Here is a 55450-nt window from a genome sequence, read left to right on the forward strand (position 1 = left end):
GAATCAAATGCTACGTTTCGAACCGAAGCACTAGAAAAGATGGCGGCCTGTCGGTTGTTCCGGCAAGGCGGCCCGGAGGAGACGTGATGGCAACAGAGCATGCGCTGGCGCAGCCGGTGGCGCGCGAGTATCGCCTGCAGCGGGCGCGCAGCCAGTTCTTTGAAGAGGGGGTTCTGCCCGAGGACGGTGTCCCGGAGCAGATCGTGGATTCCTGGGTGCGTTGTCGCGACTTGGGTCTCGATCGTGCGTCCAGTGAGGCGAGGGACCATGCGGACCGGTTGCGGCTCGCCGAGGCGCGCGACCGCAGCGCCCGCCTGGTAGAACACGCCAGCGGCGTTATGGAGCATGTATTCGAGCAGATCCGCGCCTCGGGCAGCCTGGTGATCCTGTCCGATGCGCGCGGAACGATCGTGCATAGCCTGGGCGATGCCGAGTTCGTGGATAAGGCCAGTCGCGTCGCGCTGCAGCCCGGGGCATGCTGGAGCGAGGCCGCGCGTGGCACCAATGCGATCGGTACCACCATTGCGGCCAGTGCGCCCACGGTCGTGCTCGGTGGCGAGCACTTCCTCGATCACAACGCCTTCCTGTCCTGCACGGCTGCGCCCATTCTCGATCCGCGCGGTACCTTGGCGGGCGTGCTCGATGTTTCGTGCGACCAGCGGGCACACCAGCGCCACTCGCTCGGGCTGGTGCGTCTGTCGGTGCAGCTGATCGAACGGCGCCTGTTCGAGACCGAGTTCGCCAACGAGATCCTGGTTGCCTTCCATGAGCGTCCGGAGTACGTCGGCAGCCTGCAGGAGGGGCTCATCGCGGTCACCGCCGATGGCATGGTCGTGGGTGCGAACTCGATTGCACGCGAGTGGATCCACCGGCGGCTGGAAACCGGGACCGGTGGTACCTTTGCCGAACTGTTCCGCCAGGGGCTGGGCAAGATCGCCGACCGCGTCCGCAGTTCGAGCGATGCCCTGGTCAGGCTCAATCTGCGCGATGGCTCCGATCTCTATGTCCAGCTGCGCTCGATGAGGGCGCACGTCAGGTCGGCCATGGACGCGCCGGCAGCGGCCGATGGGGGGCGCCCGGCCGTGCTTGCGGAGGCGGGGGGCAATCGGGCGCCTGCTGACAAGGGCAGGATCGTGCTCGAGACGCTGGCCACCGGCGACGCCGGGATCGCGCGTGCGGTCGACCGGGCGCGGCGCATCCTCGGCAAGGACATTCCCCTGCTCATCCAGGGCGAGTCGGGCGTGGGCAAGGAGTTGTTCGCCACTGCGTTCCACAACAGCGGACCGCGCGCCAGCGGGGCTTTTGTCGCCCTCAACTGTGCGGCGGTCCCCGAATCCCTGATCGAGTCGGAGCTCTTCGGCTATGTGGGCGGCGCCTTCACCGGCGCGCGCAAGGAAGGCTCGATCGGCAAGATCCAGCAGGCCCACGGCGGTACGCTCTTCCTCGATGAGATCGGCGACATGCCCCTGGGCATGCAGGCGCGCCTGCTGCGCGTGCTGCAGGAACGCTGTGTGACGCCGGTCGGCTCGTTGAAGTCGATCCCGGTCGATATCTCGCTTGTCTGTGCCACGCACCGGGTGCTGCGCGATGCCGTGGCGCGCGGGGAGTTCCGCGAGGATCTCTATTACCGGGTCAACAGCCTGACGGTGGCGCTGCCGCCGCTGCGCGAGCGCAGCGACATCCGCTGCATTGTGGACCGTCTGCTGCGGCTGGAGGCTGCCGAGGCCGGGCGTGGCGAGCTGAGTATCGGCGATGACGTCATGCGCTTCATCGAACGCTATGCCTGGCCGGGCAATGTCCGGCAACTGCACAACGTGATCCGGGTTGCGGTTGCGCTGCTCGACCCCGACGAGGACGAAATCCTGCCTTCCCATCTGCCCGAAGACCTGTTCCTGGCCGACCCGGTAGATGACGCAAAGCCATCGCCGCAGGGGCCTGGCCCCGGCATGCCGCCGGCAGTGGCGGCGACGGCTGGTGGCCTGGCCGCGCTCGAACCCGGCGCGCGCAGGCTCGATCAGCTCGAGGTCGAACTCATCGAGCGAGTGATGCGGGAGGTGGGCGGGAACCTGTCGGCTGCGGCACGCACCTTGGGCGTCAGTCGCAACCGCCTTTACCGCAAGCTCGGACGTGCGGGGGCGCGGCAGGCGGCAGGAGGGTAATCCCGGGTTGACCTTCGTCTGGCACGACATATGCTCGTAGCTGCATAGGCGACTCGGTTCCCGAGTTGCTTGTGGGTGGCTCGGCAGCCTCCAGGCCGATGACCACGACCAACAACGAATGAGGAGACGATCGATGTGGAAGGCACTGCACATTGATCCCGCCAAGTGCACCGGCTGTCTGCAATGCGAGATGGCCTGTTCGTACGAGCACACCGGGGTCATCAATCCGAGCAAGTCGCGCATCAAGGTGTTCAACTTCGAACACGAGGGCCGCAAGGTGCCCTACACCTGTACGCAGTGCACCGAAGCCTGGTGTCTGAACGCCTGTCCGGTCGATGCGATCCGCATCGACCTGGCAACCGGCGCCAAGATGGTCTTCGAGGACACCTGTGTGGGGTGCAAGGTATGCACCATCGCCTGCCCGTTCGGCACCATCAATTACAACCAGGACTCAGGCAAGGTACAGAAGTGCGACCTGTGCGAGGGCAACCCCGCCTGTGCCAGCGCCTGTCCGACCGGCGCCATCACCTATGTCGATGCCGACTGGACCGGTATCGACAAGATGCGCGCCTGGGCCGCGAAGGCCAACACCCCGGCTTCGGCCGCAGCCTGAGGAGGATGCGTCATGGGATGGAATCGCAAAGTCCTGCGCGTGAACCTCACCGCAGGGACCTGTACCGAAGAAGCGCTGAACATGCAGTGGGCCGACGAATACCTCGGCTCGCGCGGCCTCGCCACCAAGTATCTGGTGTCCGAGATCGATCCCAGGGTCGATCCGCTGTCGCCGGACAACAAGATGATCATGGCCACCGGGCCGCTCACCGGCACCATGGCCTCGACCGGAGGGCGCTACACCGTCGTCACCAAGGGCCCGCTCACGGGCGCCATCGCCTGTTCGAACTCGGGCGGCTTCTTCGGCGCCGAGATGAAGTTCGCCGGCTGGGACATGGTGATCTTCGAAGGGCGCTCTGCCAAGCCGGTGTGGCTCTACATCGAGAACGACAAGGCCGAACTGCGCGATGCTTCGGGCCTGTGGGGCAAGAGCTGTTGGGAGACCGAGGAGCAGATCAAGGAAGCGCTGCAGGATCCGCTGGTGCGCATCTCCTCGATCGGCAAGGCGGGCGAGAACCAGGTGCTTTACGCCTGTGTGGTCAATGACCTGCATCGCGCAGCCGGCCGTTCAGGCGTGGGTGCGGTGATGGGGTCGAAGAACCTCAAGGCGGTGGCCATCCGCGGCACCAAGGGGGTGGCGGGGATCAAGGATTTCGGCGCTTTCCTGAAAGCCACCAATGACGCCAAGAAGGTGCTTGCCGACAACGCGGTCACCGGCCAGGGCCTGCCCAAGTACGGCACGCAGGTGCTGATGAACGTCATCAACGAGATCGGTGCGCTGCCCACCCGCAACCACCGCGACGTGCAGTTCGAGGATGCCTCGAAGATCTCCGCCGAGGCCATGCACGAGAAGCGCGAATCGGACGGCAAGACCCACCTCGTCACCAATGCTGCATGCTTCGGCTGCACCATCGCCTGCGGTCGCATCTCGGAGATCGACAAGGGCCACTTCACGGTCAAGAACAGCCCGAAGTACTGGGGCGCCTCCGGCGGCCTCGAGTACGAAGCCGCGTGGGCGCTCGGTGCGGCCAATGGCGTTGGCGACCTCGAGGCGCTGCAGTATGCCAACCTGATCTGCAACGAGCAGGGCATGGACCCGATCTCCTTCGGCGCCACCGTGGGTGCGGCGATGGAGCTCTACGAGCTGGGCATCCTAAACGACGAGAAGATCGGCATCTCGGCGCCCTTCGGCTCGGCCGAAGCACTGGCGAAGATGGTGGAGATGACGGCGGTGGGCGAGGGCTTTGGCAGGGAGCTTGGCCTGGGCAGCAAGCGCCTGTGCGAGAAGTACGGCCGCCCCGAGCTGTCGATGAGCGTGAAGGGGCAGGAATTCCCGGCCTACGATTCGCGCGGCATCCAGGGCATGGGCCTGGCTTACGCCACCTCCAACCGTGGCGCCTGCCACCTGCGCGGCTATACGGTTGCCTCCGAAGTGCTCGGCATTCCGGTCAAGACCGACCCGCTCACGACCGACGGCAAGCCCGAGTTGGTGAAGGCCTTCCAGGACGCCACGGCGGTGTTCGATTCGGCCGGCATCTGCGTGTTCACCAGCTTCGCGTGGACCCTGGCCGACGTGCAGCCGCAGGTCGCTGCCGCCTGCGAGGGCGACTGGAGCATGGAGAAGCTGAACGAGGTGGGCGAGCGCATCTGGAACATGGAGCGCATGTTCAACAATGCCGCCGGTTTCACCGCCAAGGACGACAACCTGCCGCCGCGCCTCACGCAGGAACCGGCCAAGACCGGTCCGGCAAAGGGCCTGGTCAACGGCTTGGCGAAGATGCTGCCCGAGTACTATCAGGTGCGCGGGTGGACGCCCGAGGGCCAGCCGACCGCCGAGACGCGGGCACGCCTGGGCTTGTGATCGTGTAAGCGTACGCGGGCGCCCTCGAGGGCGCCCGTGCTTCGTTCGAGGGTTCCCAAATGAAACACCTGATTCTCGGTAATGGTCCCGCGGGGGTTGTTGCCGCCGAAGCCCTGCGCAAGGCCGCGCCCACCGACGACATCCTGATGGTCGGTCACGAGGACGCGCCCCCATACTCGCGCATGGCCATCCCCTATTTGCTCGAAGGCAACATCGACGAGGCGGGCACGTATCTGCGCAAGGGTGCGGACCACTTCGAGCGCCTGCGCATCGGCCAGCTGCGCGGGCGTGCGGTGGCGCTCAACACTGACAAGCGCACCGTGCTGTTCGACGACGGCCACTTCGAAAGCTACGACCGCCTGCTCATTGCCACCGGCTCGCACCCGGTGCGGCCGCCCATCCCCGGTGTGGACCTGCCCGAGGTGCAGACCTGCTGGACGCTGGCCGACGCCCGTGCGATCGCCGCGCTGGCCAAACCGGGCGCGCGCGTGCTGCAGCTCGGCGCTGGCTTCATCGGCTGCATCATCATGGAGGCGCTGGCCAAGCGCGGCGTGCAGCTCACCGTGGTGGAGATGGGCGACCGCATGGTGCCGCGCATGATGACACCCAAGGCCGGCGGCATGATAAAGCGCTGGGTCGAGGAGAAGGGCATCCGGGTCGTCACCTCTGCGGGCGTGCAGCGTATCGATCGCGGGGGCGACGCGGCGAGCGATGCGCCGCTCGTGGTGACGCTGTCGACGGGCGATCGCCTCGACTGCGACCTGGTCATCGTGGCCGCGGGGGTTGCGCCCAATGTCGGCTTCCTGGAGGAAACGCCGGTGCATGTCGCCAAGGGCGTGCTGGTCGATGAGCGCATGGAGACGAGCGTGCCCGGCATCTTCGCCGCGGGGGACGTGGCCGAGGCGCCGGATCTCTTCACCGGTGCGCACCTGGTCGCGGCCATCCAGCCCAATGCCGCCGACCAGGCGCGCATCGCGGCGATGAACATGGCGCGCGCAGCCGCCGCCAGGGATACAAAGCTCAACGGTGTGCTGGCGATCAACGTGCTCGACACGCTGGGCCTGATTTCCTCGTCCTTCGGGCAGTGGTGGGGCGAGAAGTCGGACGCCGGCGGCAGCGGTGTCGAGTTGGTCGATGAGGCGCGCTACCGCTACCTGAGCCTGCAGTTCAAGGACGACGTGCTGATCGGCGCCACCTCGATCGGTCTCACCCAGCATGTGGGCGCGCTGCGTGGCTTGATCCACGGTCAGGTGAAGCTCGGAGACTGGAAGGACCGTCTGCTTGCCAGCCCGCTGGCCTTCGTCGACGCCTACGTGGCGTGCAGCCAGCAGCCGATGGCGCTTGCGCGCTGAGGGGGGGCGAATGGAGACCCGGGTGACGATTCGCATTGCCTTCAAGCTGTTTGCGTCCTTGTCCGACTACCTGCCCGACGGCCACCGCGGCAACCGGCTGGAGCTCGAGGTGGACGAGGGCACAACGGTGGCTGACATGATCCACCGCTACCGCGTGCCCGAGCGCAGCGCCCACCTGGTGCTGGTCAACGGCCACTTCGTGCCGCCGGCCGAGCGTGCCCGCCGGCGCCTGGCCGAAGGTGACGAACTCGCGATCTGGCCGCCGATCGCCGGCGGCTGAACGGTGGCTTTCATCAACGGCCCGGTGCCCGAGTCCTTCGAGCGCCGGGTCACCGCGACGCCGCGTGAATTCGAGCGTGACCTGCGCCAGGCCTGGCCGCAGGTACAGGGCGGCGCCGACGCCTCGGCCTTCGGGCTGCAGGATGGGACGCAGCATCTCGCGATCGAGATCGAGCCCGCTGGCCTGCGCCGTCTCGGCCTGCTGGAGCTGCCGCAGCTGATCGTGCGTTATCGCTTCGGCGCCGGGACCGAGCCCGCGCGCCGCACCCTGCTCGAACGTCTTGATCGGGCGATGCAGAAAGGCGGCGGCTGATCGCGACACAGCGCGCCCGACCGCGCCAGCGTTCAGGCCTGTGCCGCGTTTCGGGTATGCTCCCTGCCGATGTCCGTTTTTGCCACCACCTTCTCCGATGCCCTGGCACTGCTGGCCACCTTCGATCATGCGGTGACCGAGATCGTGCTGCTTTCGCTTCAGGTGAGCGGCGGGGCGGTCGTGCTGGGCACCCTGATCGGACTGCCGCTCGGCGCCTGTATCGCGGTGGGGCGCTTCCCCGGCAAGAGTACGCTGTCCGTGCTGATCAATGGCCTGATGGGCTTGCCCTCGGTGGTGGTGGGCGTGGTGGTGTACCTGCTTTTGTCTCGCTCCGGGCCGTTCGGGAGCTTCGGCCTGCTATACACCCCGGTGGCGATGATCATTGCGCAGACCTTGCTCGTGATCCCGCTCATGGCCGCGATCGCCCGCCAGGTCGTCGAGGACGTGTGGCAGCGCTACGCCGAGGAGCTGGCACTGATGCGCTTTTCGTGGTGGGACAGTGTCACCACGCTGCTGTATGACTGTCGCCATTCGTTGGTCGTGGCGGTGCTGGCCGGGCTAGGACGGGCAATGAGCGAGGTTGGGGCAGTGATGATCGTGGGCGGCAACATCGATCGTGCTACCCGCGTCATGACCACTGCAATTGCGCTCGAGACCAGCAAGGGCGATCTGCCGCTGGCGATCGCGCTTGGCCTGATGTTGATCGTCATCATTCTCGTGCTCAACGCGCTGGCGTTCGCCTTGCGCCACTGGGCGATGCGCCGCTTCGGCTAGGCAGGGCCATGGCGATCTTTCCGCTGCGAATCTCTGGACTGCGCTTCCGACCCAACGGCAGGGAGGTGCTCGCCGGCATCGACCTGGAACTCGGCGACGAGGGCATTACCCTGGTGCTGGGCCCCAACGGCGCGGGCAAGAGCGTATTGCTGCGGGCGATCTGCGGTCTGGTCGAGGCCAGCGGTGGCAGCATGGCCTGGGGCGACGAGGGCGCACGCCGGCCGGAGCAGGGGGTGATGATGGTGTTCCAGCGCCCGATGATGTTGCGTGCTTCGGTACTGTACAACGTGGCGCTGGGTCTCAAGCCGCTCGGTCTGCGCGCCGATGAGCGGCGGCGGCGGGCACTGGCGATGCTCGAGCGCGTGGGCCTGGCCGATCGTGCCGCCGACAGTGCCCGTCACCTGTCAGGGGGCGAGCAGCAACGACTCGGGCTCGCACGCGCGTGGCTGACCAAGCCCCGGCTGCTGCTGCTCGACGAACCGACGGCCAGTCTCGATCCGTCGGCGAGCGCCGAGGTCGAGCGCATCATTCGTGAGATCCGTACCGATGGTACGCGCATCCTGATGGTGACCCACAACCTGGCCCAGGCGACCCGCCTCGGCGATGACATCGTCTTTGTGTCCGGTGGGCGTGTGTGCGAACATACTGCAGTCCGCGAGTTCTTCAGCCGCCCGCGCTCCGAAGAGGCGCGGCTGTTCATCCAGGGAGAGTTGCCATGGAAAATGCGGTTTCAAGGCGCTTGAGAAGCACGCTGCTGGCCACGGCTGCGGTGGTGCTGCTGGGGAGCTTCGGTGCGAACTGTGGTTTTGTGGTGCGTGAGGCGTCCAATGTCCAGCCGGTTTCGAGCCAGGCGCTGGCGCCCGTCGCCGAGCCTGCGGAAGAAGGCTTGTTGCCGGGGCGTGTTACCCGATGAAGGCGATCGGGCCGCGGGTGCCGGTCAGCGCGGTCGTGTTGTTCGCGCTCGCTGCAGTTGCGCTCGTTCCTGCGCTGTTGTGTTTCGCCGGCTTTGGCACGCAACTGCATCCTGCGCTGTCAGACCCGATGGCGGGCCTCGCTTTCCTGGTTACGGCAGTCGCATTGGCGGGTTCCGGCGCGTTTCCGCTCGTGCTTGCACGACTCGCCGCGCGTGACGAGAGGCCGCGCTGAGTCTGCTCGCGTGACGGTGGCCGTTTTCCATGCGTATTGCCTGAGTGTGCAGCGTGTCACGGCCTATCTTCGTTATCTGGGAAAAAGTGACACAATCAAATAATATGCGATTAATAACTTAATTGATTTGCGGCCGGTGTGCGAGGTGCCGAGAGTGGACGAGACGACAGGTAGTCTCCTGGTGGTCGACGACGAGGAGAACATTCTCGCTGCGTTGCGCCGCACGCTGAGGCGGGAGCCCTACACGGTGCTGGTCGCGAACAGTGGTGCGGAAGGCTTGAGGATTCTTGCCGAGCGGCATGTCGATGTGGTGGTTTCGGATCAGCGCATGCCCGGCATGAGCGGCACTGATTTCCTGCGCAGCGTCAAGAAGGCCTATCCGCATACCGTGCGCATGGTGCTGTCTGGGTACACCGAGTTGAAGTCGGTTACCGATGCCATCAATGAGGGCGCCATCTACAAGTTCCTCACCAAGCCATGGGACGACGACCACCTGCGGGCGAACATTGCCGAGGCCTTCCGTCACAAGGCGCTGGCTGATGAGAATCGCCGTCTCGCGCACGAACTGGCGTTGTCGAACGAACAGCTCGCGTGCGCCAACGAGAGTCTCAAGGCGCACCTGGCCGTTACCGAGCGCGAGTTGCTCATCGATGGCGCAGCCCTCGAGGTGGCGCGCGAGGTGGTTGAGGCACTGCCGCTGCCTGTCGTCGGGGTCGATATGGATCGTCTGGTCGTGTTCGCGAACGCCGAGGCTGAGCGTGTGCTTGGAGCAGGGGGGGCACTGCTCGGGATGGCGTATGACGAAGTCCTGAGCCCAGAGTTGCAATTGCTCTTGGGTGTCGGTGGGACGCAGGTCCGCAGTGTGCGGATCGGTGGTCAGGGCTTTGTTGCCAGGGCAAGCGAGATGGGGCGCGATTCGCGCTCGATCGGTCGCCTGCTCGTTCTGTTGCCGGAGACGAGCCATGCAGCGCGTTGAGACCGAAACTCTTGCCCTGGATGAGGTGCAGCCCGGCGCAGTCCTGGCGGTCCAGCTTTGCGACGCGAGTGGCATGATCCTTCTGCCGGCAGGCTGCACCCTTGATGAGACGATCCTCGAGCGCTTGCGTGTTCGTGGTGTGGAGCGGTTGCAACTGGTGGTGCCCGAGTCTGCGGCAGCACGTGGCGCGCGCGAGGCTGCGCTGCAGGAACGGCTGGAACATCTGTTCCGGGTGGCAGGTACGGGGGAGGCGGCCCGCGAACTGATGACGGTAGTCCTGGCTTTGCGCACAGGAGGGACGGATGAGCGCTGAGTCGATCTTCCCGCTCGAACTCGACGCCGTCATGGAGGCTGTGGCACGCCTGCCGCCGTTTCCTGAGGTGGCGTTGCAGTTGCTGCAGTCACTGGATGGGGCGGATGCGGATTCCGAACAGCTGGAGCGGCTGATTGCCACCGACCAGATTCTGACCGCGCGCCTGTTGCGGGTCGCGAATTCGTCCTTCTACGGGATGCAGGGGCGCATCCATTCGATCCGCGATGCGCTGGTGCTGATTGGCTACCGCGGGCTGCGCTCGCTGGCCATTGCTGCGAGCTTGTCGAGTGCCTTGCCCGGCGAGGGCGGGCAACCGGGTGGCTTCTGGCGGCAGGGCCTTGCCGCAGGTGTGGTCGCGCAGGTACTGGGCCGTGCTGCGCACCTGAACCCGGATGTGTGTTTTGCCGCCGGGCTCATGCATGGTCTGGGGCGGCTGTTGCTGGCGAGGGCATTCCCCGCGCAGTGTGCGGTGGTCGAGGATTGGCGTCGCGAGCACGACTGCATGCAGCATGAGGCTGAGCGCGCCGTGCTCGGGCTGGATCATCTGGAGGTCGGGCAACTGCTGGCCGAGCGCTGGCGATTCCCCGCCGCTCTCGTTTCGGCAATAGGAGGCCATCAGGATCCTGTGCGCATCGCCCAGGATCCCTATGCAGCGCTGGTACATGTTGCGGATGCCGTGGTGATCGCGCTCGATGTCGTGCCCGAGTGCGATGCGATGGTGCCGTGCATCGATGAGGGGGCGTGGCGGCGTTTCGTCGCATCGCCGGAGGTTTTGCTGCACCTCCTGCACGACATCGACGAGCAGATCGAGTCTGCCGTCGGGTTGTTGCAGGCGCCTTGAGCAAGGAGTACGGAATGGGCAAGCGGATCGTCCTTCACTCTTGCGCACGCGAGCGCGGCTGCGGGGTTGACAGCCGGCTGGCGCTCAATCTCCTCGATACGGTGGGCGCGCCGATGCTGGCCTACCGGGATGGGCCGGTGCTGTACGCCAACGAGGCCTGCCAGCAACTGCTGCAGCGCGACCAGGCGAGCTTGCTCGGGATGCCCTTCGATGCGCTCGTGCTCGACGGCGATCGGCAACGCTGGCAGGCGCTCGCCGCGGCCGTACTCGCCGGCGAGGCCGCACCGGCAAGACTCGAGCTGTGCTTGCTGTCCGGTGGTGGAGAGCAACGCACGGTCGAGATCGCGCCGAGCCGAATCGACATCGACGACGATCCGCTGCTCGTCTGTTTCATTTACGACCTCTCGGAGTACAAACGGAGAGAGGCACGTGAACGGTCCCTGTTCCGTCTCTTCGCGCAGATCATCGATGGCGACCCCGTGCCCACCTTCGTGCTCAATGCCCAGCATCAGGTAACGCACTGGAACAAGGCCTGCGCGGCCATCACGGGCACCGCAGCGGCCGAGATCGTGGGCACGACGCGGCAGTGGTATCCCTTTTATCGTACCGAGCGTCCGACCCTGGCCGACCTGGTGCTGAGCGGCGATCTCGAGCGTGGTTTCGAAGAGTTGTACCGCGGCAAGCTGCGCCGCTCCGAACTCATCGACGGCGCCTACGAGGCGGAAGCCTTCTTCCCGCATTTTGGCGACTCGGGGCGCTGGCTTTACTTCACGGCGGCGCCGCTGCGCAACGCCCGGGGCCAGGTGGTGGGGGCGATCGAGACCTTGCAGGACATGACGGCACGGCGCACGGCAGAGGAGGCGCTGCGTCAACAGCAGGCCGGCCTCGAGCGCCTGGTGGCGGAGCGTACCGCACAGCTCGAGTCGGCCAGCGCGCAGCTCGTGCAGTCCGAGAAGATGGCCTCGATCGGGCAGTTGGCGGCAGGTGTCGCGCATGAGATCAACAACCCCATCGGCTACGTCCATTCCAACATCGGCGCACTGGAAGGCTACATGGGCGACTTGTTCGAGATGCTCGACGCCTACGAGCAGGCGATGTCTTCCTGCCTGGCCGAGGACAAGCGCGAAGCCTTGCAGGCACTGGGGGCGAAGCTCGACGTCGAGTTCCTGAGGGAGGATATCCCCAAGCTGGTGGAGGAGTCCAAGGAGGGCATCACCCGCGTACGCAAGATCGTCCAGGACCTGAAGGACTTCTCGCATGTCGACGTGAAGCAGGAGTGGCAGTGGGCGAACATCGAGGCGGGCCTGGAGTCGACCCTCAATATCGTGAGCAACGAGATCAAGTACAAGGCTGACGTTGTCTGCGAGTTCGCCGGGCTGCCCGAGATCGAGTGCCTGCCGTCGCAGCTCAACCAGGTGTTCATGAACCTGCTGGTGAACGCAGCACATGCAATCGGCGAGGCGCGCGGCCGCATCCGTGTGGCCACCCGGGTGCTGGATGCAGGGCAGGTGTGCGTCGAGGTTGCCGACAACGGTTGCGGCATTGCGCCCGAGCTGCAGATGAAGATCTTCGATCCTTTCTTTACCACCAAGCCCGTTGGCAAGGGGACCGGGCTCGGCCTGTCCTTGTCCTATGGCATCGTCAAGAATCACAACGGTCGCATCGAGCTCGAGAGCACCCCGGGGGTGGGGACGCTGTTCCGCGTCGTCCTGCCCGTGCATCATGTCGAGACCCGGAGCGAAGCATGAGCGATGCCATCCAGGCCGCGTCGCCTGGCGCGGACGAGGTGCCGGCCTGGCGGGTGCTCTGTGTCGATGATGAAGCCAACATCCTGTCGGCGCTGCGCCGCCTGTTCAGGCCTTGCGGCTACGCGGTGACGGTGGCGGCCAGCGGCGAGGAAGGGCTGGCCATACTCGATCAGGCGCCGTTCGATCTCGTCATCTCGGACATGCGCATGCCCGGGATGTCCGGCGCCCAGTTCCTTGAAGAAGTGAGCACGCGCTGGCCGGACACCATGCGGCTACTGCTCACCGGCTACGCCGACATCGACTCGACCATCGATGCCGTCAACAAGGGGCGCATCTTTCATTACGTCAGCAAGCCCTGGGATGACAAGGCACTCCTGCTCATCGTCCGCCATGCGCTCGAACGCAAGCAGCTCGAGCGCGACAAGGCGAGGCTCGAGGCGCTGACTGCGCAGCAGAACGAAGAGCTCAAGGACGTCAATGCCAGCCTGGAACTGAAGGTGATGGAGCGTACGGTCGAGCTGCGCAAGGCCAATGAGCACATCAAGGCGAGCTTCATCACCTCGATCAAAGTGTTTACCAACCTCATCGAGTTGCGCGAGGGCGCGATTGCAGGCCATTCGCGCCGGGTGGCGGAGCTGGCACGCAAGCTGGCCAAGCGCGCAGGCATGGGTGCCGCTGCGGTGCAGGACGTGTTTCTCGCCGGGCTGCTGCACGATATCGGCAAGATTGGCCTGCCCGATACCTTGTTGTCGCGTGCAGTCGCGGAGATGTCGGGGCCGGAGTTGCTGCGCTACCGCAAGCACCCGCAGGCCGGCGAGCACGCCCTGATGGCGCTTTCCGAACTCGCGCAGGCGGCACGCCTGGTGCGAAGCCACCACGAGCGCTTTGATGGCAAAGGCTATCCCGATGGCCTGGCGGGCGAGCAGATTCCGCTCGGTGCGCGTATCGTGGCGGTTGCGAACGACTATGACGGGCTGCAGATCGGCACCCTTGCAGCGCGCAAGCGCACCGCCAGGGAGGCGCTGGAGCTGCTCGAAGCCGGCCGTGGCCGGAGTTACGATCCGGGTGTCCTCGATCTGTTCCTGGAGGTCGTCGCCGAGTCGGAGCGAAACGATCTGAAGGAGGCCGGGCTGAGCGTCGCGCGCCTGATGCCCGGGATGATACTGTCACGCGACCTGGTCACTCGACAGGGCTACCTGCTCCTGGCGACCGACTTTGTCCTGACCGCAGGGATCATCCGCCAGATCCAGGAGTATGCGAGCCAGGAGGGCCTGGAGGGGCTGGTGATTCACGTGCGCGACGAGGGGAGGATGGTATGAAGCGCATCATGCTCATCGACGACGAGCCCAACGTGTTGCTGGCGCTGCAGCGTGTGCTCGAGCGCGCTTTCAGCGGGCAGGATGTCAGTGTCGAGTCGCATGCCTCGCCATTGGCCGCGCTCGGCCGTTGCCAGTACATCCGCTACGAGGTGGTCATTTCGGACTATCGGATGCCGGGCATGGATGGTGTGACGCTGCTCAAGGCCATACGCGCACTGCAGCCCGACAGCATCCGCCTGATGTTGTCGGCAACCACGGATTTCGATGCGGCGATGGCTGCGGTCAATCAGGCCGAGGTCCATCGCTACCTCGTCAAGCCGTGGAGCCGTGACGAACTGGTCGACACCGTACGCGAAGCGCTGGAGCGCTATGACCGTCTGCTCGAGGATCGACTGCTTGCCGACGAGAAGCGCGCCGAGCGCGGCAGCATCACGTCCGAGGACAAGGAGCGCAGGAGGCTGGAGGCGGAGAGCCCCGGCATCACCAAGGTGAAGTGGGGCCCGGGAGGCGAGTTGCTGCTGGACGATGACTGAGCCGTCCGGGTGACGCGCTCACGCCTTCCAGTGCCCCGACTTGCCGCCCAGCTTTTCCATGAGCTGGATGCCTTCCATGCGCATGCCGCGATCGACGGCCTTGCACATGTCGTAGATCGTCAGCAGGCCCACATTCACCGCGGTCAGTGCCTCCATCTCGACCCCGGTGCGGCCTACCGTCTCTGCCGTGACCGTGCAGCGGATGGCGGCGTCGTGCTCGATGAGTTCGAAATCGACTGCGACGCGGGTGAGCGGGATCGGGTGGCAGAGCGGGATCAGTTCGCTGGTGCGCTTCGAGGCCTGGATAGCAGCGATGCGCGCAATGCCGATGACGTCTCCTTTCTTCGCGCTGCCCGCCTTCACCATCGCGAAAGTTTCGGGCTGCATGTGGATGCAGCCCGTGGCGACAGCGACACGACGGGTTTCCGCCTTGGCGCCGACGTCGACCATGTGAGCCTGGCCGTCGGCATCGAAATGGGTGAGCGGGGTCGGGCTGGCGGAGGACGTCGTGGTCATGGCAGTCGGAGAGCAGTGGGTAAGGGTGTAGAGCGGATCTAGAGCGCCCGCCGGTGCGCGCTCGAGTGCGCACGGTGACGGGGCTGCGCGGGCACGGATGACGAGTGGCAACAGATCGATGCACTCGGACGGGAACGCGCGCAAGGTCGCGCGTATCATAGCACCCGATGATGCGCCGACCCCTTGCCCTCCTGCTCAGCCTGGCGCTGGCCCTGCCCGCGCCGCTTCCCGTGCTCGCCTTCGATCTGCCCGACCTGGGCGATGTAGCGGCTTCCGAACTCTCGCCTGCCGCTGAAAGGCGGATTGGCGAGCAGATCATTCGTGAGATCCGCTGGCGTGATGCCGCCTACCTGGACGACCCCGAGGTCGAGGAGTACGTCAACCGGCTCGGCCATCGCCTGGCTGCGGTTGGCAACAACGCGTCGCTCGATTTCGACTTCTTTGTCGTGCGCGACCCCTCGCTGAACGCCTTTGCGCTTCCTGGCGGCTATATCGGTGTGCATACGGGATTGCTGCTTGCAGCCGAAACCGAGTCGGAGTTCGCCTCGGTGCTCGGGCACGAGATCGCGCACGTCACCCAGCGCCATATCGCCCAGATCGTCGGCAAGCAGAGCCAGTCGGCGATGCTGATGATGGCGTCGCTGCTGGTCGCAGTGCTGGCTGCGCGCAGCAATTCCGATGTCAGCCAGGCGGCGATTGCGGCCGGGCAGGCGGGGGCGATCCAGTCGCAGCTCGGCTACACGCGTGCCTTCGAGCGCGAGGCCGATCGCGTCGGTCTCGATACCCTGGATCGTGCCGGGCTGGACGTGCGCGGCATGCCGAGCTTCTTCGAGCGCTTGCAGCGTTCGACACGGATGTACGAGAACAACGCGCCGGCCTACCTGCGCACCCACCCGCTCACCACCGAGCGGATTGCCGACATGGAAAACCGGGTGGCTACGATGCCATTCCGCCAGGTGCTCGATTCGGACGACTTCCGCTATGCGCGCGCCAAGCTGCGCGCCAGTGTGGGCCAGCCGGCCGATGCGGTGCGCGATCTGGAGGATCGTGTTGCCCGCGATGGGCGCGACGATGCAGCGCTTTACGGTCTTGCGCGTGCCTTGCTGCGGGCAGGGCGCACGGCAGAGGCTGCGGACAGGCTTGGCAGCTTGCGCGCGCGTGCAGCGCCGTCGCCCTGGATCGAGACCCTCGCGGCCGAGATCAGCCTTGCACGGCGAGACCCGAGCAGCGCGATCCGCACGCTCGAGACCGCTCAGCAGCGTTTTCCGGCGAGTCGCAGCCTGGCCTACGCGCTGGCCGACGCACAGATCCGTGGCGGCCAGGCTGCGCAGGCCGTTGCTGGCGTGCGCCGGATGATCGATACCCGAAGTGCCGATCCGCGCCTGTGGCAGCTGCTCTCGCGTGCGCAAGCCGAGCTTGGCCAGCGCACCGAGCAGCACAGGGCGCAGGCCGAGGTCTATGTGTTGCGCGGCAGCCTGCCTGCGGCCATCGAGCAGCTCGAGATTGCGCGCCGTGCGGGCGATGGCGATTTCTACACGCTGTCGGCAGTGGATGCGCGCCTGCGCGAGCTGCAGCAGCGCCTGCTGGAGGAGCGGCGCGAGCGCTGATACCAAGGTGTGCGGCGGTGTCCGCCTTCCTGCGCCTGCCTCGATCCATTAGAATATTGGATTCAAGCAATTAGCCATGACAGAGGACGAGGGATGGATTTCGACAAGGAAGTGGATGCCCGTGGACTGAACTGCCCGTTGCCGATCCTGCGCGCCAAGAAGATGTTGGCCGAGATGCAGTCCGGGCAGGTGGTGCGCGTGCTTGCCACCGATCCGGGCGCGGTGAAGGACTTCCAGGCTTTTGCACGGCAGACGGGCAATGAGCTGGTTGGCCAGGGCGAGACGGCGGACAAGGCCTTCGAGTTCTTCCTCAAGCGCAAGTAAGTCTTCCCAGTACGGCGCTGGAAACTGAAGGGGCTGCCCGTGTTGCCGGGCAGCCCCTTCTTGCCGTTCAGGCCGGCCGTGCCCGGCCCTGTTCGGCTCAGCCGCCGAGCTTGGCGAGCTGCGGCTTGAGCTTGTCCACCGTGACCTTGAAGCCAGCGAGGCGGTCGCGTTCCTGCTGCACCACCGCGGCCGGGGCGCGATCGACGAAGCTGGCGTTGCCGAGCTTGCCTTCGGCCTTCGCGATCTCGCCCTCGAGGCGGGCGATCTCCTTGCCCAGGCGTTCGCGCTCGGCAGCGATGTCGATCTCCACCTTGAGCATCAAGCGGGTCGCGCCGGCCACTGCGACCGGGGCGAGCTCGTCGGCGCCGATCTCGTCGACGATCTGTACGTCCGAGAGCTTTGCCAGACCGGCGAGATAGGGGGCATACACGGCCAGCGCCGCCTTGTCGCCGGCGGCGACCAGCGGCAGGCGCTGGGCGGGCGAGATATTCATCTCACCGCGCAGGTTGCGGCATGCATAGACCATCGCCTTCAACTCGGCGACCTTGGCCTCGCAGGCCTCGTCGATCCGACTCATGTCGGCCTGCGGGTAGCGTACGCGCATGATGCTGTCGCCATCCTTGCGCCCGGCGAGCGGGGCGACCGTCTGCCACAGCTCCTCGGTGATGAAGGGAATCAGCGGGTGGGCCAGGCGCAGCACCGTCTCGAGCACGCGCAGCAAGGTACGCCGGGTGGCGCGCTGCTGGGCCGGGGTGCCGGTCTGGATCTGCACCTTGGCGAGTTCCAGGTACCAGTCGCAGTACTCGTCCCACACGAACTCATAGACCGCACGCGCGACGAGGTCGAAGCGGTAAGCCTCGAACTGGGTTGCGACTTCGGCCTCGGTGCGCTGCAGGCGCGACACGACCCAGCGGTCGGCGAAGGAGAAGTCGAGCACCTCGGTGGAGCAGGCGACCTTGTCGCCGATGCCGCAGTCCTGGCCCTCGCAGTTCATCAGCACGAAGCGGGTGGCGTTCCACAGCTTGTTGCAGAAGTTGCGGTAGCCCTCGCAGCGCGCGAGGTCGAACTTGATGTCGCGGCCCGGGCTGGCCAGGCTGGCGAAGGTGAAGCGCAGCGCGTCGGTGCCGAAGGCGGGGATGCCCTCGGGGAATTCCTTGCGTGTCTTCTTCTCGATGCTCTGCGCCTGCTTGGGGTTCATCAGGCCGTAGGTGCGCTTGCCGACCAGTTCGTCGAGGGCAATGCCGTCGATGAGGTCGATCGGGTCGAGCACGTTGCCCTTGGACTTGCTCATCTTCTGGCCTTCCGCGTCGCGGATGAGGCCGTGCACGTAGACGTGCCTGAACGGGATCTTGCCGGTGATGTGCTTGGTCATCATGACCATGCGCGCCACCCAGAAGAAGATGATGTCGAAGCCGGTGACGAGCACGGTCGAGGGCAGGTAGAGGTCGAGCGCGTCGTTGCTCTTGCCCGGCCACTCCGGGGTCCAGTCCAGCGTTGAGAACGGCCACAGCGCGGACGAGTACCAGGTGTCGAGCACGTCGTCTTCCTGGCGCAGGTGGCCGGCGTCGTGGCGGGCATGCAGCACGGCCAGGCGTTCGGCGATGGCCGGGTAGTCGGCGGCGGTCTGGCCCTGGCTCTGGCGCGCCTGAACCTCGGCGGTGAGCGCGTCGATCTCGGCCTGCAGGTCGGCCTTCCAGGCGTGGATGGCCTCTTCTTCGCAGCTGGCGACGTAGATCTTGCCTTCCTCGTCGTACCACGCCGGGATGCGGTGACCCCACCACAGCTGGCGCGAGATGCACCAGTCCTGGATGTTGTTGAGCCACTGGTTGTAGGTGTTGACCCAGTTCTCGGGGTAGAACTTGATCTCGCCGGAGGCGACGACCTCGAGCGCCTTCTGCGTGATCGACTTGCCATCCGCGCCCGGCTTGGACATGGCCACGAACCACTGGTCGGTGAGCATGGGTTCGATGACGACGCTGGTGCGGTCGCCGCGCGGCACCTGCATCTTGTGCGCCTTGACCTCGATCAGCAGGCCGAGCTGTTCCAGTTCTGTGACCGCCGCATCGCGCGCCGGCACGCGATCCAGGCCGGCGACCGTGGCCGGCATGGCCACGCCGTCCAGAGTGATGCCGTCGCTGGTGTAGCGTTCGGCGACTGCGGGCACGCTGCCGTCGAGCTTGAGCACGACGATCATGTCGAGCTTGTGGCGCTGGCCGACCGCGTAGTCGTTGAAGTCGTGCGCCGGGGTGACCTTGACGCAGCCGGTGCCGAACTCGCGGTCGACGTAGTCGTCGGCGATGATCGGGATGTGGCGGCCGGTGAGCGGCAGCGCGACCGTCTTGCCGATGAGGTGGGCATAGCGCTCATCCTCGGGATGCACCATCACCGCGACGTCGCCGAGCAGGGTCTCGGGGCGGGTGGTGGCGACGGTCAGGCCGCGCAACTCACCGATCGGGCCATCGGTGAAGGGGTAGAGGATGTGATAGAGCTTGCCGTCCTCTTCCTCGGACACCACTTCGAGGTCGGACACCGCAGTGCCGAGCTTGGGGTCCCAGTTCACCAGGCGCTTGCCGCGGTAGATCAGGCCCTCGTTGTAGAGGCGCACGAAGGTCTCGGTGACCGTCTTCGACAGGCCTTCGTCCATGGTGAAGCGTTCGCGCTTCCAGTCCGGGCTGGTGCCGAGGCGGCGCATCTGGCGGGTGATGGTGCCGCCGGAGTATTCCTTCCACTCCCACACCTTTTCCAGGAACTTCTCGCGGCCAAGGTCGTGGCGCGAGATGCCCTGGGCGTCGAGCTGGCGCTCGACGACGATCTGGGTGGCGATGCCGGCGTGGTCGGTGCCCGGCTGCCACAGCGTGTTGTCGCCGCGCATGCGGTGGTAGCGCGTCAGCGCGTCCATGATCGTCTGGTTGAAGCCGTGCCCCATGTGCAGCGTGCCGGTGACGTTGGGCGGCGGCAGCAGGATGCAGAAGGCGTTGGGGTTCGACTTGTCGAGTCCGGCGTCGAAATAGCCGCGGGATTCCCATTCCGGGTACCAGCGACGTTCGATGTCGGCGGGCTCGAAGCTCTTGGCCAGTTCCATGGTGTTCTACGCGCTTGAAGGCAAAGCGCGGATTATAGCGGATGCGCGGCTGCCGCCCGGCCTGTTGGCGTGACGCGGCCGGGGCGCGTGCCTGCGCCGCTATCGTTGCGTCGGCAGCGCCTCAGGTGCGTGAGGGCGGTTTGACGGCCTGGGGCGCGCCGGCGTCGTCGAGCAGGCGGCCGACGCGGGCGGAGAGCTCGGGCAGAAGCGTGGCGCGCAGGTGCGCCTGCATCTCGGCCTGCAGGCGGCTGGCCAGGCCATCGAGCTCGCGGGAGAGGATCTGAGGCATCTCGGTGGAAACCCAGAGGCCGATCTCGCGCGCGATCTCGGTGTCGAGTTCGACCAGCTTTTCCGCCAGCCGGGATGACAGCGCCGCCTGCAGCGCTGCACTGTGGTCGGCGCCGGCACTGGTAGGCGCCTGCACCGAGGAAGCGTGGGCCTTCGGAGGGGGTGTCGGCGGGCGCTCGAAGCCGGTTGCATGGGGTGCCGACGTCGCGGGCCAGTCTGGCGGCAGCGCAAAATCCTCGACGACCTCGGTGAGGATGGGCAGGTCGTCCTCGTCCAGCTCAGGGGTTGGATACCAGTCCATGCCGCCGGCGTCGTCCTTTGCCTGGTGGCGCTTGAGCAGGGCGTCGGCCTGGTTGAGCAGATCGTCGGCACGCTCGAGCTCGTCTTCAGGGGAAAGTCCCTGCCAATCCTGGTTCACAAGGGCGCCCTCATTACCGAGTCGAAAGCCTTCAACTCCAGGCCGCGCTGCCGGTAGTGGCCCCAGCGCGCGCGCGCGGGTGCCTTGTCGGCCTCCGTCTGGCCGACGATTTCGATCAGCAGGCGGAAGTGCTCGAAGCCGGGGGGGATGTCGTCGGCCAGGTTGAGCAGCATGTCGGTGTGCGGCCAGGGGGTAGCGGTACCAGCCTCCGCCAGCACGATGGGGGTTTCGCCAGCGAGTGGCGAGTCGACCGCGACATGGGGCGTGAAGGACTGAGGTTCCCGGGTCCACAGCAACTGGTCGAAGCGCTTGAGCATCGTGCCATCGGGAAAACGCACCGCTGCCTTGCGCCCGCGCTCGAGCGCCCGCCCGACCAGCTCGCCTACGAGGGCGAGGCGGTCGGGGGTGTTGTGGTAGAAGTGGATGCGCGTGCCCATGCCGGCTGTGGCCTGGCGGCTGCTCAGCGCGCTGCTGCCTGAGCGCGGCCGATCAGGAAGCTGGACAGCAGCGGTACCGGGCGGCCGGTTGCGCCCTTGGCCTCGCCCGACACCCAGGCGGTGCCGGCGATGTCCAGATGCGCCCACTTGTACGCCTTGGTGAAGCGCGCGAGGAAGCAGGCTGCGGTAATGGTGCCGGCGTAGCGGCCGCCAATGTTGCCCATGTCCGCAAAGTTGCTCTTGAGCAGCTCCTGGTACTCGTCCCACAGTGGCAGCTGCCAGGCACGATCGCCAGACTCCGTGCCGCGCTTGAGGAGTTCGGCGGCAAGGTCGTCGTCGTTGGCCAGCAGGCCGCTGGGGATCTTGCCCAGCGCGACCACGCAGGCGCCGGTGAGGGTGGCGATGTCGATCACGCACTCGGGCTTGAAGCGCTCGGCGTAGGTCAGCGCGTCGCACAGGATGAGGCGTCCTTCGGCGTCGGTGTTGAGTACCTCGATGGTCTGGCCCGACATCGAGGTGACGACGTCGCCCGGCTTGGTCGCTCCGCCGCCGGGCATGTTTTCGGTGGTGGGGATGAGGCCGACGAGATTGATCGGCAGACCCATCTGCGCAACTGCCTTGAAGGTGCCGATCACGCTGGCCGCGCCGCACATGTCGTACTTCATCTCGTCCATCTCGGCTGCGGGCTTGAGCGAGATGCCGCCGGTGTCGAAGGTGATGCCTTTGCCGACCAGTACGATCGGCTTGGCCTTCGCCTTGCCGCCCTTGTATTCCATGACGATGAACTTGGGCGGCTGGTGCGAGCCGCGGGCCACCGACAGGAAGGAGCCCATGCCGAGCTTCTCCATGTCGGCCCGTTCGAGCACCTCGACGCCGAACTTGTACTGCTTGCCGAGCGCCTGGGCCGTTTCGGCGAGGTGGGTGGGGGTGCAGATGTTGCCGGGGAGGTTGCCGAGGTCCTTGGCTAGCGCCATGCCGGTGGCGATTGCCTGCCCTTGCAGTACGGCAGTGTCCAGTTCGGCCGAAAGCTCGCTGCTGACGAGCAGGGTAAGCTTGCGCGCACCGCGCTCCTTGCGCGTCTTCTTGCCCTGGTCGGATTTGAGCGCATCGAAGCGGTAGGCGCCGTCGGCGACGATGCGGGCCGCCTGCTGCAACCGCCACGACAGGCTGCGGCCCTCGAGCTCGATGTCGGCCAGCGCCAGCACGGCATCCTTGGCTGCGCTGCTGCTGATGACCTTGGCCGCTGCGCCGAGGGCGTCGCGGTAGGCCTTGTCGCCGAAGTCCTCGGCCTTGCCGAGGCTGACCAGCAGCACGCGCTCGGCTTGGGTGCCCGCGAGGTCGGGGATGAGCAGGGTCGAGCCGGCCTTGTCGTCGAGATCGCCACGCTTGATCAGCGCCGCGATGCGGCCTTCGGTCGCACCATCCACGGCCGCCGTGAGTGCGCTCAGCTTGCCGCCAGCGAAGGCGCCCAGCACCAGGAGGCCGGTCTTGAGCTTCGCCGGGCTGCCGGTCTTTATGGTAAATTCCATCCGCTTTTTCCTTTGATGAACGCTTGCTTCGAATCGTCGCCGATTATGGCCCGTACCCGAGCAGGGCGTCAAAACCGCCTCCCCGCCACCGCCGTCGTGGCCGCCCCAGCGGCGGTTCCGTCAACGCTGGCGAGATCCAGACCACAACGCTGTCTTGCAACTCGGTTCCTGACCTTCGCCCGATGATCTTCCGGCGCGCCCTGCAACGGGAATTCGCCCAAACGGCAGCCGCGGTGTTCGTGGCGCTGTTCGCGATCCTGATCTCCACCGTCCTCATCCGCTTGCTCGGGCAGGCGGCAGGCGGCCGTGTTCCGGCCGACGCGGTCATGGCATTGATCGGCTTCGGTGCGCTCGCACAGTTGCCGACAGTGCTGACGCTGACCTTGTTCATCGCCATCCTGGTGTCGTTGTCGCGCAGCTACCGCGATTCCGAGATGGTGGTCTGGTTCGCGGCTGGCGTGCCGCTCACGGCCTGGATCCGGCCGGTGCTGATGTTCGCGCTGCCGATGGTGATCGTGATCGGGGCGGGGGCGCTGTACCTGACGCCCTGGTCGCAGCTCAAGAGCGCCGAGTATCGCCAGTTGCTGGAGAGTCGCGACGACACCCACCGGGTCGCTCCCGGCGTGTTTCGCGAGTCGTCGAGCGCTCAGCGCGTGTTCTTCGTCGAGGTGGGGGCAGGCGAGGATGGTCGCGTGCGCAATGTGTTCGTCAGCGAGCAGGCGCGCGATGGCGGGCTTGTCGTCATCGTATCGGCCGAGGGTTTCCTGCGCAGCGACGAGGAGGGGCGTCGCTATGTCGTGCTCGAGAAGGGCAGGCGCTACGACGGTCGGCCCGGCACACCCCAGTACAGGGTGATGGAGTTCGAGCGCTACGAGGTCCTGGTCGAGCAACGCCAGATGGCGGGGCAGCCGTCGCGTACGCGCGCCTTGCCAACGGCAGTGCTGCTTGCCCTCGACAGCTCGAGCGCCCTGGGTGAGTTGCTGGCGCGTTTCAGCGCGCCGCTCACCGCGCTGCTGCTTGCCTTGATGGCGATTCCGCTGTCCTTCGTCAATCCGCGGGCCGGTCGTGCCAACAACATGCTGGTGGCCCTGCTCGTGTACCTTCTCTACAGCAACGCCATCTCCGTATTCCAGTCCTGGGTCGCGCAGGGTCGAATCGGCTTTACGCTCGGGCTCGTGCTGCCGCACCTGGTTGTGGCCGGTGTGCTCGGGTTGTTGTTCTACAAGCGGCTGGCAATCTCACCGTTCTGGCGGAGGCGGTCATGAGCGGCGTGCTGCTGCGCTATCTGGCGCGCGAGATCCTGTCGGCAACGGCACTTGTCCTGCTCGCCTTTGTCGGCCTGTTCGCCTTCTTCGACTTCATCAACGAGCTCGAGGATGTGGGCAAGGGGGGCTACACGCTCTACCAGGCCTTCGTCTATGTGCTGCTGAGCCTGCCCGCGCTGGTCTACGAGTTGATGCCGATCGCGGTGCTGATCGGTAGCCTGTATGCGCTCGCAACCCTGGCGCGGCACTCCGAAATCACGGTGATGCGTGCCTCGGGCATGTCCAATCTGGTGCTGATGCGTACGCTGGGCCTGATTGGCGGGGTGTTCGTTGCGTTCACCTTCCTCGTCGGCGAGTATCTCGCGCCGCCCGCTGCGACCGCGGCGCAGGAGTGGAAGCTCAACGCAACCAATGCCACCGTGTCGCAGCAGTTGCGCTCCGGGCTGTGGGTCAAGGATGGGCGCCTGGTGATCAACGTGCGCACGCTGATGCCCGATCGCAGCATGCGCAATGCCCGGGTCTACACCTTCAACGACAACTACGAGCTGGTATCGATTGCCGAGGCCAAGCGCGGCGTGTATGACGGTTCAGGCGAATGGAAACTGCTCGAGGTGTCACGCACCCGCTTCCTGGGCGATCGTACCGAGGTCGAGGTGCTGCCCGAGATCGGCTGGCGATCGGATCTGACGCCGGAGGTGCTCGGCGTACTGATGGTGTCGCCGGAGCACATGCCCTTCGACAAGCTGTGGGCCTACATCAGCCACCTGCGTGACAACAACCAGAGTGCCGATCGTTTCGAGATCGCGCTGTGGAAGAAGGTGGTGTATCCGTTCGCGGTGCTGGTGATGATGGCACTGGCGATGCCCTTCGGCTTCATTCACGATCGCATGGGCGGCGCGAGTGCGCGCATCTTCGTCGGCGTGATGCTCGGCGTTGCCTTCCATCTGCTCAACGGCCTGTTCTCGAATCTTGGCATGATCAACGCTTGGCCGCCCCTGCTTGCGGCGCTTACGCCCAGCCTGATCTTCCTGGCTGCGGCAGGCTACATGCTGCATCGCGTCGAGCGGCGCTGAGCGAGGATTTGCGTCGCGGACTGGGCGTCGGGCTGCAGGAGATGATGGCGTGCGCGAAAACGGGATGCGCAAAAACAAAAAACGGGCCGAAGCCCGTTTTTTGTTGTCTTGCCGGATAGCCGGCAATCAGCCTTGCTGCTGGGCAGCGCGCCGTGCAGCGACCGCCTTGTAGTCCAGCTTTTCCTTGATACGAGCCGACTTGCCCGAACGCTGGCGCAGGTAGTAGAGCTTGGCACGGCGGACGTCGCCGCGGCGCTTCACTTCAACGCCGGCGACCAGCGGCGAGTAGGTCTGGAACGTACGCTCGACGCCTTCGCCCGAGGAGATCTTGCGGACGATGAAGGACGAGTTCAGGCCACGGTTGCGCTTGGCGATGACGACGCCTTCATAGGCCTGCAGACGCTCGCGGTTACCTTCCTTGACCTTCACCTGGACGATCACGGTGTCGCCGGGACCGAACTCGGGGATGGTCTTGCCTTCGGAAACGCGGGCGATCTCTTCTTGTTCGAGTTGCTGAAGCAGGTTCATTGGACTAACTCCATCTATGTTATCGGCCTCTGCCTTGTTGCATCGGCCTGGCAGCAGAGCAGGTCGAAACCTGATGCCTGCCGTTTGTGATCGGGCTTTCAGACGCCCTGCGCATGCAGGTCGCCTTCTGCCCCGGCTTGCTCCTGCCTGAACTCGTCAAGCAGTTTCAATTCGGTCTTGCTCAGTGGCCGCGCAGCCAGCAATTCGGGCCGGCGCAGCCAGGTGCGGCCCAGGGACTGCTTCAGCCGCCAGCGGCGGATCGCCGCATGGTTGCCCGACAGCAGCACGTCGGGCACGCGTTCGTTCTCGTACAGCTCTGGCCGCGTGTAATGCGGACAGTCCAGCAGGCCGTCGGCGAAGGAGTCCTCCTGTGCCGATCCGGCGGTATTCAGTGCGCCGGGCAACTGGCGCACGATTGCATCGAGCAGCACCATCGCCGGCAGTTCCCCACCCGACAGCACGAAGTCGCCGAGCGAGAGTTCTTCGTCGACCTCGCGATCGATCAGGCGCTGGTCAACGCCTTCGTAGCGACCGCACAGCAACACCAGGCCCGCCTCTGCCGCCAACTCCATCACTACCGCCTGGTCCAGCCGGCGCCCCTGAGGCGACAGGTAGATCACCCGGGCCTGCTTGCCCGTGGCTGCGTGCTGTGCCGCGCGCGCAGCGGCGATCGACTGTGCCAGCGGCTCGGCAAGCATCACCATGCCCGGCCCGCCACCGTAGGGACGGTCATCGACCGTGCGGTGCGGGTCGTGGGTGTAGTCGCGCGGGTTGTGGAACCCGAGTTCGTACAGCCCCTTGTCCTTCGCTCGCCGCGTGATGCCGCTTGCCGTGAGGGCAGAGAACATCTCGGGGAAGAGCGTGATCACGTCGTAGCGACGCTGGCCACCTTCTATGCCGGCAGACCGCCCCGCATCCTCCTGGCTGACGTCTACCAATCTTTCTCCCAGCTCACCCGGATATGCCGGGCGGCGAGGTCAACGTCGAGCACGTAGGCGGCGACGAAGGGAATCAGCCGTTCGACGGCATCTTCGCCCGCGCCTTCGCGCACCTGCAACACGTCGTGGGCACCGGTCGACAACAGTCCACTGACGACGCCAAGGGCCTCGCCTGCCTCGTTATCGACCGTGAGCCCGACAAGGTCGCCCCAGTAGTACTCGCCGTCTTCGGTTGCGGGCAGGGCTTCGCGTGGAGCGGCAATGTAGAAGCCGTTGATCGCCTCGGCCGCGTTACGGTCGGGGACTTCGGCCAGCGTGGCAACCAGTCCCTTGCCGTGCGTGCGGCAGGCGCTCAGCGTGTATTGCATCCACTGCGCTGCAGGCGCATTGTCGTCACGACTCAACCACCAGTGCGACATCTTGCGCCAGGCAGCGGGGTCGTCGCCGAAGGGATGGATCTTGATCCAGCCCTGAACGCCAAAAGGGGCGACGATGCGCCCCAGTACGATCATGCCGTATTCCGCCGTAGCAGACTGGCGCTGATCAGGCTGCGGCCTTGGCGGCCTGCTTGACCAGACGGGCGACCGTCGGCGACAACTGGGCGCCGTTCTGCTCCCAGTAGGCCAGGCGCTCGGTGTTGACCACGAGGCCCTTTTCGGCGCCCGAGGCGATCGGATTGTAGTAGCCAACGCGCTCGATGAAGCGACCGTCGCGGCGGTTGCGCGAATCGGCAACAACCATGTTGAAGAACGGGCGCTTTTTGGCGCCACCACGGGCAAGGCGAATGACGACCATCTGATTTTCCTGATCGGTAGATGCGAAAAACGTCGGATTATATGGGAACGTTCCCGCAAGAGCAAGGACTTGCACGTCTTTCCTTCTGCCGTTCATGGTCTGGCAGCATGCTCGATGGTCGTGCTCTGCGTGCGCGCGGCGATCCCACAAGCGGCTAGAATGCAGGTCGAGCCCGTTGATTGAGCAGGATGATGGACGACCCTCGAGCACTTTCCGATGCCTTGCAGGCGCTGAGCGACTGGCTGGGTGGCGAGCCGGCTGACGATCCTGCGGCGGATCTTGTTGCGCTCAAGCGCCATATGCCGATCCTGGCTGCGCCGGGCATCGCTGCCGAGCGCAAGCAGGTGCTGGTCGATGAGGTGTCCGAGCGGGTGATGGACCTGGCAGAGCGCTTGCGGCCGCAGTTGCTTGCGGCCCACCTGCCGCTCGCCGCCACGGTGTTCGAGCTTACCGAGCAGGTCTGTGTCGCCCTGCTCGATGTTGCGGGGGTCTATGCAGAGCTGGTCGATGCTGGCCGGCGCTCGCTGCTGAGGGCCAGCGCTGCGCGCCAGACGCTGGCTGCCAGTGCGCTCGGGCTCGTCACCGAGGCCTGCGCGCTGTCGGGACTCGCTGCCATGCAGACGCCCGCAGGTGGCTGGCGTCTGGCGCACCGACTGGCGAGCGCGGTCGATCTTGCGGCAGGCGAGGCCTGCGCAGCACGCACTGCCTATCTCCGCCTTCTTGCGGTCGCGGTTTCGCAGCCCGAGGGGCTTACTGCGCGCGAGCTTGCCTGGTTGTTCGATTTTCTCGATGAGCGCGTCCTCGCGGTCGCCTTGCTGGCGCCCGATGCAGCGACCGAAGGCGGTGCCGTGTGGTGGATCGATCCCGGCGCCGACGCGCCGCCGGTGGCGCTCGCCCGTCGTGCAGTACCCGCGGAACTGCAGGCCGAAGGGCGGGCGTGGGCGTTCAACCCGAGGGCGATGGCACAGAAGCTCAGCGAGTGCATCGACTGGGTAACAGCACACATGACTGCGGCTGAGTTGGCAGGCAGCAGTTGCGATATCGAGCCGCTCGCAGCGGAGGAGGGGGGATTTCCTGCCGGGCTTGCGCCGCTGGAGATGCTTGCCTTGCTGCGTCGCCTGCGCATGCACTGGATGGCAACGCCTGTGCGCGAGCAGCCGCGGCGGGCGCAGCAGTACGTCATCCAGGTCAGCGTTGGCCTCAAGACCGTGTGGGAGCTCGGATGTGGATTGCGCGAGCAGGGGCGGGTGCACGAGTGGGTGGTGCTGAACGAGAGCCCCGGTGGTTACGCGATCATGAGCGCTGCGGGTGTCGATTGCGAGGTCGAGGCGGGCAGTGCGGTGGCGCTGCGGCGCGAGCACGGGCAGCCGTGGTCGGTATGCGTCGTGCGTTGGGTGCGCAGCGAGCATCCCGGACAGCTTGAACTCGGTCTGCAACTCATCGGCCCTTCATTCCAGTCCGTGAAGGTCGGTTTCCGCGGCACGGCGGCGCTCCATCCTTCACCAGCGCTTTCTCTGCCGGTCATGGAGCCGGTGCGGCGGCATCCGGCGATGCTGGCGCTGGCTGGTACCTACGCATCGCGGCGCTTTGTGTTCGTACGCGATCTGGGGCATGTCTATGTGGCACAGGCGCGCGCGCTGGGCCTGGACATGCAGACGCCCAGCGTCGAACTGTTCCAGTACGAGATCGACCCCTATCCGATCTGAACCGACGAGCGGTCTGGAACGCCGGAGGCGCGCGCGCGTGAGGGGTATAATTCGGCCCCCCGCCCTGGAATGCAGATGCCGATGCAAGAGATCCTTGTTCTTTATTACAGCCATCGTGGCTCCGTGCGTGCGCTCGCCGAGCAGATCGCGCTCGGTATCCATCAGGTTCCTGGCGCTGGCGCCAGGGTCAGGACGGTGCCACGGGTGTCTACGGTATGCGAGGCGGTCGAGGACGACATCCCGGCCGACGGTCCGCCCTACGTCGAAGCGGCTGACCTCGAGCAGTGCGCTGGCCTGGCGTTGGGCAGTCCGACCCGTTTCGGCAACATGGCTGCACCGATGAAGTACTTCCTCGACGGCCTGGCCGGCGCCTGGGTCGGCGGCGTCCTGGCAGGCAAGCCGGCCTGTGTGTTCACTTCGAGCGGCGGGCTGCATGGTGGACAGGAGAGCACCTTGCTGACGATGATGGTGCCCCTGCTGCACCACGGCATGTTGCTCATGGGCCTGCCGTACACCGAGCCCGCGCTCGCGCATACGCGAAGTGGCGGGACGCCCTATGGGGCGACCCACGTGGCCGGCATCGATGGCGCGCCGCTGCTGAGCACTGAGGAGATCACGCTGGCCAGGGCCCAGGGGCGCCGGCTCGCTGAAGTGGCGCTTCGGCTGGGGAGGAACGCATGAACCCGCAGATCTTCGTACGTGTTTCCAGCTTCGCACTGCTCGGTCTGATCGTGCTGAGCGTGGTGTGGGAGGGCTGGCTTGCGCCGCTGCGCCCCGGCGGCTCGTGGATGATTCTCAAGGCCGTGCCCTTGCTGCCCGCGGTGTTCGGTATCCTGCGCGGCAAGCGCTACACCTCGCAGTGGGTGTCGATGTTGTCGCTGCTGTACTTCACCGAGGGTGTGTTGCGCGCCACTGATCCAGGCCTGATGGGGGTGTTCGCGATCATCGAGGCTACGCTGGCTACAGCGCTGTTCGTCAGCACGACCTTCCATGCGCGCTATACCGCGCCGTCCCGCCAGCGTAGAGACTGAGCGCGCGCGGCACGGGCACGCCGGTACGCGCACGCCCCTGTGCACGCGTAGTGGCCGGTTCAAGATTTTCGCGAGTCGCGGGCACAGCCGATCATGATGACGTCCTGCGCCCGGCGGGCGATCCTGTCTCCAGAGATCGGTCATGGCCGATCTCTGCACATACACGATGCCGACCTCGCGTCGGCCACCTGTGAGAGAGAGACCGACATGAAAATTCTGATTCTCGCCGGCTGCATCGCCGGCTGTCTGACCGCACCCGTATTCGCCGCGCAGGACACCAGCGACATCGCCGTTCCCGAAGGTTACCGCAGCTGGTTCCACCATCATTCGACGCTGAACATGCAGGGCCACGAGCCAGAGGGCAACGTCGGCATCCAGCATGTCTATGCCAACCCAGCAGCCGTCGCCGGCTTGAAGGCGGGCAAGTTCGAGGACGGTGCGACCTTCGTCGTCGACCGCTTCGCCTACGTCGAAGGTCTCAATAGCTCGATCTCGCAGGGCAAGCTCAAGGTCGTGGCAGTGATGATCAAGGATGCCGCGAAATACCCCGGAACCGGCGGCTGGGGTTTCCAGGCCTTCAAGGGCGGCGATCCGAACGTCAAGGCCGTCAAGGACGGCGGCACAGCTTGCTTCTCCTGCCACATTCCGTACCAGGACAACGATTTCGTCATCACGCGCAACGCGGACTAAGGACGGGCCGCGCCCGGCACGCCCGGAGGGTCAACCGCGAACGGGCCCTCCGAGCGGAACTGCAGGCGTCCTGTGCGCCGTCAGGGGCCGACCTGGGGGTTCAGGCGTGCAGTACCGGCGTGCAGCTTGTTGAGCGCGTTCAGGTAGGCCTTGGCCGAGGCGACGATGATGTCGGTGTCGGCGCCCTGGCCGTCCATGACGCGTCCGCTCCTTGACAGGCGTACGGTGACCTCGCCCTGGGCGTCGGTGCCGGTGGTGATGGCATTGACCGAGTAGAGCAGCAGCTCGCTGCCGCTCGAAACCACCGACTCGATGGCCTTGAAAGCCGCGTCCACCGGTCCCGAGCCTTCGGCTTCGGCGTGCTTCTCGGCGCCGCCGACGGCCAGCGTGATTGCCGCCAGCGGGGTCTCTCCGGTTTCGGAGTGGAAACGGCTCGACAGCAGGCGGTAGTGCTCGAGTTCTGGGGTGACGGCTTCGTCGCGCATCAGCGCGGTCAGGTCCTCGTCGAAGATCTCGTGCTTCTTGTCGGCGAGTTCCTTGAAGCGCGCGAAGGCGTGGTTGAGGTGCTCCTCGCTCTCGATCTCGATGCCGAGCTCGATCAGGCGGGCGCGGAAGGCGTTGCGCCCGGACAGCTTGCCGAGCACCAGCTTGTTGGCACCCCAGCCGACGTCCTCGGCACGCATGATCTCGTAGGTTTCGCGATGCTTGAGCACGCCGTCCTGGTGGATGCCCGACTCGTGAGCGAAGGCATTGGCGCCGACGATGGCCTTGTTGGGCTGCACCGGGTAGCCGGTGATCTGAGACACCAGCTTGGAGGCGGGTACGATCTGGGTGGTGTCGATCCCGGTTTCGACCGGGAAGATGTCGGCGCGCGTGCGTACCGCCATGACGATTTCCTCGAGCGAGGCGTTGCCGGCGCGTTCGCCGAGCCCGTTGATCGTGCATTCGACCTGGCGTGCGCCGACGCGCACGGCGGCGAGCGAGTTCGCCACCGCGAGGCCGAGGTCGTTGTGACAGTGCACCGACCATACGACCTTGTCCGCATTGGGTACGCGTTCGATCAGGCTGCGCAGGGTCGCGGCGAACTGGTCGGGCACGTTGTAGCCGACCGTATCCGGCACGTTGATGGTCCTGGCGCCGGCTGCGATCACGGCTTCGAAGATGCGCGCGAGGAAGTCGAGTTCCGAGCGCCCGGCGTCCTCGGCCGAGAACTCGACGTCGTCGGTGAACTGGCGCGCCCAGCCGATCGCCTTGACTGCCTGCTCCACCACCTGGTCGGGCGTCATGCGCAGCTTTTTCTCCATATGGATCGGGCTGGTGGCGATGAAGGTGTGGATGCGGCCGCGTGCTGCGGGGGCGATCGCTTCACCCGAGCGCCGGATATCGGCTTCGCTGGCGCGCGCCAGCGAACAGACGGTGGACTCCTTGATCGCCTCGGCGATCGCGCGCACCGATTCGAAGTCGCCATTCGAGGCGGCGGCGAAGCCGGCCTCGATGACGTCGACCCGCATGCGCTCGAGTTGGCGGGCGATGCGCAGCTTCTCGTCGCGCGTCATCGACGCGCCCGGGCTTTGCTCGCCGTCGCGCAAGGTGGTGTCGAAGATGATCAGCTTGTCTTTCATGATTTGCTCCCGGGGTCGGAGGAATCGCCCTGCTCGGGCGCTGCAGGCGTGGCGGTCTCGACCGCCTGCGTGGTGCTTGTCGTCGTCGCCTCCAACCGATTCTGACGGCGTCGGCGCCAGCGCACCAGTGCGAAGACGTAGCCGGACGCTGCGTAGGCGAGGAAGAGTGCGAACAGGATGCCTGGCGGATAGCTGGAGATGAGTGCGAAGGCGAGCACCAGCGCGATCAACACGATGAAGGGCACGCTCTTGCGCAGGTTGATATCCTTGCCGCTCCAGAACAGCACGTTGCTGACCATGGAAACGCCCGCGAAGATGGTGAGACCGCAGGCGTACCACTGCAGTTCGGGGCCGGCGAAGCCGTTGTCCAGGCCGACCCAGACCATACCTGCGATCAGCGCAGCGGCAGCCGGGCTGGGCAGGCCCTGGAAGAAGCGCTTGTCGACGACGTCGATGTTGGTGTTGAAGCGCGCCAGGCGCAGCGCGGCGCCAGCGCAATAGATGAAGGCGGCGATCCAGCCCAGCTTGCCCAGGTCCTGCAGGGCCCATTCGTACATGACCAGGGCCGGTGCGGCACCGAAGGACACCATGTCCGACAGCGAGTCGTACTCGGCGCCGAACTCGCTCTGGGTGTTGGTGAGGCGGGCGATGCGGCCGTCCAGTCCGTCGAGCACCATGGCGACGAAGATCGCCACCGCGGCATACTCGAAGCGGTCGTTCATGGCCTGCACGATCGCATAGAAGCCGGCGAACAGCGCTGCGGTTGTAAACAGGTTGGGCAGGATGTAGATGCCGCGGCGGCGCTTGTCTAGCATCGGCAGCGGCTCTTGATCTGGGTAGGACACGTTCGGCGTCGCTTCGTGGAGTTCCGAAGCCTGGATTCTAGCGCATGCGGACAAGGGGCCGGGCGCGTCCGCTGCTTCTGTGTGGGGCCACGGTCCGATGCAATGAAAAAGGCCGGCGCCGCTTGCGCGGCACCGGCCTCTGTCAGCCGAAGGCGAAGATCAGTTCTTCGACTTGTCGACCAGGGCCTTGGCCTTGATCCAGGGCATCATCTCGCGCAGCTGGGCGCCGACCTGCTCGATCGGGTGAGCGGCGTTCAGGCGGCGGCGGGCGGTCATGCTCGGGTAGTTGGTGCGGCCCTCGAGGATGAACATCTTGGCGTATTCGCCGGTCTGGATGCGCTTGAGCGCGTTGCGCATGGCTTCGCGCGACTGCTCGTTGATGACCTCGGGACCGGTCACGTACTCGCCGTACTCGGCGTTGTTCGAGATCGAGTAGTTCATCGTCGCGATGCCGCCTTCGTACATCAGGTCGACGATCAGCTTGAGCTCGTGCAGACACTCGAAGTAGGCCATCTCGGGCGCGTAGCCGGCTTCGGTCAGGGTCTCGAAACCCATCTTCACCAGCTCGACGGCGCCGCCGCACAGCACGGCCTGCTCGCCGAAGAGGTCGGTCTCGGTCTCTTCGCGGAAGTTGGTCTCGATCACGCCGCCCTTGGTGCCGCCGTTGGCTGCGGCGTAGGACAGGGCGATGTCACGCGCCTTGCCGGACTTGTCCTGGTAAACGGCGATCAGCGACGGCACGCCGCCCCCGCGCAGGTACTCGGAACGCACGGTGTGGCCGGGGCCCTTCGGGGCGACCATGATCACGTCCAGGTCCTCGCGCGGCACGACCTGGTTGTAGTGCACGTTGAAACCGTGGGCGAAGGCGAGCACGCCGCCCTTCTTGATGTTCGGTTCGACTTCGTCCTTGTAGACCTGCGGGATGTTCTCGTCCGGCAGCAGGATCATGACGACGTCGGCGCCCTTGACGGCCTTGGCGATCTCTTCGACCTTGAGGCCGGCAGCCTTGGCCTTGTCCCACGACGAGCCGTCCTTGCGCAGGCCGACGGTGACCTTGACGCCGGAGTCGGACAGGTTCTGGGCGTGGGCATGGCCCTGCGAGCCGTAGCCGACGATGGTGACCTTCTTGCCCTTGATGAGGGAGAGGTCGGCGTCCTTGTCGTAATAAACCTTCATGTCTTTCCTTTCTTGCTTAGCGGGTCTGGAGGTGGTGCGGGGTTCTGCGAGTGTGGATGCGAGCGCGCGCAGCCTCAGAGCTTGAGTACGCGGTCGCCGCGGCCGATGCCGCACACGCCCGAGCGCACCGTCTCGAGGATCAGCGAGGGGTCGATCGCGCCGATGAAGGCGTCGAGCTTGCCCTGGTTGCCAGTCAGTTCGACGACGTAGGACGTGTCGGTGACGTCGATGATGCGGGCGCGGAAGATGTCGGTGGTGCGCTTGATCTCCTCGCGGTCCTTGCCGGTGGCGCGCACCTTGATGAGCATCAGCTCGCGCTCGATGTGGGCCGCTTCGGAGATGTCGACCACCTTGACCACCTCGATCAGCTTGTTCAGCTGCTTGGTGATCTGCTCGATGATGTCGTCCGAGCCGGTGGTGACGATCGACATGCGGGACATCGAGGCGTCCTCGGTGGGGGCCACCGTGAGCGATTCGATGTTGTAGCCGCGCGCCGAGAAAAGGCCGGACACGCGCGACAGCGCACCGGCTTCGTTTTCGATCAGGAGGGAGATGACGTGACGCATGGTGTGTTCGGGTCCGGGTTCAGCGGGAGGGCGTTCAGAGGTCTTCGGCCGACAGGATCATCTCGGTGAGACCCTTGCCGCCTTGCACCATCGGGTACACGTTCTCGGTCTGGTCGACCTGGAAGTCGAGGAAGACGAGTTCGTCCTTGTGCGTGGTGAAGGCCTCGCGCAGCGCGCCTTCGACGTCGGCCGGGCGGTCCACGCGGATGCCGACGTGGCCGTAGGACTCGGCCAGCTTGGCGAAGTCGGGCAGCGAATCCATGTAGGACTCGGAGTAGCGCCCGCCGTGGAACAGTTCCTGCCACTGGCGCACCATGCCCAGGTAGCGGTTGTTGAGGTTGCAGATCTTGATCGGCAGGCGGAACTGCTTGCAGGTCGACAGTTCCTGGATGTTCATCTGGATCGAGGCCTCGCCGGTCACGCAGGCCACCTGGCGGTCCGGGTTGGCGAGCTTGGCGCCCATGGCGTAGGGCATGCCCACGCCCATGGTGCCGAGGCCGCCAGAGTTGAGCCAGCGCCGCGGCTTGTCGAAGGCGTAGTACTGCGCGGCCCACATCTGGTGCTGGCCGACGTCGGAGGTGACGATGGCCTCGCCGCCGGTTACTTCCCACAGCTTCTGGATGACGAACTGCGGCTTGATGATCTCGTCCGAGTTCTTGTACACCATGCACTTGCGGCTGCGCCACTCGTCGACCTGCTTCCACCATGTGGCGAGCGCATCGGGGTTGGGGCGGGCCTCGCCTGCCTCGAGCTGGCGGATCATCTCCTCGAGCACTTCCTTGACGTCGCCGACGATGGGGACGTCAACCTTGACGCGCTTGGAGATGGAGGAGGGGTCGATGTCGACGTGGATGATCTTGCGCGGCTCTTCGGCAAAGTGCGCCGGGTTGCCGATGACGCGGTCGTCGAAGCGGGCGCCGACGGCGAGCAGCACGTCGGAGTAGTGCATCGCCATGTTGGCTTCGAAGGTGCCGTGCATGCCCGGCATGCCCAGGTACTGACGATCGCTGGCGGGGTAGCCGCCCAGGCCCATCAGGGTGTTGGTGATCGGGTAGCCGAGCAGGCGGGTGAGGCGGGTGATCTGTTCGGCGGCGTTGGACAGCACCACGCCGCCGCCGGTGTAGATCATCGGGCGCTTGGCTTCGAGCAGCAGCTGCACGGCCTTCTTGATCTGGCCGGAGTGGCCCTTGACTACCGGGTTGTACGAGCGCATCGAGATCTCGCGCGGATACTCGAACTCGCACTTGTGCATCGACACGTCCTTGGGAATGTCGACCAGCACGGGACCGGGGCGCCCGGTGCGCGCCAGGTAGAAGGCCTTCTTCATCGTCGCCGCGATGTCGCGCACGTCCTTGACGAGGAAGTTGTGTTTCACGCAGGGGCGGGTGATGCCGACGGTGTCGACTTCCTGGAAGGCGTCCTGGCCGATCGCCGCCGTGGGCACCTGGCCGGAGATGATCACCATCGGGATCGAATCACAGTAGGCAGTGGCGATGCCGGTGACTGCGTTGGTGGCGCCAGGGCCGGAGGTCACCAGTGCGACGCCGACCTTTTCGGTGCTGCGCGCGAAGCCGTCGGCAGCGTGTACCGCGGCCTGCTCGTGGCGCACCAGCACGTGGCGCACCTGATCCTGCTGGAACAGCGCGTCGTAAAGGAACAGCACCGCACCGCCCGGATAGCCGAAGACATACTCGACCTTTTCTTCCTGCAGGCACCTGATTACAATTTCGGCTCCGGACAGCACCATCGAAAGCTCGCTTGTTTGTTGGGGTTTGAATAAACGCAGAACGTTACCGGCCGTCCGCGGTTTGGTCAAGGCTGCGTCCCTGGTGCGTGTGCCTGTAAATCCGGGTTTTCCGATGGGCGGGGCGCGTCCGACCCCGTCTCAGGGCGGCCGGCACGCTGTCGGCGGGCCGCCTCGGGTCCGTCCTGAGCTCCACCTTTCTGTTTCAGCCTTGCCGTGCCATCGGCCAGGCGCGCTTTGCGGATGACCTCATGACACGTAGGAAGAGCAAGGCTGCCGTTGTCCGCCCTGAACCAGTCCAGGGTGGGGTGGCAGAGGGCTCGGCACGGGCCGGAAGGCCGGTGGTCGAGCTTGCCGGGTTGCGCCGACGGCTGGCGGCAATGCTTTATGAGTCCTTGCTGCTGCTCGGCGTGCTTGCGCTGACTTTCCTGATCCCCTATCTGGTGCTTGGCGTGGTGTTCGAGTTCGCGCCGCCGGGCTGGTTTGCCTGGGTACACATCTTCGCCGTACTCGGCGCCTATTTCGTCTGGTACTGGCGCCGTAACGGCCAGACCCTGTCGATGCAGACGTGGCGGCTCAAGCTCGTGCGCGCCGACGATGGCCGTGCGGTGGGCCGTGGGCAGGCCTGGCTGCGCTATGCGCTTGCGTGGCCGTCGCTGATGCTGTTCGGTGGTGGCCTGGTGTGGGCGTTGATCGATCGTGACCGTCAGTTCCTGCATGACCGCCTGGCCGGGACTTGTATCGTGCTCCTGCCGTCTTCGCCCAAAACCTGATGCAGTGATCTTCGGGGCCTCCCCTGGCGCAACCAGTCGGTCCGCTCGACGCTGGTGTCCGGCGCCAGGCAAGCGCCCCGGAACCGACCCCAACGCCAGCCTGCGGACCGCAGTCCTGGCTGCACGGAGAACAATATGCAGAACGATCAGCCCCAGACCATCCAGCGCGCCGACTACCAGCCGCTTTCGTGGACGGTGGACACCGTTGACCTCCATTTCGCCCTCGATGCCGGTGCGACAGTGGTGACCAACCGCATGCGCTGCGTGCGCAATCCTGATGCCGCGCCGGGGCCGATCCGCCTCTGGGGCGAGGCCATGGAGCGCCTCGAGCTGACCGTCGATGGTGCGCAGCCGGTGGCGTTGCGCGAGACGGGGGCGCTGCTCGAGATCGATGCCGCCGGCGAGTCCGTCATGGTCGAAGTGCGCACGCGAGTCGATCCGCGCGCCAATACAACGCTGTCCGGCCTGTATCTGTCGTCAGGCGGCTTCTTCACCCAGTGCGAGGCCGAGGGCTTTCGCCGCATCACCTGGTTCCCGGACCGGCCGGATGTGATGGCGCGCTACACGGTGACGCTGGAGGCCGACCGCGAGGCTTGCCCGGTGCTGCTGTCGAACGGCAACCTGGTGGGGCAGGGCGAGCTGCCCAACGGGCGTCACTACGCAAAGTGGGAAGACCCCTTTCCAAAGCCGTCCTACCTGTTCGCGCTGGTGGCGGCCAGGCTGGTCGCGCTCGAGCGCAAGGTGCGCACGCTGTCCGGCCGTGAGGTGCTGCTGCAGGTGTGGGTGGAGGAGGGCAACCTCGACCGTTGCGAGCATGCGATGGAGGCGCTGGTGAACTCGATGCGCTGGGACGAGGAGACCTTCGGCCTGGAGCTCGATCTCGACCGCTTCATGATCGTGGCCGTGGCCGACTTCAACATGGGGGCGATGGAGAACAAGGGGCTGAACATCTTCAACACCAAGTTCGTCCTCGCCAAACCGGACACCGCCACCGACGTCGATTACGAGAACGTCGAGAGCGTCGTTGCGCACGAGTACTTCCACAACTGGACGGGCAACCGCGTCACCTGCCGCGACTGGTTCCAGCTCACCCTCAAGGAAGGTCTCACCGTCTTCCGAGACCAGCAGTTTTCGGCCGACATGCTGGCGCGCGCTGCCGGGCCGGAGGGCGCGGCCTCGGCGCGCGCGGTCAAGCGCATCGACGACGTGCGTGTGCTGCGCGCGGCGCAGTTCCCCGAGGATGGCGGCCCGATGGCGCATCCGATCCGCCCCGACAGCTACCAGGAGATCAACAACTTCTATACCGCCACCGTGTACGAAAAGGGTGCCGAGGTCATCCGCATGCTGCACACCCTGCTCGGGCAGGAAGGTTTTCGCAATGGCATGGATCTCTACTTCAGCTATTTCGACGGCCAGGCGGTGACCTGCGACGACTTCGTGGAGGTGATGTCCGAGGCCAACAACGGCTTCGATCTCGATCAGTTCATGCGCTGGTACAGCCAGGCCGGCACCCCGCGGGTGAAGGCGAGCGGGACATGGAACGCGGCCGATGGCTGCTACGCCCTGACCCTGTCGCAGCACACCCCGGCGACGCCTGGCCAGCCCGACAAGCTGCCGCTGGTGATCCCGGTCGCGGTCGGGCTGATCGGTCCGGACGGCCGTGACCTGCCGCTGCGACTCGAAGGCGAGACCCAGGCGGGCGCCACGACGCGGGTGCTCAAGCTGACCGAGGAAGCACAGGTGTTCCGCTTCATCGGCCTTGCTGCAGAGCCGGTGCCCTCGCTGTTGCGCGGCTTCTCGGCGCCGGTCATCCTCGAGCTCGATGAGGACGACGCCCGCCTGGCCTTCCGCATGGCGCACGATGCCGACCCCTTCAACCGCTGGGATGCCGCCCAGCGTTATGCCGAGCGCGTCGTCCTGGCGATGGCGGGCGGCGCCAGTGCCGGCCTGCCGCAGGCCTTCGTCAATGCCTTCCGGGCGCTGCTTGCCGATACGCGCCTCGATCCGGCCTTCCGCGCCCAGGCGCTCGCCCTGCCGGCCGAGCCCTATCTGCTCGAGCGCATGTCCCCGGCTGATCCGGGGGCGCTGCGCACGGCGCTGATCGCGGTGATGGGAGCACTTGGCCGCGAGCTCGCAGGCGACTGGCTGCGAGTGGTCGATGGCATGCAGGTGAGCGGCCCTTATCGTTACCACCCCGGTGACGCTGGCAAGCGTGCGCTGGTCAACCTGGCCTTGCGCTACCTGTGCGCGGGTGGGCAGCCGAGTGGCCTGGCGCTCGCCGAGGCGCGCTTCGCGGCGGCGACCAACATGACCGAGCGCTTTGGCGCGCTCGCGGCGCTGGTGCAGAGCAGCAGCCCGGCACGCGGCGCGGCGCTGCTTGCCTTCCATGCGCGCTATCGCAATGACGCGCTGGTGCTCGACAAGTGGTTCGCACTGCAGGCCGGCGCATGGCGTTGGGAAGAGGGCGGGGAGCCGGCGCTGGATCGGGTCAGGGTACTGCTGAGCGATCCTGCGTTCAGTCTCGCCAATCCGAACAAGGTCTATGCCCTGCTCGGCACCTACTTCCGTGCAAACCCGGGTGAATTCCACCTCGCCGACGGTAGCGGTTATGCCTTCTGGGCCGACCAGGTGATCGCGCTCGATGCGCGCAATCCGCAGGTCGCCGCGCGTATGGCGCGTGCGCTCGAGAACTGGCGCCATTATGCGCCTGCGCTGCAGGCGCGTATCCGGCCTCAGCTCGAGCGTGTGCTTGCAAGCCCGGGGCTGTCGCCTGACGTGGCGGAGATCGTCGGCAAGGCGCTGCAGCAGTAGGTCTGCTTGCAACACCAGGGTGCAAAGCAAGACGCCGGACGATGTCCGGCGTCTTGCTGGTTGCGTTCAGCGGGGTATCAAACCCGCTCGAGCGCTCTCACTCGGCGGCGAGGTCGCCGGCGATGTAGCTCTCGAGATGCTTGATCGTCTCTTTCTGGTGACTGACGATGGACTTGACCATGTCGCCGATCGTCACGATGCCGAGCACCTTGCCTTCCTCGACCACGGGGAGGTGACGGAAGCGGCGTTCGGTCATGATCGACATCACCTCGTCCACCTGGTGACTGAGCGAGACGGTGTGCGGGTTTGCCGTCATCAGGTCGCCCACCTTCACGTCGCGCGACATCAGGCCCTTGAGTACGACCTTGCGGGCGTAGTCACGCTCGGTGAAGATTCCGACCAGGCGATCGTTGTCGATGACCAGCACCGAGCCAACGTCGAATTGCGCCATCAGGGAGAGGGCATCGAAGACCGAATCGGTGGGCCGCACCGCATGAAAGGTTGCGCCCTTTTGTTCCAGGATCTGTCTTACGCTCGTCGCCATCTTTTCAATCCCCCATCCTTGTTTATGTGCAGGCCGCAGGTGCGCGGTGTTCTTGTACCCCGTTTTTAACCATAACTGGGCATGGACGCAAGGCCGGAGGAACCCTGACGGGCGTCAGATCTCCAGGTTGTCGATCAGCCGTGTCTTGCCCAGACGCGCGGCTGCGAGGACGACGAGTGCATCGTCCAGGTGCACCGGCGGTTGCAGGTCGGCACGCCGGCGCACCGCGATGTAGTCCGGTTGCCAGCCAGCGGCCTCGAGTTCTGCCATGGCCTCGGTCTCGAGTTTGAGCAGGTCATGGTCGCCGCTGCGCACCGCGTCGCGGATGCGGCACAGCAGGCGGTGGAGCAGGGGCGCGCGGCGGCGTTCTTCGGCGCTCAGGTAGCCATTGCGCGAGGACAGCGCAAGGCCGTCGTCGGCGCGCACCGTGTCTCCCGGCAACACCTCGACCGGCATCGCCATCTCGCGCACCATGTTGCTCAACACCATCAGTTGCTGGTAGTCCTTCTTGCCGAACAGGGCGACGTCGGGCTGCACGATGTTGAGCAGCTTCATCACCACGGTCGCCACGCCACGGAAATGGCCCGGGCGGAATTCGCCCTCCAGGATGGAGACCTGTGCCGGCGCGGGTTCCACATGGTAGCGCTGGGGCTGCGGGTACATGACCTGCTCGTCGGGCGCAAACAGGTGCGCCACGCCGGCCGCTTCGAGCTTCTCGCAGTCGGCGGCAAAGGTGCGCGGGTAGTGGTCGAAGTCCTCGCCGGCGCCGAACTGCAGGCGGTTGACGAAGATGCTCGCAATCACACAGTCGGCGTGCGCGCGGGCCTGTCGCATCAGCGCAATATGGCCCTCGTGCAGGTTGCCCATGGTCGGCACGAAGGCCACTCGGCCTGCCTGCGCGCGCGCGCTGCGCAGGCTCTCGATGGTGTGGTGGATCTGCATTGCGTCCTGGTCTTGCGTAGGGTGTGCTGGAAAGGGGGCGAGGCCGGCGAACCGGCCGTTCAGTAGCAGTGTTCGGCGGCCGGGAAGCTGCCGTCCTTGACGGCGGCGGCGTAGCGCGCCACGGCGTCCTCGATGCTGGTCGCGCCGTCCATGAAGTTGCGCACAAAGCGTGCGGTCTTGCCGTGGAATACGCCGAGCATGTCGTGCAGCACCAGCACCTGGCCATCGCAGCCTGCCCCCGCGCCGATGCCGATGGTGGCCATACTGCTCAGACTGCGCGTGATCGTGCTGGCAAGCTCGGCGGGCACCATCTCCATCACCATCAGCGCCGCGCCGGCCTGCTCGAGGGCGAGGGCGTCGGCCTTGAGCCGCGCCGCGCCTTCCTCGCTGCGACCCTGTACGCGATAGCCGCCAAGCTGGTGTACTGCCTGCGGGGTGAGGCCGATGTGGGCGCAGACGGGTACGCCGCGCTCGACCAGGAAGCGGATCGTGTCGGCCATGAACTCGCCACCCTCGAGTTTCACCATCTGGGCACCGGCCGCCATCAGGCGTGCGGCGTTGCGCATGGCTTGCTCGCGGTTCTCGTGATAGCTGCCGAAGGGCATGTCTGTGACGATGAACGGGCGGGCATTGGCACGCGCCACGCACTCGGTGTGGTAGGCCATCTGCTCGAGTGTGACCGGCAGCGTGGATTTCTGGCCTTGCAGCACGTTGCCGAGCGAGTCGCCGATGAGGATGCTGTCGACGCCGGCGCGGCCGAGCAGAGCGGCAAAGCTTGCGTCATAACAGGTGAGCATGGCGATCTTGCGGCCTTCGGCGCGCATCTTGCCAAGTTCGAACAGACTGACGGGTTTCTGGTCCTGGAGGTAGCTCATGGGTCACTCCTGAAGGGAGCCCGGAGTTTTCACCAAAGTGGTGCATTGCACAAGTGTGACGCTGCGCCGGCTGGGTGTCCGGTGGCGAATCCGGGCCCGGGCAAGGGGCTCAGCCCGCGTAGCCGAAGAACTCGCGATAGCCCCGCATCTCGCGCAGGCGTTCGAGCAGGAGCTCGAAATCCTCGTCCTTGTCGACCGGGTTGAGGACGCCAGCGTCGACGATGAACAGCGGTGCTGCGTCGTACTGGTAGAAGTAGCGCGTGTAGCGGTTGGCGACCTGCTCGAGGTAGAGCTCGGTGATGCGACGCTCGGCGTCCAGTCCGCGCTTGCGGACGCGCTCCATCAGGGTGTCCGGGCGCGCCTGCAGATAGATCACGAGGTCGGGCCGGGGCGGTTCGACCTGCTGCACGCTGTCGTGCACGCGCTGGTAGAGCGCGAGTTCGTCCGCCCCCAGGTTCTGCTCTGCAAACAGGCGGTCCTTGTCGAGCAGGAAGTCCGACACCACGCGGCGGTCGCCGTCGACCGGGCCGAGTGCGGCGAGCTGGTCCAGGCGCTGGAACAGGAAGGACACCTGCGTCGCCAGCGCCCAGCGCTCCGCGTTCTGGTAGAAGCGCCCGAGGAAGGGGTTGTGTTCGGCCTGCTCGAGCAGGGTTTCGGCCTGAAGGCGTTCGGCCAGACGACGGGCGAGAGAGGTCTTGCCGGCGCCGATAGGGCCTTCGACGACGATGTAGCGGGCTTTGTCGAGCATGCGGGGCGCCTTCGTCAGCTGCGAAAGATGAAATAGACGGCACCGAGCATACACAGCGCCGCCCATAGATAGTCAAGCTTGAGCGGCTGTTTCATGTACAGCACGACGAAGGGGATGAACACGAGCAGCGTGATCACCTCCTGCATGATCTTGAGCTGCGCGAGGCTCAATGTGGTTGCACCGATCCTGTTTGCCGGCACCTGCAGCAGGTACTCGAACAGTGCGATGCCCCAGCTCACGAGAGCGGCTACGTACCACGCCTTGCTCTGCATGTTCTTGAGGTGTCCGTACCAGGCGAAGGTCATGAACACGTTGGAGGCGGTGAGCAGCAGGGCGGTCTGCAACCATACCGGGCTAGCGGTTGCGGCCGATGTAGCGGACTGGAGCCAGACAGGCATGGGAACCTCGGAAGGCGCAGTGGTGCGTCGGTATTTCTTGGGCGGGGTGGGGGGCGTGCTGCTGCGGTGGCGGCGGCTGTTCAGTGGCGGCTGATGGCCTGGTCGGCAACGCCCGCGAGCAGGTCGCTGACCGCGCCGCGGCGCGGAATGTGCAGGCCCGGCGCAATCTCGGCGAGCGGCACGAGCGTGAACGCGCGCAGATGCATGCGCGGATGCGGGACTTGCAGGTCGGGCTCGTCGATGATCGCCTCGCCATGCAGCAGCAGGTCGAGATCCATCGTTCGCGGTGCCATGTGAAAATCGCGCGTGCGTCCGCCCTCGCGCTCGATCATCAGCAAGGCTTCGAGCAGGACGCGTGCTTCGAGGCTGGTGGACAGTTCGATGACCGCGTTGATGTAGTCGGGCTGGCCTACCACCCCGACCGGTGCGCTGCGGTACAGCGCGGAGCGGGCCAGGACCTGCGTTGATGGCAACGCGTCCAGGCGCTGTAGGGCAAGTGCAAAAGCGGCGACAGGGTCGCCGAGGTTTGCGCCGAAGGCGACGAACGCGCGTACCGGGGGGCTCATGAGGCGTTCAGGCGCCTTCCGGCGCCGTGCCGGCCTCGCCGCCCCCCGCGGGCTTGCGCCGACGGCGGCGCTTCTTCTTCGCCGGACTGGTTTCGGCAGGCGCCTGGCGCAGCAATGCCTCACGCTCGTCATGACCGGCATGGGCGAAGTCGTTCCACCAGTCGACGATCTCCATCGGGATCTCACCCGCCTGCGCGCGCAGGCGCAGGAAGTCCCATCCGGCGCGGTAGCGCGGCTGCTCGATGAGGCGGTAGGGCGTCTTGCCGCTGCGCTTGTCGAAGCGCGGCTGCAGCGCCCAGATGTCCTTGATGTCGCCCGCGATGCGGCGCGTGATCGCCAGCTTGCCGGCTTGCGCGTCGAGGACTTCGTCCATGGCCTCGAACAGTGCAGGTTGGCCGGCCTCGCCTGCCACCTTCCTGCGCTCCCAGGCGGCGAGGACCTCATGCCAGAGCAGGGTGGCGAACAGGAAGCCGGGCGACACCGACTTGTCCTGGCGGACGCGCTCGTCGGTGTTCTGCAGCGACAGCCAAACGAAGCGTTCGCCCATAGGCTGCTCGAGGATGACGTCGAGCAGGGGCAGCAGGCCGTGGTGCAGGCCTTCTTCGCGCAACTGCTGCAGGCATTTGACGGCGTGGCCCGAGAACAGCAGCTTGAGCATTTCGTCGAAGAGCCGCGCCGCCGGGACGTTCTCGAGCAGCACGCCCATCTCGCGGATGGGGTGGCGCGCGGCAGGGTCGATCGTCAGACCGAGCTTGGCGGCCAGGCGCACGGCGCGCAGCATGCGAACCGGGTCTTCGCGGTAGCGTGTGCGCGGGTCGCCGATCATGCGCAGGGTGCGCTGTTCGATGTCGGCAACGCCGTGGTGGTAGTCGATGATGGTCTCGGTGCCCGGGTCGTAGTACAGGGCGTTGACCGTGAAGTCGCGGCGGGTGGCGTCTTCTTCCTGGTTACCGAAGACGTTGTCGCGCAGCACGCGGCCGTGTTCGTCGGTTTCGGCCGATTCGGCGTCCTGGCTGGCGCGAAAGGTGGAGACCTCGATGGTCTCCGGCCCACTCATCACATGCACGATCTTGAAGCGGCGGCCGATGATGCGCGAACGCCGGAAAGCCGCGCGCACCTGTTCGGGGGTGGCGCTGGTGGCGACATCGAAATCCTTCGGCGGTTGGCCGATGAGCAGGTCGCGCACCGCGCCGCCAACGACGAAGGCCGTATAGCCTTGCTCCTGCAGTGTCATGCACACCTTGCGCGCGGCAGGCGACAGCTGCTCTCGCCGGATGCCGTGGCGTTCGAGCGGGATGCGGGCGGGTTGGTGGCGGACGGTGGGCGCCGGGCGCTTGAAGACCTTGCGCAGCAGCTTGCGGATCATTGGGGAAGGCGTCGTGCTTGCATAAGCCGCCAATGATAACCGATCGCCCCGTTGCGGCGGTGCGCCTTCCCCCGCCCGCGCATTCAGCGCAGCGAGATCACCGGCCAGCCCTGCGCGGTGGCATGGGCGCGCAAGGTGTCATCCGGATCGACCGCGACCGGGTTGGACACGCGCCCCATCAGCGGCAGGTCGTTGTGCGAGTCGCTGTAGAACCAGCTGTGCTCGAAGCTGCCCATGTGCAGGCCGAGCGATTCCAGCCAGGCTTCGACACGTTCGATCTTGCCGGCCTTGAAGGCCGGCGTGCCGCGGGGCTTGCCGGTGAAGGCGCCGCCCTCCTGGGCGGGGATCGTCGCTACCAGGTGCGGGATGCCGAACTCGCGCACGATCGGTCCGGTGACGAAGGCATTGGTTGCGGTCACCACCGCAACCAGAGCGCCATCGTCCATGTGCTGGCGGGCCAGCGTTCGTGCCTTGGCCGTGATCATCGGGCGTATCACGACGTCCATGAACTCGCGATGCCAGGTGTCGAGCTGGGCGCGCGGGTGGCGCGCCAGCGGTGCGAGCTGGAAGTCGAGGAAGGCAAAGATGTCCAGCGTGCCGGCCTTGTAATGCTCGTAGAACTCGATGTTCTTCGCTTCCTGGACTTCGCGGTCGAGGACGCCCTTGCCGATCAGGAACTGGGCCCAGGCAAAATCCGAGTCGCCGGCAAGCAGGGTGTTGTCGAGGTCGAAGAGGGCGAGGTTCAAGGCGGTGCTCCGTTGGCTGGTAGGTCGTATTGGTGAGGGGCTGAGTGCGTGAGAGGGCTCAGATCTCGAGCCCGTGCTGCATCATCTCGCGCAGCAGGGGCAGGGTGATCGGACGCTTGCGTTCGAGCGAGGCGGCGTCGAGCGCATCGAGCACGGTGCGCAGGCTGGCGAGGTCGCGGCGGCCATGGCGCAGCAGGAAGTCGATCACTTCGTCCGACAGACGCAGGCCGCGCCGCTCGGCGAGCGTGCCAAGGATGCCTGCGCGCGAATCGTCGTCGAGCGGCTGTACCTCGTAGATCAGGCACTGGCCGACGCGGGTGCGCAGGTCCTCGCGCAAGTTCAGGCCGAGCGGGGCTGACGGACCGGCGAGCAGCAGCGACTGGCCGTTGCCGCGGGCACGGTTGAAGGCGTTGAAGAGCGCGATCTGGGCCTCGGCGCCCAATTGGTCTACATCGTCCACCGCCACCATGGCGTCGGGCGTTTCGGGCAGGTTGTCGTCGATGTCGGCAGCGGTGAACAGGTGAGCGGGGCGGCCGCTTTCGCGCGCGAGGGCCGCCGCTGCGCGCAGAAGATGACTGCGTCCGCTGCCGGGCGCGCCCCAGAGGTAGACATGGCGCACCGGCAGCTGCCGCGCCGTACCCAGGCTGGCGAGCAGCGACACGGTTGCGACCAGCTCGGCATTGGTGCCGGCGACGAAATTCTCCAGGGTCGGTGGCGTGTCAGGGCGGATGTCGAGGACGAGCTGTTTCATTTTTCGCCCTCGTCAGCGGTAGGTGGCGTAGCACCGTCGCGGCCCAGGTAAACCGGGCTGGCGTACCAGGCACCTCGTATCTCGCGCAGACCCACCAGCAATGCTGCACTCACTGGCAGCGCCACCAGCACGCCGACAAAGCCGAACAGCTGGCCGAACGCCATGAGCGCAAAGATAACCGCCAGCGGGTGCAGGCCGATGCGCTCGCCGACCAGGTAGGGGGTGAGCAGGAAGCTCTCGAGCAGCTGGCCGAGGCTGTACACCACGGCAACCCCGAGCAGCGGCGTGATGCCCTCGCCCTGCAGTAGCGCGGCCATGATCGCCAGCAACAGGCCGCCACCAAAACCGACGAAGGGGATGAACACCAGCAGGCCGGTGAGCACGCCCACCGGCAGGGCGAACTTGAGTCCGGCCAGCCACAGCCCGACGCTGTAGAAGACCGCGAGCAGCAGCATCACCGAGAGCTGGCCGCGCAGGAACTCGGACATCACCGAATCGATGTCGCCGATGATGCGCAGCGTGCGCTCGAGCATCGGCCGCGGCACGATGCGCTGCAGTTCGGCAAGGATGCGCGGCCACTCCTGCAGCAGATAGAACATTACCAGCGGAATCAGGAACAGGTTGGCGACGAAGGCGATCACCGCCATGCCCCCGGTCTTGAGGTGCCCGAGCATGATCGGCAGCAGGTCCTGCGCACTGTCCCAGTGGTCGGTCAGGAGCTTGCGGAACTGCTCGGCATCGAGCTTGATCTCTGCGCCCAGCCGGGCCTGCAGCAGGGGGGCGACCTCGGCATTGAAGAGCTCGATCAGCTCGGGCAGGCGGCGCACCAGCAGTACGCCTTCGCGATACACCATTGGCAGCAGGATCAAGGCCAGGGCCACCAGTAGCAGGCCGAGGCCGATGATCACCAGCAGCACGGCGAGCGCGCGTGGCACGCGGCGCGCGACCATCCAATTGACGGCCGGGTCGCAGATGTAGGCGAACACCGCGGCAATCACGAAGGGCGTCAGGATCGGGCCGAGCAGCCAGAACAGGCCGACCAGTGCGATACCGGTCGCCATCCAGACGCGGGTTTGCAGGCGATCGGCGCGGGCAGTGTTCATTTCAAGTAAAATCGCGGACTTGGCGCGGGCGTCAGCCGCCCGCGGAACCCGTAAATGTAGCCACTTGGCGTGGCGGCCTCAAGTTGAGTGCGCCGCCGGGTGGCCCCGCCCTGCATTTCTTGCGAGCCCAGAGGACCGACCTTGAGCGCACCCACCTCTCCCAATCAAGCCTCCCTTTCCTACCGCGACGCCGGTGTGGACATCGAAGCCGGCGACGCCCTGGTCGACCGCATCAAGCCTTTCGCCAAGCGCACCATGCGTCCCGAGGTGCTGGGCGGCATCGGCGGTTTCGGCGCACTGTTCGAACTGTCGAAGAAGTACAAGGAGCCGGTGCTGGTGTCGGGCACCGACGGCGTCGGCACCAAGCTCAAGCTCGCCTTCCAGCTCGACAAGCATGACACCGTTGGCCAGGATCTGGTGGCAATGAGCGTCAACGACATCCTGGTGCAGGGTGCCGAGCCGCTGTTCTTCCTCGACTACTTCGCCTGCGGCAAGCTCGACGTAGACACTGCCGCCGACGTGGTCAAGGGCATCGCCCAGGGCTGCGAGCTGGCCGGTTGCGCGCTGATTGGCGGCGAGACCGCCGAGATGCCGGGCATGTACCCGGCCGGCGAGTACGACCTCGCCGGCTTTGCCGTTGGCGCGGTGGAGAAGGCCGACATCATCGACGGCAGCAGGATCGTACCGGGCGACGTGGTTCTCGGCCTCGCCTCGAGCGGCGCGCACTCCAATGGCTACTCGCTGATCCGCAAGATCATCGACGTCGCCCAGCCCGACCTCGACGCCGACTTCCACGGCCGCAAGCTGCGCGACGTGGTGATGGAGCCGACCCGCATCTACGTCAAGCCGCTACTGGCGCTGATGCAGGCGCAACCCGGTGTGGTGAAGGGCATGGCCCACATCACCGGCGGTGGCATCACCGAGAACGTGCCGCGCATCCTGCGCGACGAGCTCACCGCCCGCATCGACGCCGCGAGCTGGACGCTGCCGCCGCTGTTCCAGTGGCTGCAGAAGGAAGGCAACGTCGACATGCAGGAGATGTACCGCGTGTTCAACTGCGGCATCGGCATGGCGGTCGTCGTTGCAGCGGCGGATGCGGATGCGGCCGAGGCTGCGCTCAAGGCGGCGGGCGAGGCGGTGTACCGGATCGGCCGCATCGATGCGCGCAAGGCTGGAGAGGCGCAGACCATCGTCGGCTGAGGTCGACAGCGGCGGCGGCGGCGGGCCGGCGCATGGCACTCCGGCGGGCGCCGTGTGCCGGGCAGGATGCCTGAGGAGGCTCGACCGTGATCTACCGCGTGGCGGCCGACGGCGTGCTGGTACTGCACCTCGGCTTCATCCTGTTCGTGGTGTTGGGCGGGCTGTTTACGCTGCGCTGGCGGTGGGCGCCGCTTCTGCACCTGCCGGCCGTGGCCTGGGGCGTGTTCATCGAGCTGAGCGGGGGTATCTGCCCGCTCACGCCGCTGGAAAATCTCTTGCGCGCGAAGGCCGGTCAAGCGGGCTACGCGGCCGGCTTCATCGAGCACTACCTGCTGGCGCTGATCTACCCGCCCGGGTTGACGCCGCAGATCCAGGTTGTGCTCGCAGGCGTCGTGATCGTTGCCAATGTGCTCATCTATGCCTTCGTGCTGAGGCGGCGGCATTGATCCGGTCGGCCAGGTGCAGCGTCGGCCGCCCTCAGCAGATAGATGCATATCCGCCTTCAACCCCTCGCGGCTTGCGCCGCTCCTACGGCGGGAACAAACGCTGCGCAGCTCTCCTGTAGGAGCGGCGCCAGCCGCGAGCTTTTTTGAGCGGTCATCCGGCGTGGTCGCCTTCAACCCCTCGCGGCTTGCGCCGCTCCTACCGAGGGGCGGGGCGTTCAGATGCTTACTCTCCGGTTCGAATCGCTGACATCGATCACCGTTTGCGCGCCCGCCCCCAGGGCGAGGTCGTCGCCACGCTCGTCACGCGGTATGGCTGGATAGACGAGCAGGATGTTCGTCTCCGGAAAGATGCCGGCCAGACGCCCGGGTAGCCAACCCCTTGCCCTGCACGTTGCGGTGTCGTCGGTTAGACTCGGCCGCGGATCTGCAGCGAGAGGGCGGGATGCTGAGCGTATCGGGCGATGTGATCGAAGTGATGCGGGGTGCGTGCGACCTGCCGAGCGCGGAGGATGTCGCATGACGCCCCGGGGAGGCGCTAGCTCGATGAGATGGGTCTGGATGAGCGGTCTGCTTGCGCTGGTCCTGTCTGCCGCCATCACGGTTTACCTCTGGCCGCTCAGCCCGGGTGTCCTGGCACTGCAGTTCGCCTGGTTGCCGCGCACGTTCGGCGAGATCATTCACCTTTGGCCGCCCGAGGATCTTGAACGTTACCGCCGCCATCTCGTCGTCGATCATGTCTTGCTGCTGTCCTACGCGGCGTTCGGTTGGCTGCTCGCCACGCGTACCCGTGTGTTCGAGCCCTTGGGGCGGGCGGGGAGGGCGTTTGCGCGCATGTGCCTGCCGCTGGCGGCTGCCTTCGATGCGGCGGAGAATGCCTTTCATGCCTGGCTCACGGAGGTGCCGCGATTCGATACGCCGCTGACCTACCTGTTGTCGACCGCATGTTCGTCCCTGAAGTGGGCGCTGCTGTTCGTGTTTGCGGCGCTGCTCCTGTGGGCGTGCGCCCGCGGCGAGGACTGAGGCGGGGATTGCTGCTACGCTGTCCGCCAGTCCAGCCCTCAACATCAGGGAGTATCAGACCATGAACATCCGGACCTTGCTCATGAGTGGTGCCGCAGTGCTTGCGACCGCGGCGTCGGTCGTCGTGCTCAGCGCTGCGCCGTCGGCCGCCGAAAGCCGGGCGCAGGGCCTGCCCAGCCTGGAGCCGCTCGACTGCGTGTGCTCGCGCGGTGTCGAGCTCGGCGCCGCGGGCGCTGCCGTGTCCACCTTGCGCAACTGCCAGTGCGGTGCGATGCAGTGCGTTGTACATGTACAGTCGGGCCACCTGCAATGTCGATGAGGTCTGCCTCATGAAGCCGCGCGTCACGGTGATCACCCTCGGGGTGGATGAGCTCGAGCGCGCGCTGCGCTTTTACCGCGATGGCCTGGGCTGGCCGACCAAGGGGATCGTCGGCACCGAGTTCGAGCATGGCGCCGTAGTCTTTTTCGACCTCCAGCCGGGCTTGAAGCTGGCGCTCTTTGAGCGCGCGAGCCTGGCCCACGATGCGGGCGTGACAGTCGGCGCGAGGAGTTCCACCGAGTGCCTGCTCAGCCACAACGTGGCCAGTCGCGATGCGGTCGACGCCGTGGTGGCGCAGGCGAAGGCGGCCGGTGCGCCCATTCCGCAACCCGCGCGCGACACATTCTGGGGGGGCTACGCCGCTTACTTCCAGGACCCCGATGGTCACCTCTGGGAAGTGGCCTGGAACCCGAAGTGGCCGCTTCCCGAGGATTGAATACTTTGTGTTGCGGCACCGAGAGGCCCTTGCGTGCCGGGAAACCAATGGCGCACAGGCCGGTCCGTCTTCTGGGCTGGTGCCAAGATGGCGCCGGGCGCCGTTGGCGGCGTAGCATCCCCGCCCGCCTGCGCTTTGCAATGGAAACCATAGAGGCATCATGTCTTCACGTCGTACTCCCGTCCTGGCACTGAGCCTCGCTGGCCTTGCCGTCGTGGCTGCGCTCGCCTGGTATGTCAACCGCGAGCAGTCGGAGGGGCTGAAGGCCGATCGTCCGGGCCTCGCGGCGACCGTGACTGCAACGGGCGCCGCCGCGCCTGTGCGGGTCGAGGCGCAGACGGTACGGGCGCTGGCCCTCGCAGACGATGTAGCGGCGGTGGGCTCGCTGGTGTCGAACGAGTCGGTCGTGCTGCGCCCCGAAGTGTCGGGAAGGATCGCAGCGATCCGCTTTCGCGACGGCCAGGCAGTGGAGCGTGGCGAGGTGCTGGTCGAGCTCGATGCCGCGGTGCAGCGCGCCGAACTACAACAGGCGCGCGCCAACCTGACCCTTGCTGAGTCCAATTTCGGTCGGACCCAGGATCTGTTTGCACGCAAGTTCGTCAGTCAGAGCAGCCTCGACACCGCGCGTGCTCAACTTGAGGTGGCACGCGCGGGTGTGGCGCTGGCGCAGGCGCGGCTCGAGCGCATGCAGATCCGTGCGCCCTTCGACGCCGTAGTGGGCATTCGCAGCGTGAGCCCGGGCGATTTCGTGAAGGACGGCGATGCGCTGATCAACCTCGAGGATATCGCGACGCTCAAGGTGGATTTCCGCCTTCCCGAGCAGTATCTGGACCGTGTGCGTCGTGGCCAGGTGGTCGAAGTATCGAGCGACGTGCTGCCGGGCGAGCGCTTCAATGCTGTCGTGGATGCAGTCGATCCGCTCGTGGACGCCCAGGGGCGGGCAGTGCGGCTACGTGCGAACCTGGACAACCCGGACGGCCGTCTGCGCCCCGGAGTTTTCGCGCGTGTGCGCCTGATCCTCGCCGAGCGTAGTGGCGTGCTGGTGGTGCCGGAGGCGGCGTTGGTGCCGGCGCCGGGCAATGTGCAGTACGTCTATCAGGTCGTCGATGACACAGTGCGCAGGGTGGATGTCCGTACCGGGGTGCGCCGCAATGCTGTCGTCGAGATCACCGAGGGCTTGTCCGCAGGTGCGGTCGTGGTGACGGCCGGCCAACTGAAGCTGCGCGACGGTGCGCAGGTGACGCTCGCGGATGCGCCCAGCGGCGTGGCGCTGGCGGCGGACTGAGGCAGGCAGCGTGCGCATCTCAGACATCTGCATTCGCCGTCCGGTGTTCGCCACCGTGCTTTCCTTACTCGTGCTGCTGGTCGGGATGATGTCGTACTCGCGGCTTACCGTGCGCGAGTACCCCAATATCGATGAGCCGGTGGTGACGGTCGATACCCGTTACCGCGGTGCGAGCGCAGAGATCGTCGAGTCCCAGGTCACCAAGCCGCTTGAAGATTCGCTCGCCGGTATCGAGGGCGTGGATGTGCTGTCCTCGATCAGCCGCCAGGAGCGCAGCCAGATCACCGTACGCTTCCGCGTCGAGCGCGATGCCGACAGCGCCGCGGCCGACGTGCGCGACCGCGTTTCGCGCGTACGCCAGCGCCTGCCCGACGATATCGATGAGCCGGTGATCGCCAAGGTCGAGGCTGACGCCAGCCCGATCATATGGGTTGCGTTCTCGTCAGACCGCCACTCGCCGCTGGAGATGAGCGACTTTGCCAGCCGCATCATCAAGCCGCGCCTGCAGACCCTGCCCGGCGCAGCGGATGCGCGCGTGTTCGGTGAGCGTCGCTATGCGATGAGGATCTGGCTCGACCGCGACCGCATGGCGGCTTTCGGGCTCACCGTGCAGGATGTGGAAGACGCCATCCGGCGCCAGAATGTGGAGCTGCCCGCCGGACGCATCGAGAGTCGCGAGCGCGAGTTCGCGGTGGTGGCGCAGACCGACCTGGTCGAGCCGGCGCAGTTCGAGGCGGTAGTGCTGCGCCAGGCCGGCACCCCCGACGCCTACCCGGTGCGTATCCGCGACGTCGGCCGTGTCGAGGTGGCGCCCGAGAACGAACGCACTTCGGTACGCTTCATGGGCCGGCCGGCGATCTCTATCGGCCTCATCAAGCAGGCCACTGCGAATCCGCTCGACCTCAAGCGCGGCCTTGACGAGATGCTGCCACGCCTGCAGGCGGAGCTGCCGGAAGGCATGTCGATGACGATTGCCAACGACACCACGGTGTTCATCGAGCGCTCGATCGATGCGGTGTTCGCCACGATCTGGGAGGCGGTGCTGCTGGTGGCCGGCGTGTGCCTGTTCTTCCTGCGCAGCTGGCGTGCGATGCTGGTGCCGCTGGTAACGATCCCGGTGTCGCTGGTCGGCGCCTTCACGCTGATGTATGCCCTGGGCTTCTCGATCAACACCTTGACCCTGCTGGCGCTGGTTCTGGCGATCGGGCTGGTGGTGGACGATGCGATCGTGGTGCTGGAGAACATCTATCGCCATATCGAAGAAGGCATGGCGCCGCTGGCGGCAGCCTTCCAGGGTGCCAGGGAGATCGGTTTCGCGATCGTGGCGATGACGATCACCCTGGCCGCGGTTTATGCGCCGGTGGCCTTCATGACCGGGCGCACGGGGAAGTTGTTTACCGAGTTCGCACTCACTCTGGCGGGGGCGGTGCTGGTGTCGGGCTTTGTCGCGCTCACCCTGTCGCCGATGATGTGCGCGAAGCTGCTGCGCCACGAGCGCACGCATGGACCGGTGTACAACGCCATCGAACGTTTCCTGGGCGGGCTGACTCATGGCTACCGTGGCGTGTTGTCGGCCTCGCTGGAGCTGCGCTGGCTGGTGATGCTGGTGTTTGCCGTGGTTGCCGGGAGCTCGGTGTGGCTGATGGGGCAGCTCAAGACCGAGCTCGCTCCGCTCGAGGATCGAGGGCGCGTGGTCGGCTTGTTCAACGGTCCGGAAGGCGCGACGCTGGACTACATGGCGCGCTACGCACGCGAGCTCGAGGAGATCTACGCCAGCATTCCGGAAGTAGACCGCTACCTCGTGATCACCGGCAACCCGACGGTGTCGCAGGGTATCTCCTTTGTCGGGTTCGCCGACTGGAGCGAGCGCGCGCGCAGATCATCCGAGATCGCCTCCGAGTTGCAGCCGCGCATGCGTGCCGTGACCGGGGTCAATGCCTTTCCCAGCCTGCCGGCGTCATTCGGTCAGGGGGCACGTTCGCGGCCGGTGAGCTTCGTGGTGTCGACCTCGGACAGCTACGAGGAGCTTGCCGCCGTCGCCGAGGCTTTTCTCGATGCGATGCGCGACAACCCTGGCCTGGTGTCGCCCGACACCGACCTCAAGCTCACCATGCCCGAGCTGGCGGTGGAGGTCGATCGCGACCGCGCTGCAGACCTCGGGGTGGCCGTCGATGTCATCGGCCGTACGCTGGAGACCATGCTCGGCGGCCGCCAGGTCACGCGCTACAAGCAGGACGCCGAGCAGTACGAGGTGATCGTCCAGGTGGCGGCGGACGATCGCCGCGACCCGCGTGACATCCGCGACATCTATGTGCGAGCGCGCAACGGCGACATGGTGCCGCTGGCGAGCGTCGTTAAGGTGAGCGAGCGCGTCGCGCCGCGCGAACTCAATCACTTCGGCCAGCGCCGCTCGGTGACGATTTCGGCCAACCTGGCGCCCGATTACACGCTGGGCGAGGCCTTGAAGTGGATGGAGGCGACTGCAGAGCGCCTCCTGCCGCCGGGCTACGGTACCGACTACGACGGCCAGTCGCGCGAGTTCAAGTCGAGCTCGGCTAGCCTGGCGCTGGTGTTCGTGCTCGCGCTGGCTTTCATCTACCTGGTGCTGGCGGCGCAGTTCGAGAGCTTTCGCGATCCCTTCATCATCATGCTCACCGTGCCGCTGTCGATGACCGGGGCGCTTGGTGCGCTGTGGCTGACTGGCGGCACCCTCAA

The 55450-nt window shown here is 66.1% G+C and carries 57 protein-coding genes (1 of these 57 running past the window's edge); 33 read left to right on the forward strand and 24 right to left on the reverse strand.

Translation table 11 applies throughout. The features are described 5' to 3' along the window. Positions 1-86 precede the first annotated feature (86 nt). The 16 genes from P7F68_RS03115 to P7F68_RS03190 all read left to right on the forward strand — a co-directional run bounded on the left by P7F68_RS03115 (position 87) and on the right by P7F68_RS03190 (position 14226). Positions 87-2159 (forward strand): sigma-54-dependent Fis family transcriptional regulator, encoded by a 2073-nt coding sequence (locus tag P7F68_RS03115; protein ID WP_002935933.1) that lies wholly within the window; start codon positions 87-89, stop codon positions 2157-2159. Positions 2160-2292: 133 nt separating this feature from the next. Then, positions 2293-2772, forward strand: coding sequence for a 4Fe-4S dicluster domain-containing protein (locus P7F68_RS03120; RefSeq protein ID WP_002935931.1), 480 nt, complete (start codon positions 2293-2295; stop codon positions 2770-2772). 12 nt (positions 2773-2784) lie between these two features. Next, positions 2785-4632 carry an aldehyde ferredoxin oxidoreductase family protein gene (locus P7F68_RS03125; RefSeq protein ID WP_277830656.1) on the forward strand — a complete coding sequence of 616 codons (1848 nt, stop codon included), beginning with the start codon at positions 2785-2787 and terminating at the stop codon, positions 4630-4632. Between the two features lie 59 nt (positions 4633-4691). Further along, positions 4692-5984 (forward strand): NAD(P)/FAD-dependent oxidoreductase, encoded by a 1293-nt coding sequence (locus P7F68_RS03130; protein ID WP_277830657.1) that lies wholly within the window; start codon positions 4692-4694, stop codon positions 5982-5984. 10 nt (positions 5985-5994) lie between these two features. Further along, entirely contained in the window at positions 5995-6264 is a 270-nt protein-coding gene (gene thiS, locus P7F68_RS03135) for a sulfur carrier protein ThiS (protein ID WP_270069557.1), read from the forward strand. Positions 6265-6267: 3 nt separating this feature from the next. Continuing rightward, on the forward strand, positions 6268-6576 hold the full coding sequence (locus P7F68_RS03140) for a hypothetical protein (RefSeq protein WP_277830664.1): 309 nt from the start codon (positions 6268-6270) through the stop codon (positions 6574-6576). Between the two features lie 69 nt (positions 6577-6645). Then, the gene (locus tag P7F68_RS03145) at positions 6646-7350 is read left to right on the forward strand and encodes an ABC transporter permease (RefSeq protein WP_270069558.1); all 705 of its coding nucleotides are present in this window, start codon (positions 6646-6648) and stop codon (positions 7348-7350) included. Between the two features lie 8 nt (positions 7351-7358). Beyond that, positions 7359-8093 carry an ABC transporter ATP-binding protein gene (locus P7F68_RS03150; RefSeq protein ID WP_002923569.1) on the forward strand — a complete coding sequence of 245 codons (735 nt, stop codon included), beginning with the start codon at positions 7359-7361 and terminating at the stop codon, positions 8091-8093. Beyond that, the gene (locus P7F68_RS03155; protein WP_157384616.1) at positions 8066-8263 is read left to right on the forward strand and encodes a hypothetical protein; all 198 of its coding nucleotides are present in this window, start codon (positions 8066-8068) and stop codon (positions 8261-8263) included. Before P7F68_RS03150 ends, P7F68_RS03155 begins: the two co-directional genes overlap by 28 nt. Then, entirely contained in the window at positions 8260-8496 is a 237-nt protein-coding gene (locus P7F68_RS03160) for a hypothetical protein (RefSeq protein WP_002935914.1), read from the forward strand. The genes P7F68_RS03155 and P7F68_RS03160 overlap by 4 nt, the downstream gene beginning before the upstream one ends. Before the next feature lie 154 nt (positions 8497-8650). After that, on the forward strand, positions 8651-9472 hold the full coding sequence (locus tag P7F68_RS03165; RefSeq protein ID WP_277830671.1) for a response regulator: 822 nt from the start codon (positions 8651-8653) through the stop codon (positions 9470-9472). Beyond that, positions 9459-9785, forward strand: coding sequence for a hypothetical protein (locus P7F68_RS03170; RefSeq protein ID WP_277830673.1), 327 nt, complete (start codon positions 9459-9461; stop codon positions 9783-9785). The genes P7F68_RS03165 and P7F68_RS03170 overlap by 14 nt, the downstream gene beginning before the upstream one ends. Continuing rightward, positions 9775-10626 carry an HDOD domain-containing protein gene (locus tag P7F68_RS03175; RefSeq protein WP_277830675.1) on the forward strand — a complete coding sequence of 284 codons (852 nt, stop codon included), beginning with the start codon at positions 9775-9777 and terminating at the stop codon, positions 10624-10626. Before P7F68_RS03170 ends, P7F68_RS03175 begins: the two co-directional genes overlap by 11 nt. Positions 10627-10640: 14 nt before the next feature. Then, entirely contained in the window at positions 10641-12374 is a 1734-nt protein-coding gene (locus tag P7F68_RS03180) for an ATP-binding protein (RefSeq protein WP_277830677.1), read from the forward strand. Continuing rightward, positions 12371-13693 carry a response regulator c-di-GMP phosphodiesterase, NosR family gene (gene nosR, locus P7F68_RS03185; RefSeq protein WP_277830679.1) on the forward strand — a complete coding sequence of 441 codons (1323 nt, stop codon included), beginning with the start codon at positions 12371-12373 and terminating at the stop codon, positions 13691-13693. The genes P7F68_RS03180 and nosR overlap by 4 nt, the downstream gene beginning before the upstream one ends. Further along, positions 13690-14226, forward strand: a complete 537-nt coding sequence (locus tag P7F68_RS03190; RefSeq protein WP_002935901.1) for a response regulator — start codon at positions 13690-13692, stop codon at positions 14224-14226. The genes nosR and P7F68_RS03190 overlap by 4 nt, the downstream gene beginning before the upstream one ends. Positions 14227-14244: 18 nt before the next feature. On the opposite strand, the gene moaC is transcribed toward P7F68_RS03190, so the two are convergent. Continuing rightward, positions 14245-14742, reverse strand: a complete 498-nt coding sequence (gene moaC / locus P7F68_RS03195) for a cyclic pyranopterin monophosphate synthase MoaC (RefSeq protein WP_002923592.1) — start codon at positions 14740-14742, stop codon at positions 14245-14247. Positions 14743-14909: 167 nt separating this feature from the next. Between moaC and P7F68_RS03200 the strand changes: the two genes are divergently transcribed. Further along, on the forward strand, positions 14910-16349 hold the full coding sequence (locus P7F68_RS03200) for a M48 family metalloprotease (RefSeq protein WP_277830682.1): 1440 nt from the start codon (positions 14910-14912) through the stop codon (positions 16347-16349). A 93-nt stretch (positions 16350-16442) separates the two neighbouring features. Next, positions 16443-16673 carry a sulfurtransferase TusA family protein gene (locus tag P7F68_RS03205; protein ID WP_002923597.1) on the forward strand — a complete coding sequence of 77 codons (231 nt, stop codon included), beginning with the start codon at positions 16443-16445 and terminating at the stop codon, positions 16671-16673. 97 nt (positions 16674-16770) lie between these two features. Here P7F68_RS03205 and P7F68_RS03210 read toward each other — a convergent pair whose 3' ends face one another. The 4 genes from P7F68_RS03210 to P7F68_RS03225 form a co-directional block, all read right to left on the reverse strand. Next, entirely contained in the window at positions 16771-19755 is a 2985-nt protein-coding gene (locus P7F68_RS03210; RefSeq protein WP_277830686.1) for a valine--tRNA ligase, read from the reverse strand. A 121-nt stretch (positions 19756-19876) separates the two neighbouring features. Then, complete coding sequence (locus P7F68_RS03215) at positions 19877-20461, reverse strand: hypothetical protein (RefSeq protein WP_002935894.1); 585 nt, start codon at positions 20459-20461, stop codon at positions 19877-19879. Beyond that, positions 20458-20898, reverse strand: coding sequence for a DNA polymerase III subunit chi (locus tag P7F68_RS03220; RefSeq protein WP_002935891.1), 441 nt, complete (start codon positions 20896-20898; stop codon positions 20458-20460). Before P7F68_RS03220 ends, P7F68_RS03215 begins: the two co-directional genes overlap by 4 nt. 23 nt (positions 20899-20921) lie before the next feature. Further along, positions 20922-22427 (reverse strand): leucyl aminopeptidase, encoded by a 1506-nt coding sequence (locus P7F68_RS03225; protein ID WP_277830691.1) that lies wholly within the window; start codon positions 22425-22427, stop codon positions 20922-20924. Positions 22428-22609: 182 nt separating this feature from the next. On the opposite strand from P7F68_RS03225, the gene lptF reads away from it, so the two are divergent. Together lptF and lptG are read left to right on the forward strand one after the other, a co-directional pair. Beyond that, complete coding sequence (lptF, locus tag P7F68_RS03230) at positions 22610-23692, forward strand: LPS export ABC transporter permease LptF (protein WP_002923610.1); 1083 nt, start codon at positions 22610-22612, stop codon at positions 23690-23692. Continuing rightward, on the forward strand, positions 23689-24765 hold the full coding sequence (gene lptG / locus P7F68_RS03235; RefSeq protein WP_002923616.1) for an LPS export ABC transporter permease LptG: 1077 nt from the start codon (positions 23689-23691) through the stop codon (positions 24763-24765). The genes lptF and lptG overlap by 4 nt, the downstream gene beginning before the upstream one ends. 126 nt (positions 24766-24891) lie before the next feature. Here lptG and rplS read toward each other — a convergent pair whose 3' ends face one another. The 4 genes from rplS to rpsP form a co-directional block, all read right to left on the reverse strand. Further along, complete coding sequence (rplS, locus tag P7F68_RS03240; RefSeq protein ID WP_002923618.1) at positions 24892-25293, reverse strand: 50S ribosomal protein L19; 402 nt, start codon at positions 25291-25293, stop codon at positions 24892-24894. A 98-nt stretch (positions 25294-25391) separates the two neighbouring features. Continuing rightward, positions 25392-26231: a tRNA (guanosine(37)-N1)-methyltransferase TrmD gene (trmD, locus tag P7F68_RS03245; RefSeq protein WP_002935879.1), complete on the reverse strand. Its 840-nt coding sequence runs from the start codon at positions 26229-26231 to the stop codon at positions 25392-25394. Next, positions 26225-26743, reverse strand: coding sequence for a ribosome maturation factor RimM (gene rimM / locus P7F68_RS03250; protein WP_277830695.1), 519 nt, complete (start codon positions 26741-26743; stop codon positions 26225-26227). Before rimM ends, trmD begins: the two co-directional genes overlap by 7 nt. A 31-nt stretch (positions 26744-26774) precedes the next feature. Next, complete coding sequence (gene rpsP / locus P7F68_RS03255) at positions 26775-27026, reverse strand: 30S ribosomal protein S16 (protein ID WP_002923624.1); 252 nt, start codon at positions 27024-27026, stop codon at positions 26775-26777. A gap of 191 nt (positions 27027-27217) precedes the next feature. On the opposite strand from rpsP, the gene P7F68_RS03260 reads away from it, so the two are divergent. The 4 genes from P7F68_RS03260 to P7F68_RS03275 all read left to right on the forward strand — a co-directional run bounded on the left by P7F68_RS03260 (position 27218) and on the right by P7F68_RS03275 (position 30453). Then, positions 27218-28732, forward strand: a complete 1515-nt coding sequence (locus P7F68_RS03260; protein WP_277830700.1) for a hypothetical protein — start codon at positions 27218-27220, stop codon at positions 28730-28732. An 81-nt stretch (positions 28733-28813) separates the two neighbouring features. Further along, positions 28814-29413, forward strand: coding sequence for an NAD(P)H:quinone oxidoreductase (wrbA, locus tag P7F68_RS03265; RefSeq protein ID WP_002923628.1), 600 nt, complete (start codon positions 28814-28816; stop codon positions 29411-29413). Continuing rightward, positions 29410-29763, forward strand: coding sequence for a DUF2069 domain-containing protein (locus P7F68_RS03270; protein ID WP_002935870.1), 354 nt, complete (start codon positions 29410-29412; stop codon positions 29761-29763). The genes wrbA and P7F68_RS03270 overlap by 4 nt, the downstream gene beginning before the upstream one ends. Positions 29764-29856: 93 nt before the next feature. Further along, positions 29857-30453, forward strand: a complete 597-nt coding sequence (locus P7F68_RS03275; protein ID WP_277830707.1) for a cytochrome P460 family protein — start codon at positions 29857-29859, stop codon at positions 30451-30453. 80 nt (positions 30454-30533) lie between these two features. Here P7F68_RS03275 and P7F68_RS03280 read toward each other — a convergent pair whose 3' ends face one another. The 5 genes from P7F68_RS03280 to P7F68_RS03300 all read right to left on the reverse strand — a co-directional run bounded on the left by P7F68_RS03280 (position 30534) and on the right by P7F68_RS03300 (position 36409). Continuing rightward, the gene (locus P7F68_RS03280) at positions 30534-32075 is read right to left on the reverse strand and encodes a 2-isopropylmalate synthase (RefSeq protein WP_002923631.1); all 1542 of its coding nucleotides are present in this window, start codon (positions 32073-32075) and stop codon (positions 30534-30536) included. After that, a complete protein-coding gene (gene pssA, locus P7F68_RS03285; RefSeq protein WP_002923634.1) occupies positions 32072-32890 on the reverse strand; it encodes a CDP-diacylglycerol--serine O-phosphatidyltransferase in 819 nt (272 codons plus the stop codon). Before pssA ends, P7F68_RS03280 begins: the two co-directional genes overlap by 4 nt. 189 nt (positions 32891-33079) lie before the next feature. After that, positions 33080-34096 carry a ketol-acid reductoisomerase gene (ilvC, locus tag P7F68_RS03290; protein ID WP_002923637.1) on the reverse strand — a complete coding sequence of 339 codons (1017 nt, stop codon included), beginning with the start codon at positions 34094-34096 and terminating at the stop codon, positions 33080-33082. A gap of 74 nt (positions 34097-34170) precedes the next feature. Continuing rightward, positions 34171-34662, reverse strand: coding sequence for an acetolactate synthase small subunit (ilvN, locus tag P7F68_RS03295; RefSeq protein WP_002923638.1), 492 nt, complete (start codon positions 34660-34662; stop codon positions 34171-34173). A 34-nt stretch (positions 34663-34696) separates the two neighbouring features. Beyond that, entirely contained in the window at positions 34697-36409 is a 1713-nt protein-coding gene (locus P7F68_RS03300; protein ID WP_277830711.1) for an acetolactate synthase 3 catalytic subunit, read from the reverse strand. Between the two features lie 248 nt (positions 36410-36657). On the opposite strand from P7F68_RS03300, the gene P7F68_RS03305 reads away from it, so the two are divergent. Together P7F68_RS03305 and pepN are read left to right on the forward strand one after the other, a co-directional pair. Beyond that, positions 36658-37179, forward strand: coding sequence for an RDD family protein (locus P7F68_RS03305; RefSeq protein WP_232433184.1), 522 nt, complete (start codon positions 36658-36660; stop codon positions 37177-37179). A gap of 135 nt (positions 37180-37314) precedes the next feature. Next, positions 37315-39990 (forward strand): aminopeptidase N, encoded by a 2676-nt coding sequence (pepN, locus tag P7F68_RS03310; protein ID WP_277830714.1) that lies wholly within the window; start codon positions 37315-37317, stop codon positions 39988-39990. 97 nt (positions 39991-40087) lie between these two features. Here the strand turns inward: pepN and P7F68_RS03315 are convergent, their stop codons facing one another. The 10 genes from P7F68_RS03315 to P7F68_RS03360 all read right to left on the reverse strand — a co-directional run bounded on the left by P7F68_RS03315 (position 40088) and on the right by P7F68_RS03360 (position 48029). Continuing rightward, the gene (locus tag P7F68_RS03315; RefSeq protein ID WP_002923644.1) at positions 40088-40534 is read right to left on the reverse strand and encodes a CBS domain-containing protein; all 447 of its coding nucleotides are present in this window, start codon (positions 40532-40534) and stop codon (positions 40088-40090) included. 114 nt (positions 40535-40648) lie between these two features. Further along, positions 40649-41476 carry a pantoate--beta-alanine ligase gene (gene panC, locus P7F68_RS03320; RefSeq protein ID WP_002923645.1) on the reverse strand — a complete coding sequence of 276 codons (828 nt, stop codon included), beginning with the start codon at positions 41474-41476 and terminating at the stop codon, positions 40649-40651. Between the two features lie 59 nt (positions 41477-41535). Continuing rightward, positions 41536-42351, reverse strand: coding sequence for a 3-methyl-2-oxobutanoate hydroxymethyltransferase (panB, locus tag P7F68_RS03325; protein ID WP_002923649.1), 816 nt, complete (start codon positions 42349-42351; stop codon positions 41536-41538). Between the two features lie 109 nt (positions 42352-42460). After that, complete coding sequence (locus P7F68_RS03330) at positions 42461-43099, reverse strand: deoxynucleoside kinase (protein ID WP_002935859.1); 639 nt, start codon at positions 43097-43099, stop codon at positions 42461-42463. Positions 43100-43113: 14 nt separating this feature from the next. After that, positions 43114-43497 carry a DMT family protein gene (locus P7F68_RS03335; RefSeq protein ID WP_037983894.1) on the reverse strand — a complete coding sequence of 128 codons (384 nt, stop codon included), beginning with the start codon at positions 43495-43497 and terminating at the stop codon, positions 43114-43116. A gap of 80 nt (positions 43498-43577) precedes the next feature. Beyond that, entirely contained in the window at positions 43578-44063 is a 486-nt protein-coding gene (gene folK / locus P7F68_RS03340; protein WP_002935855.1) for a 2-amino-4-hydroxy-6-hydroxymethyldihydropteridine diphosphokinase, read from the reverse strand. A gap of 7 nt (positions 44064-44070) precedes the next feature. Beyond that, positions 44071-45429 carry a polynucleotide adenylyltransferase PcnB gene (gene pcnB / locus P7F68_RS03345; RefSeq protein WP_002935853.1) on the reverse strand — a complete coding sequence of 453 codons (1359 nt, stop codon included), beginning with the start codon at positions 45427-45429 and terminating at the stop codon, positions 44071-44073. An 83-nt stretch (positions 45430-45512) separates the two neighbouring features. Beyond that, positions 45513-46175: a histidinol-phosphatase gene (locus tag P7F68_RS03350; protein ID WP_002935851.1), complete on the reverse strand. Its 663-nt coding sequence runs from the start codon at positions 46173-46175 to the stop codon at positions 45513-45515. 58 nt (positions 46176-46233) lie between these two features. Beyond that, positions 46234-46926 carry a DnaA regulatory inactivator Hda gene (gene hda / locus P7F68_RS03355; RefSeq protein WP_277830724.1) on the reverse strand — a complete coding sequence of 231 codons (693 nt, stop codon included), beginning with the start codon at positions 46924-46926 and terminating at the stop codon, positions 46234-46236. Next, positions 46923-48029, reverse strand: a complete 1107-nt coding sequence (locus P7F68_RS03360; protein WP_002935842.1) for an AI-2E family transporter — start codon at positions 48027-48029, stop codon at positions 46923-46925. The genes hda and P7F68_RS03360 overlap by 4 nt, the downstream gene beginning before the upstream one ends. A gap of 141 nt (positions 48030-48170) precedes the next feature. Between P7F68_RS03360 and purM the strand changes: the two genes are divergently transcribed. From purM to P7F68_RS03395, 7 genes are all read left to right on the forward strand, one after another. Then, the gene (purM, locus tag P7F68_RS03365; RefSeq protein WP_002923667.1) at positions 48171-49229 is read left to right on the forward strand and encodes a phosphoribosylformylglycinamidine cyclo-ligase; all 1059 of its coding nucleotides are present in this window, start codon (positions 48171-48173) and stop codon (positions 49227-49229) included. Between the two features lie 86 nt (positions 49230-49315). Beyond that, a complete protein-coding gene (locus P7F68_RS03370; RefSeq protein ID WP_277830729.1) occupies positions 49316-49675 on the forward strand; it encodes a DUF2784 domain-containing protein in 360 nt (119 codons plus the stop codon). Between the two features lie 543 nt (positions 49676-50218). Beyond that, positions 50219-50695, forward strand: a complete 477-nt coding sequence (locus P7F68_RS03375; protein WP_277830731.1) for a hypothetical protein — start codon at positions 50219-50221, stop codon at positions 50693-50695. A gap of 61 nt (positions 50696-50756) precedes the next feature. Continuing rightward, positions 50757-51014, forward strand: coding sequence for a hypothetical protein (locus tag P7F68_RS03380; protein ID WP_002935830.1), 258 nt, complete (start codon positions 50757-50759; stop codon positions 51012-51014). A 10-nt stretch (positions 51015-51024) separates the two neighbouring features. Then, positions 51025-51450 (forward strand): VOC family protein, encoded by a 426-nt coding sequence (locus tag P7F68_RS03385; RefSeq protein ID WP_002923681.1) that lies wholly within the window; start codon positions 51025-51027, stop codon positions 51448-51450. A 160-nt stretch (positions 51451-51610) separates the two neighbouring features. Next, positions 51611-52735, forward strand: a complete 1125-nt coding sequence (locus tag P7F68_RS03390; RefSeq protein WP_277830733.1) for an efflux RND transporter periplasmic adaptor subunit — start codon at positions 51611-51613, stop codon at positions 52733-52735. A 10-nt stretch (positions 52736-52745) separates the two neighbouring features. Next, positions 52746-55450: the 5' portion of an efflux RND transporter permease subunit gene (locus P7F68_RS03395; RefSeq protein ID WP_277830735.1), read on the forward strand. It continues 370 nt past the right edge of the window; the window shows 2705 of its 3075 coding nt (coding positions 1-2705); the start codon lies at positions 52746-52748; the stop codon falls past the right edge of the window.

It is taken from the genome of Thauera mechernichensis, assembly GCF_029588855.1.
Classification (GTDB): domain Bacteria; phylum Pseudomonadota; class Gammaproteobacteria; order Burkholderiales; family Rhodocyclaceae; genus Thauera; species Thauera mechernichensis.

Bases quoted from the DNA above. Each gene is read 5' to 3' on its own strand.
- P7F68_RS03170 (WP_277830673.1), top strand. From the start codon at position 9,459: ATGCAGCGCGTTGAGACCGAAACTCTTGCCCTGGATGAGGTGCAGCCC.
- P7F68_RS03125 (WP_277830656.1), top strand. From the start codon at position 2,785: ATGGGATGGAATCGCAAAGTCCTGCGCGTGAACCTCACCGCAGGGACC.
- P7F68_RS03155 (WP_157384616.1), top strand. From the start codon at position 8,066: ATGGAAAATGCGGTTTCAAGGCGCTTGAGAAGCACGCTGCTGGCCACG.
- P7F68_RS03380 (WP_002935830.1), top strand. From the start codon at position 50,757: ATGAACATCCGGACCTTGCTCATGAGTGGTGCCGCAGTGCTTGCGACC.
- lptF (WP_002923610.1), top strand. From the start codon at position 22,610: ATGATCTTCCGGCGCGCCCTGCAACGGGAATTCGCCCAAACGGCAGCC.
- P7F68_RS03385 (WP_002923681.1), top strand. From the start codon at position 51,025: ATGAAGCCGCGCGTCACGGTGATCACCCTCGGGGTGGATGAGCTCGAG.
- rplS (WP_002923618.1), bottom strand. From the start codon at position 25,293: ATGAACCTGCTTCAGCAACTCGAACAAGAAGAGATCGCCCGCGTTTCC.
- P7F68_RS03115 (WP_002935933.1), top strand. From the start codon at position 87: ATGGCAACAGAGCATGCGCTGGCGCAGCCGGTGGCGCGCGAGTATCGC.
- P7F68_RS03190 (WP_002935901.1), top strand. From the start codon at position 13,690: ATGAAGCGCATCATGCTCATCGACGACGAGCCCAACGTGTTGCTGGCG.
- P7F68_RS03275 (WP_277830707.1), top strand. From the start codon at position 29,857: ATGATGACGTCCTGCGCCCGGCGGGCGATCCTGTCTCCAGAGATCGGT.
- P7F68_RS03205 (WP_002923597.1), top strand. From the start codon at position 16,443: ATGGATTTCGACAAGGAAGTGGATGCCCGTGGACTGAACTGCCCGTTG.
- P7F68_RS03270 (WP_002935870.1), top strand. From the start codon at position 29,410: ATGAACCCGCAGATCTTCGTACGTGTTTCCAGCTTCGCACTGCTCGGT.
- pepN (WP_277830714.1), top strand. From the start codon at position 37,315: ATGCAGAACGATCAGCCCCAGACCATCCAGCGCGCCGACTACCAGCCG.
- ilvC (WP_002923637.1), bottom strand. From the start codon at position 34,096: ATGAAGGTTTATTACGACAAGGACGCCGACCTCTCCCTCATCAAGGGC.
- moaC (WP_002923592.1), bottom strand. From the start codon at position 14,742: ATGACCACGACGTCCTCCGCCAGCCCGACCCCGCTCACCCATTTCGAT.
- P7F68_RS03360 (WP_002935842.1), bottom strand. From the start codon at position 48,029: ATGAACACTGCCCGCGCCGATCGCCTGCAAACCCGCGTCTGGATGGCG.
- folK (WP_002935855.1), bottom strand. From the start codon at position 44,063: ATGAGCCCCCCGGTACGCGCGTTCGTCGCCTTCGGCGCAAACCTCGGC.
- P7F68_RS03280 (WP_002923631.1), bottom strand. From the start codon at position 32,075: ATGAAAGACAAGCTGATCATCTTCGACACCACCTTGCGCGACGGCGAG.
- wrbA (WP_002923628.1), top strand. From the start codon at position 28,814: ATGCAAGAGATCCTTGTTCTTTATTACAGCCATCGTGGCTCCGTGCGT.
- P7F68_RS03210 (WP_277830686.1), bottom strand. From the start codon at position 19,755: ATGGAACTGGCCAAGAGCTTCGAGCCCGCCGACATCGAACGTCGCTGG.
- P7F68_RS03145 (WP_270069558.1), top strand. From the start codon at position 6,646: ATGTCCGTTTTTGCCACCACCTTCTCCGATGCCCTGGCACTGCTGGCC.
- P7F68_RS03160 (WP_002935914.1), top strand. From the start codon at position 8,260: ATGAAGGCGATCGGGCCGCGGGTGCCGGTCAGCGCGGTCGTGTTGTTC.
- P7F68_RS03260 (WP_277830700.1), top strand. From the start codon at position 27,218: ATGGACGACCCTCGAGCACTTTCCGATGCCTTGCAGGCGCTGAGCGAC.
- P7F68_RS03180 (WP_277830677.1), top strand. From the start codon at position 10,641: ATGGGCAAGCGGATCGTCCTTCACTCTTGCGCACGCGAGCGCGGCTGC.
- P7F68_RS03175 (WP_277830675.1), top strand. From the start codon at position 9,775: ATGAGCGCTGAGTCGATCTTCCCGCTCGAACTCGACGCCGTCATGGAG.
- panC (WP_002923645.1), bottom strand. From the start codon at position 41,476: ATGCAGATCCACCACACCATCGAGAGCCTGCGCAGCGCGCGCGCGCAG.
- ilvN (WP_002923638.1), bottom strand. From the start codon at position 34,662: ATGCGTCACGTCATCTCCCTCCTGATCGAAAACGAAGCCGGTGCGCTG.
- nosR (WP_277830679.1), top strand. From the start codon at position 12,371: ATGAGCGATGCCATCCAGGCCGCGTCGCCTGGCGCGGACGAGGTGCCG.
- P7F68_RS03150 (WP_002923569.1), top strand. From the start codon at position 7,359: ATGGCGATCTTTCCGCTGCGAATCTCTGGACTGCGCTTCCGACCCAAC.
- P7F68_RS03220 (WP_002935891.1), bottom strand. From the start codon at position 20,898: ATGGGCACGCGCATCCACTTCTACCACAACACCCCCGACCGCCTCGCC.
- P7F68_RS03120 (WP_002935931.1), top strand. From the start codon at position 2,293: ATGTGGAAGGCACTGCACATTGATCCCGCCAAGTGCACCGGCTGTCTG.
- lptG (WP_002923616.1), top strand. From the start codon at position 23,689: ATGAGCGGCGTGCTGCTGCGCTATCTGGCGCGCGAGATCCTGTCGGCA.
- P7F68_RS03305 (WP_232433184.1), top strand. From the start codon at position 36,658: ATGACACGTAGGAAGAGCAAGGCTGCCGTTGTCCGCCCTGAACCAGTC.
- thiS (WP_270069557.1), top strand. From the start codon at position 5,995: ATGGAGACCCGGGTGACGATTCGCATTGCCTTCAAGCTGTTTGCGTCC.
- rpsP (WP_002923624.1), bottom strand. From the start codon at position 27,026: ATGGTCGTCATTCGCCTTGCCCGTGGTGGCGCCAAAAAGCGCCCGTTC.
- pssA (WP_002923634.1), bottom strand. From the start codon at position 32,890: ATGCTAGACAAGCGCCGCCGCGGCATCTACATCCTGCCCAACCTGTTT.
- P7F68_RS03225 (WP_277830691.1), bottom strand. From the start codon at position 22,427: ATGGAATTTACCATAAAGACCGGCAGCCCGGCGAAGCTCAAGACCGGC.
- P7F68_RS03330 (WP_002935859.1), bottom strand. From the start codon at position 43,099: ATGCTCGACAAAGCCCGCTACATCGTCGTCGAAGGCCCTATCGGCGCC.
- rimM (WP_277830695.1), bottom strand. From the start codon at position 26,743: ATGATCGTACTGGGGCGCATCGTCGCCCCTTTTGGCGTTCAGGGCTGG.
- P7F68_RS03315 (WP_002923644.1), bottom strand. From the start codon at position 40,534: ATGGCGACGAGCGTAAGACAGATCCTGGAACAAAAGGGCGCAACCTTT.
- P7F68_RS03390 (WP_277830733.1), top strand. From the start codon at position 51,611: ATGTCTTCACGTCGTACTCCCGTCCTGGCACTGAGCCTCGCTGGCCTT.
- P7F68_RS03200 (WP_277830682.1), top strand. From the start codon at position 14,910: ATGATGCGCCGACCCCTTGCCCTCCTGCTCAGCCTGGCGCTGGCCCTG.
- P7F68_RS03300 (WP_277830711.1), bottom strand. From the start codon at position 36,409: ATGGTGCTGTCCGGAGCCGAAATTGTAATCAGGTGCCTGCAGGAAGAA.
- P7F68_RS03335 (WP_037983894.1), bottom strand. From the start codon at position 43,497: ATGCCTGTCTGGCTCCAGTCCGCTACATCGGCCGCAACCGCTAGCCCG.
- panB (WP_002923649.1), bottom strand. From the start codon at position 42,351: ATGAGCTACCTCCAGGACCAGAAACCCGTCAGTCTGTTCGAACTTGGC.
- P7F68_RS03375 (WP_277830731.1), top strand. From the start codon at position 50,219: ATGAGATGGGTCTGGATGAGCGGTCTGCTTGCGCTGGTCCTGTCTGCC.
- hda (WP_277830724.1), bottom strand. From the start codon at position 46,926: ATGAAACAGCTCGTCCTCGACATCCGCCCTGACACGCCACCGACCCTG.
- pcnB (WP_002935853.1), bottom strand. From the start codon at position 45,429: ATGATCCGCAAGCTGCTGCGCAAGGTCTTCAAGCGCCCGGCGCCCACC.
- P7F68_RS03130 (WP_277830657.1), top strand. From the start codon at position 4,692: ATGAAACACCTGATTCTCGGTAATGGTCCCGCGGGGGTTGTTGCCGCC.